This window comes from Pseudovibrio sp. Ad46, from assembly GCF_001623065.1.
Taxonomy (GTDB): Bacteria; Pseudomonadota; Alphaproteobacteria; order Rhizobiales; family Stappiaceae; genus Pseudovibrio.
Genome location: NZ_LMCG01000049.1, coordinates 173,015 through 229,964, shown reverse-complemented (window position 1 = coordinate 229,964; position 56,950 = coordinate 173,015). Strand labels below are relative to the sequence as shown.

The following is a 56,950-nucleotide window of genomic DNA, read 5'->3' as shown; positions in this document are numbered from 1 at the left end:
TGAGGAATAATGATGAAGATCTCACCTTCACGACCGATGATTTCGGCAGTCATTTTGGCAAGCACGCACGGATTACTCTTCCTGCCCGTTTGCGCGAATTCCATACGGTTTTCGAGACGCTCAACCTTCAACGAGGTATCAGCAATCGCCTCAAACGCCGTTTCGAGCGCTGTAGCCGCCTCCTGGAACATCCTATAGGCAAGCCGCTGCTCGACATTCGTCAAAGCGCGATCTTCAAGAAACGCCTCTTCTTCACCATCACCACCAAGCAGAACCTCAACCATGGAAAAGATGAAGGTTCGATCAAACCCGAGCAAAATGCGCGCATCCCACTCCTGAGCATGAAGAACCGCAACAACTGCGCGATCCTCATATTGCTCAAGAGCATCACCAATACGCTCATTAGAAACCGATTGAACTGCTAAGTAAGGTGCAGTTGCCGCCATCTGCCGAAGTGTATCGATGTACTGGCGCGCCATACGGTCAAAGACCACATGCAGCATTGGGAGACGATCGACACCAAGGCCCGCAGCATCCAACAAACGAGAAGGCAAATCCACCTTTGCATTCTGAGCGCTGATCACCTCATCACTCATTTCCAGCTCTTGAGGCTCCATCAGGCTTCACTCCCAGCTGCAGCAGACACCACCGGACCAGCATTCATAGTTTCCGCCTCAACTTCATCAATTGTAGGACGATCGTCCGCACCGATGGTTTTACGACCGTGCTCCAATGCAATCTGAGGCGCTGCACCATTCATAAACGCAAGCAATGTCTGCTTCACCTCTATATAGAGACGATAACGCTGCTCACGAATGGATTTAATCTTCACTGCGACCGGGCTGACGATTCCGTAGGATAAAAAGATACCAAGGAACGTACCAACAAGCGCAGCACCAATCAGACTACCAAGAATTTCCGGCTCCTGATCAATAGCCCCCATCGCCTTCACGATACCAAGCACAGCAGCCACAATACCGAGAGCAGGCAAAGTCTCAGCAACAATACTGAGCGCTTGATACGGCTTCATCTCTTCACGACCAAGGGTGTGCAACTCTTCATCCATCAATGATTCAATTTCATGAGGACGAACATTACCGATGATAATGAGACGAAAGTAATCACAGATAAAACTTGTCAGAGATATGTTCGCGAGAACCCGCGGGAAACGCTGAAACAACTCAGAATCATCAGGATTATCAATGATCTGCTCAACATCATTACGCCCCTTTGCACGAAGGGTTCTCATAAGACCGTAGAGCACACTTAGCGTATCCAGATGGTCACGCTTTTTTGGCTTTGCATTCACCAAAGCTTCATGAATACCGCGCCCGGTATCCTTAATCGTCTTAAACGTATTCGCCACCACGAAGGTACCGAAGGCGGCTCCCCCAACAATCAGCAGCTCAAAAGGTTGCCATAGCACCTTCATATAGCCACCCATTGCAACATAACCACCAATTATGGATCCAATAACGATCACGAGGCCAACTAGAATATTCAATTTGCGCTCCACACACTTACCGGACAAGCACTTTTCTTATTTTGTGGTAGCGAGACTTACTTGTCCGAAGCTGGCGTAAAGACGTTGAAATCCTAACAAACACCCGTACAGCTTCAGACAAGCCCTAAAGAGCATTCTCTCGAAGCATTTGAGTGTAGATAGGTTTGCTATGATCAGCACATTAACGCGATATGCGCTTCTGACTTTGAGCATGGATACTACATTGGGAGGCGCAACTATGAACACCATAGAAGGCCGCGAACCACGCAAACCTGCAGGAAATATCAGCGATAGTAGCTTGATCGGATTTGGAGTCTAAATTTATGGTCGTCCCTTCTCTTTATGTCTCCCTTTCCGGGCAAATGGCCCTTGAGCGCCGACTTGAGACAGTTGCGCGAAATGTAGCCAACATGGAAACTGCTGGCTATCGGTCTACAGAAGTCAAATTCGATAGTCTCGTTAAGAGCCCGGGCAAAGATCCTGTTTCCTTTGCGTCCACTGGAGAGAACTATATCTCGACGCAGGCTGGCACGATCAAGCAAACTGGTAATTCTCTTGATGTCGCGATTGATGGCAACGGCTGGCTGGGTATTCAAACCGGCAATGGTGTTGCTTATACTCGAGATGGCCGTTTTCAGATCGGTGTTGATGGCATCCTCAGGAGCATCGAAGGCAATCCAATTCTTGATAGCGGAAATGCACCAATTATCCTGGACCCACTTGGCGGAGCTCCAGAGATTGCTAAGGATGGCTCCATCTATCAAGAAGGCCGTCAGGTTGGCGTACTCGGCCTTTTCTCCATTCCTCAGGATGCCAAGCTGAGCCGCGCAGGAAATTCTGCTGTAATACCTGACGCGCTCGCAGAACCAATTCAGGATTTTACAGAGAATGGATTCGCCCAGGGCTTCGTAGAAGGCTCGAACATTAATCCAATCTCTGAGATCACCAAGCTCATCACCATCACCCGTGCTTTTGAAAGTACAAATTCGATGATGCAGAGTGTGGAAAGTATTCGGCAGCAGACTATACGAAAACTTGGAGAGAGCTGATGGCTGTTAATCCGGTTCAATCAATTTCTGGCACTTCGGAAGATACTCGTGCCGGAAGCACCTCCAATAATACTAAGACCTCATCACCCAAACCATTTAGTTTGGGTGAGTTGCTTGATATCATCAATCCATTGCAGCACATCCCCGGTGTAAATACTCTCTATCGAGAAATTACTGGTGATGAGGCTTCTGTTCGCTCTCGCGTTGCAGGTAGCTCATTGTATGGGATGATTGCCGGCCCTCTGGGAATGGCGGGCCTCGTCGCTGGAAACCTTGCAGAAATGAAGATTTCTGGTGTGCTGGACGCGGAGAACGCGGCCACAGACAAGGCAACAGCTCTCAGCACCATTGAGAAAAAAATACAGGCAAGTCCAGCTGCACCTGCACCTGCTTCAGATATGGTGTCCTCACTGCAAAGGGGAACGCCAATCCTGCCCGTCCAGTCCAAAGAAATTCCTCCGCTTTTTGGCAATATCGCTTCTGCCGAAGCCATTTCTATGGGAAATGAGGACAAGCTGATTGAAGCTCTGGCTGGTAGCTCGAAGAACGAGGAAAAAACTTCTTCTGACTTGGAAACATCAACACTTCCAACAGTTGATAAGCTGTCACAGGATGCTCGGAACTTGCTGCCAGATGATTTGCTCAAGCAGCTACAAGAGCGGCATCGCAATACAATTGCACAAAGCTAATACTTCAAAAGGTTGTTTATGACCGCCCTTGCGCGCATTCAGGAACTTACCGCTCAAATTCCATCAAGCTCATGGAACATTGAGATAAGCGGAACCCTCTGTGAGGTTACCCCTAATCATCTTAGAGTTAAGGGCCTTTCAGGTGGCGTTAACTTGGGAGACCAGGTCTCCTACATGAGCAACAACGGTGAAGAATTTGGAGAAGTCATCCGAATTGAACCTGACAGTGTGCTTGTGAAGCCCTATGCATCCAGATCTGACCTCGGTCTTGGGATCAAGGTAAAGCGTTGCGGCGAACTTAGCTTTTATCCGGACAACAACTGGCGCGGGCGCATTATCAATGCGTTTGGACAGCCAATCGATGGTCTCGGTCCGATGACTGAAGGACCATCTCTTGCGTCATTTAATACCCTCCCCCCTCCGCCAGTTCACCGTGCGCGTGTTAAAGACGCTGCCTTAACTGGGGTACGGGTGCTCGACCTCTTTACACCAATTTGCCATGGTCAGCGCCTGGGCATCTTTGCCGGGTCTGGCGTAGGTAAATCAACACTGCTCTCCATGATCGCACGAAGTAACTCTTTCGACACTGTCGTTATCGGGCTAATCGGCGAACGTGGCCGTGAAGTTCGTGAGTTCGTCGAAGAGACACTTGGAGATCAACTCTCCAAATCCGTGGTGGTGGTTGCTACAGGCGATGAAAGCCCCATGATGCGACGGCTTGCTCCTAAAACAGCAATGACGGTGGCCGAGCACTTCAGAGATCAAGGACAATCTGTTTTATTGATCGTTGATAGCGTCACTCGCTACGCACACGCCCTACGTGACGTTGCATTGGCAGCTGGAGAGCCTGCTCTTTCTCGCGGCTATCCACCGAGCGTATTCTCGGAACTCCCCCTCCTGCTCGAACGTGCAGGTCCTGGCATCGAAGGAAGCGGCATGATGACCGCCATCTTTTCCGTGCTCGTTGATGGTGATGACCATAATGACCCTGTCGCAGACAACATCAGAGGTCTACTGGATGGGCATGTCGTTCTGGATCGGCATATTGCTGAGGAAGGCCGGTATCCTGCCGTCAATGTCCTCGGCTCCATCTCGCGACTTGCGCAAAGCTGCTGGTCCCCTCAGGAACGTGAGCTCATCCTGAAACTAAAGGCAATGATTGCGAAGTTTGAAGATACCAAAGATCTACGCATGATGGGTGGCTACAAAGAGGGTGTAGACCCCTTGCTCGACCAAGCCATTGAGGTTGCCCCGAAGGTCTACAATGCGCTTGTACAGGGCTTGGACGCCCCCTCAAGCCAGGATGCCTTTACTGAGCTGGCTCAGCTTCTGTAAAAGAAAAAAGATACGAGACCTAAACAACAAAAAAGGCTGCTCAAGCAGCCTTTTTTGTTGTTACAGAGAATTAATTATATAGCCGAGATAACGCTTTGAATCGATGGGATCATACCCCATCTGTGTGCGTAGTTTCTTTCTTAGCTTACTGATGTGACTTTCGATTACATTTTCGTCTACTTCACTTTCAAAGATGCCATAGACAAAGTTGTAAATCTGAGTTTTCGTCAGTCGCCGTCCGTTATTCTGAGCAAGGTACTCAAGAATACGACGCTCTCGGCGTGGTAATGCCAGTGTCTTCCCTTTGATTTCAGGATCCCGTCCATCAAAGTATACGGTAAGATCACCTAGCTCGACGTTAATGCTTTGGTTCGTTGTCCGGCGCTTGATTGCGTTGACACGCGCAAGTATCTCTTGCGGATGCACCGGCTTACGGACGACGTCATCTACACCAGCAGCAAACAACTTCAGTGTCTGTTCCAAAACCGGACTGCTATTCAGAACCAATACCGGTTTTTGAGAGCACCTACGGCGGATAATCTGCGGGAACTTTTCACGTTCCCCTATCTCACCAATCAAAATAGCTTCGACGGCCTCGAACTCGGTATCAGGTGCAGTATTTAACCAATCCCGAAAGTCATCCGGACTAAAGCCACTTGTCGAAATACCTTCTCGCTCAAATCCAGATGCATACCCATCGGTCACAAGCTGTTGTTCATCAACAATTAAATACATAACCCCAACCCATTCATTCCCAAATGAATACATCGCTGGTAAATCAGTGAAACACATTCTGTCAATTTCTCTTGAAGAATTTTTACCTTCAGCACCAAGTAAAACCTCACAAGAAACTATAGTAATTATAATAGAAAATAAGAATAAACTTTACTTACAATTTTAACTTAATGCAAAACATAGGTACCGGTTTCCGTCATTTTTCGAATTCTTTCGAATTTCAATCTTTATTTCTCATACCCTTATTTTTTGTAGGACAAAAATTCAAAGGCATATTTTTGCCACATCCTCTCCATATTTGAGTTCGCGTCATACGGGAAAAATCCTTGGGATAAACTATTAGCAATTTTAAGTTAGCTACTATTGGCACAAGGAGTAGAATCAAAAAGAAGCATTAAAGCCGGAGAAAAACGGGCGTACTTCTACTTATTCTTACAATTGTATATCTCATGTAATTTTATCTAAATTAGCACATTAACCATCCAATTCTTAGTAGGCAGCATTTTCCTACTTAGAAAAGAAATGTATTCTCCTAGAACTTTAGATAAATAACAGAGCTATACTCTCAAATACTCGTCACAATTCGACTACAATTTTACCACAATGCGTGTCTTTTTTCGGGCAAGGATACCACGTTATCAGGGGGATATACCTAACTGTGGGATGTGTTTCATCTCAGGTTATGTACTATTGCGTTTCAACTTAAACAAACCTATTTGCACATCCAGAAAAGATCGGCTCGTGCAGGAGACACAATGTTAATTACAGTAATAGGCAGCGGCTACGTCGGGTTGGTTTCAGGCACGTGTTTTGCTGATTTTGGTCATGAGGTCATCTGCGTTGATAAAGCAGAAGACAAGATTGAAAAGCTGAAGAACGGGCAAATCCCAATTTACGAGCCGGGTCTGGAAGAGCTGGTTGCCAGCAATGTGAAAGCTGGCCGCTTGAGCTTTACAACTGAGCTACCTGACGCGGTTCGTAAAGCCGACGTTATCTTCATCGCAGTCGGCACCCCTTCCCGCCGCGGAGATGGGCACGCCGACCTTAGCTACGTGTATGCAGCGGCTGAAGAGATCGCAACGTCCCTTAATGGCTTTACAGTCGTTGTCACTAAATCGACTGTTCCGGTTGGTACGGGAGATGAAGTCGAGCGCATTATTCGCGAAGCAAATCCAAATGCGGATTTTGAGGTTGTTTCAAATCCAGAGTTCTTGCGCGAGGGTGCTGCGATTAATGACTTCAAACGCCCTGATCGTATTGTTGTCGGCCTTTCTCATGAACGCGCAAAATCGGTTATGACTGAAGTCTACCGTCCTTTGTATCTCAACCACTCTCCAATTCTGTTCACCAGCCGCCGCACCTCTGAGCTGATCAAGTATGCCGGCAATGCCTTCCTTGCGATGAAGATCACGTTCATCAACGAACTTGCTGATCTGAGTGAAGCAGTTGGAGCAGACGTTCAGGATGTTGCCCGAGGCATCGGTCTTGATAATCGTATTGGTGGCAAGTTCCTGAATGCTGGCCCTGGTTATGGTGGTTCTTGCTTCCCGAAAGATACACTTGCGCTTGTTAAGACTGCGCAGGACTACTCCAGCCCTGTACGCCTGATTGAGACCACTTGTTCAATCAACGATCAACGCAAACGTTCTATGTCCAAGAAAGTAGCAGCGGCTATTGGTGGGGATGTTCGCGGCAAGAAAATCGCAGTGCTTGGCCTGACCTTTAAGCCAAACACAGACGATATGCGCGACAGCCCTGCCCTTTCCATTATTCAGGCGCTTCAAGACAAAGGTGCTGACATTCACGCCTATGATCCTGAAGGTATGGATTCAGCTGTAGAGCTTTTAGAGGATGTTACATTCGGAAGTAATGCCTACGAGATTGCAAAGGGTGCACATGCTCTGGTTATTGTGACCGAGTGGGATGCGTTCCGCGTTCTCGACTTCAGCCGCCTTAAAGACGAGATGGCGACTCCAGTGCTCGTGGATCTCAGAAACATCTACGGCAAAGACGAAGTTGCAAAACACGGCTTCTCTTACACCTGTATTGGACGTCCTGACGAAGAAGTCTAAACAATAAGGTCCCGGCGAATTATGTGTTTTGCCGGGACTTTTCTCGCCTCCCACAATCCATGCCCAATTTTTATGTGCTGTTACCAAAGAGGTGACAATTGCGGTTTGCTTTCAACACACCAATCATGCGAATTTTAATTATCGCGTGAGCAGATTCTCTCAGGGCTAATCCCAAGAGCTTTATGAGCTGAGAGCAATCTGCATTTTGGAAGATTGTTGGAGCCTATCCTAGTTGCTTTACAAGCATAAAAACAGACGAGAGCGTATAGCCTCTGGTTGGCCATGGAACGTCAAAATTCCTCGCGCTGTTGCTTTGCTTGTTTGCTTGTGCCTTTCATTCAGCAGCTTTTCGCAAGCCTATGCCTTTGAACTTTTCGGATACCATCTCTGGGGTGAAAAAGCCGAGAGTGATGAAGATAGCTTAGCTGGTGTGCCAGACCCGACACCTTACACGGTTGAGTTCCGTGTTGTTGGGGAACATGAAGACCAGCCGAGTGAACTTGAGGAAGAGCTGCAGTCCGTCAGTCTTTTGGTTCAGGACGTCAAGAAGCTTCCGTCTGGCGCCAGTGGCGTTCTCGCCCGCGCAACTCAGGACTTTGAACGCCTGATTGGTAAGCTTTATGAAGATGGATATTATGGTGCTCTGGTTCAAATCACCGTAGCAGGATCACCACTTAATCAAGCCATCCTTCATCCTGAGAAGATTACAGAGCGCCCTATTCCTATTCTCGTGGAGATTAACAGAGGTGTTCAGTTTCACTTTGGCAATGCAGATGTAAATTATAAAGGTTCGGCAACAGAGAATGATCTTGACCTGCCCAACGCGCAGTCACTCGGCCTTGTCGAAGGAATGCCAGCACTTTCAGCTAAGGTGCTGGAAGCAGAAAAGCTGGCTATTAAGTTCCTTAAGGATGAAGGATATCCATTTGCGAAAGTGGGGAACCGGCAGTTACTGGCCAATCACGCCAGTCAGACGCTCAAAGTTAAACTGGATATTGTCAGTGGACCATATGCGCGGTTTGGTCCGGTTTCTGTTTCCGGCACAGTCAAAATGGATCCTGAGTTTGTTCGCAGTTACGCAAACCTTCCTCGCGGTGCGCAGTGGGATGCCAAAGTTATCTCTCACGCACAGAGCAGACTGAGGGATCTGGAAGTCTTCTCCAGCATTCGCTTTGAACCTGATGACCAGCTTGATGCGAACGGTGAACTGCCTCTGACGATTGTTGTGGCAGAACGCCCACGGAAAGTTTTTGGAATTGGTGCCAATTACTCCAGTAATGAAGGCGTTGGTTTTGATGGATACTGGCGACACCGCAATCTGTTTGGAAAAGCGGAGCGACTTTCAGTCACCGGCGCAGTCGGCCAGCTTCTTGCCGTAAATAACGAGCAGATTGAGTATGCCGCCCGCGTCACCTTTGAAAAACCCGGTGCGATTGGACCGTTGACCGCTTTTTCAACCAGCGTCGCTGCCGTTCAGGAAAACCCAGATAACTATCGCAGCACGTCATTTACATACGATGCTTATCTATCCCGTGATTTTACAGAGGCTTTGAGCGGCCGAATTGGTGCAGAAGTCTATTTTGCCAATGAACGGGACGTTTTTGGCCAGAATGATTACTTCCTATTGGGAATTCCTGCAGACCTGACTTACGACACACGCAATGACGCTTTGAACCCGACCAATGGTATTGAAGCCAAATTATTCTTTGAACCAGCCTATGACGTGCTTGGTGATACCGAAAACCTGTATTCTCAAGGCTCGATTGCCAGTTACCTGCCGATTGTAGGTACGGACCGTGTTGTTTTAGCTGGCCGCGTATCAGCTGGTGCAATTATCGCCCCGTCGGTTCAGGATGTCCCCGCTGCACGGAGGTTCTTCCTTGGAGGTGGTGGATCAATCCGAGGGTATGCTTACAAAAACGTGGGGCCGCGTTTGGATGACGAAGTTACGGGTGGGCGCAGTTTCATGCTGTTTAATGGTGAAGTCAGAACAAGAATTACCGAAAACATTGGTCTCGTCGGATTTGTAGATGCAGGCGCTGCATATTTGACCCAGTTTCCAAACTTCGATGAGCCCTTCAGCGTAGGTGTTGGCGGAGGGGTGCGCTATTTCACACCTGTTGGCCCTTTGCGGCTTGATGTTGGTGTCCCACTTGAACCTCAGCGCAATGATCCGCCGTTTGCAGTCTATATTGGTTTAAGTCAGTCCTTCTAATCAGCACCGCCTACAGAAGGCATGCGTTAACAAGAGAAAGATCAAAGAGCGAATGCAACTGGTCCGACGTATCACAATGACCCTTGGCAAAATACTAGCCCTTCTTCTCGTGCTGGTACTTGTGGTTTATGCGGGACTTGTGGTGACAACTAGTTTTCAAGCAGGTCGCCAATTCCTCGGATCAACTTTGAGCTCTTTTTTGCCAGATGTGAGGATTGATCAACCTCGCCTGACCGCTTCCGGCAATCTGTTTGCAGATGGGGTCTATCTTTCCGATGCGAAGGGCACATGGCTTGAAATTCACAGTGCTTCAGTTCGATGGTCACCGCTTTCGATTCTTTTCGGCGCACTTGATATTCACGAAGTCGCAGCACAACGGATTGCATTAGCACGATTGCCAGAAGCTACGGAAAATCCGGTTTCTGAACCTATCCCTACTGAAGAAACAGGCATTACCCTACCTTTCAACACCATTGATCTCCAAAGCCTCAACGTCAAAGAACTTGCCCTCCCCGCTTCTATTGCCGGGATGTCTGCTCAGTTCGAGATCACGGGCACTGCGACTTATGCGAGTTCTCCTGACAAAATTGCCGGCAAGCTCAACATTTCACGCACTGGCGACGTTCAGGGCACAGCAAGCATTAACGTCGATTTTGATCCGGCAGATGGCGTAGTCAATTTCCGTGGCATGGTCTCTGAAGCAGCCAATGGGCTGACTGCCAATCTTCTTGACCTTCCGGATGCACCGAGTTTTGCGCTAGTTATGGAAGGTGGCGGCCCGCTGACAAACTGGTCGTCTTCATTACAAGTAGATCTGAATAGGGTTCGAGCCATTGATGGTGAGATTACTCTTGCGCAAAGTGGAACGCAGAAGTCACTAACTACACATTTATCGGGGGAACTCGAGCAGTTTCTTCCCTCTTCTATCTCCAGCCTATTTGCGGGGCAGACTACGTGGTTTGCAAACGCGACACTCAATGAAGATTATCTGCCGCTTTCAGCAACCGGAAAGCTTTCAACCGGTGCGATCTTAGCGCATTTGGAGAACACATACGCAACTGACAAGAACTCTTTGATAGCGAAGATCCAAATCCAGACACTTGAGAGCAACACTAAACCACTTCTCATCAAGACTGGCGAGCAGGCTGTTCAACTGGATACTTTGTCTGTGACTGCATCGGCTTCGGGACCGCTTGAGAGCCTGAATTGGGAGCTCTCTGTTCAGGCAGATAAGATTCAAACACAAGAAGCGGATCTGGGGGCGCTTAGCCTTTCTGCAAAAGGTGATGGTGCACACATTTCCGCGCAGATGATGTCCATCCCGCTTGAAGCGCTTCTCCAAGTTAGTGGTGTCCATCTTGCTGGAGCTTCACAAGACCAAAACATCAAGAATATAAGTGTTTCGCTCAAAGGTACAGTGTTTCCAAATCAGGAGAAACTAAAGCTAAGCGACTTACATTTGGAGAGTGATGCAGCGGCTGCACGGTTTAATCTGGTAGAACTCTCGCCGAGCAACGGACAGGCACAGGGCAATCTTTCTGTATCTGACTTTAGCCTTCTGTCAAGATTTGTGCAGCAAAACGTAAGCGGCTTTGTTGAGGCTCAATTATCTTTACTGGCGGATTTCCAAAAACAATCTGGAGAGATCAATCTCAAGGGAACCAGCAGCCGTGTGAGTCTGCAAAATGAGCGCGTTGACCGAATTCTCACTTCCCCGGGTAGGTTTTCTGCCAAGCTTGCAGCAACCCTTGATAGCACCGACCTGCTCGCTTCATATGGCCGACTGGAAGTCCTTTCCTTTGAGAACATGTTTGGACAATTTGAAGCTCATGGCAGTTTGCAAGATCGTCAGCTGGATGGTGCATTTTCTGCCCAAGTGCATCAACTCGATCTGCTGGAGCCCCGTGTAAGTGGGGCCCTCACTGCCAGCGGGAAGGTTTCAGGTAATGCTTCTGCACCTGAAGTGACACTTGAAATACACTCTGACCGGATTGAGATGGATGGCACTCCCTTAGAGAAGTTGCAGCTTGTTGCAGATGGGACGCTTTCTGAAACGGCCCCCAATGCGGACATCAATCTCACAGGCAGATTTAAAGGGGAAGAGCTTGTTGGCAAGTTCAAGCTGCTGAGTGAGGCTGGCAAACTGTCTGTTCCAACGCTGGATTTTGATTTGGGCGGAAACAAACTCAGTGGCAATGCACATGCTGCTGATCTTGCGCTTCTACCACAAGGTTTGGTTGGGCAGTTCACCATTGAAGCCAATGATCTGAGCACTTTGTCATCACTGGCCTTGACCGAGATGGAAGGTCAGGCTCATGGACAAATCGATATTGAGCAGGACAACGGAGATGCCAAGATCTCATTTGATCTTAACAGCGAAAACCTTCGGTTTGCGCAAAGTTCCATCATGTCCTTTGTCGCAAAAGGCTGGATAGACAAACCTTTCACACGCCCAGCTGCAAATGCGAACATTGCGCTCGATGGTGTTGAAGTGGAAGGGGTAAACCTGAGATCGTTGACATTAAATGCGACACCTGTTGAAGGCAAGGCAAGTGCAGAGGTTGCAACTGGCTTTTCCATTAATGCCGAATTCGCTGAAAACAACGACCAAGTTCAAAGCACAGGGCTGGTGCAAGCTGTTCCCGAAGGGATCATTCTTACGCTGAACTCTCTTAATGGCCGCTACAAGGGGATCCAGACAAACCTCAAGCAACCAGCAGTGATTTCGCTACTTGAAGACAAACGGACTGTGTCCTCCTTTGAGCTGGCTCTTGGCAGTGGCTCTTTAAATGTTTACGGGAGCAACAGCAATCAGCTCGACATCAACGCCGAACTGAAGCAGCTGCCACTTTCCATAGCGAATGCCTTTGTTCCAAGCCTTGCCTTGGATGGTGCTCTCAACGGGACCGTTCGCGCCTTTGGAGAGAACGACGCACCTCAAGTCAGCTGGCGGCTTGCGTTGAGCCAATTTTCAGCAAAGCCGCTTCAGGATAACCGCATCCTCCCACTTCAGATTGAGAGCACCGGCTCATTTGCTGACAACAAAATTGACCAGAAAACCACCATCGCCAACAGCTCAGGCTTGAACGTTGAGGCTTCAGGGGCAATTGGGCTTGCAGATGGTCAAGAAGTGTCTTTGACCACGGCTGGCAACATCCCCCTTGATGTGGTGGGAGCCAAGTTGATCGAGCAGAATTTGGGTGGCAGTGGTGGCTTTCGTCTCAGCGGCTCAGTTTCCGGCTCCCTCATGGACCCTCAGATCGCCATAGATATCCAGCCTGTGAACCTTGAGACCACGCAGCTCTCAACTGGCATGACGCTGACAGACTACTCAGGTGACATTAAGGTCACACGGCAAGAGATTGCGATCAATAAATTTGCTGCCAAGTTCAGCAATGGTGGCACGTTGGTACTTGATGGCAAACTTGGGCTGGGTTCAGGCCTGCCTGCTCAAATAGAACTCACGATTGATGGTGGCCGCTATGTTGACGGGACATTTGTTAGTGCATTGATTGATGCCAATCTTGCACTACAGGGCTCTCTTGCCGATGCAGGCGCCCCTCCTGCAATTTCGGGCAAAGTCACCATTAACCAGGCAGATATTGAAATACCGAGCTCCTTTAACTCCGGTATCAATCCTGTGATCGTCCGGCATTTGAATGCGCCCAAGCCTATCCTCAAACAAGCAAAGATCCTTGCTCAAGATGAAGGGCGGGAAAACGCCAAGAAAAACGAGCAACCCAGCCCGATCTCGAAAGCCAGTTTGAATGTTGACGTGGAAGCACCAGGCAAAATCTTCATCCGTGGGCGCGGCGTCAACGCTGAAGCTGGCGGATCACTTAACATTGGCGGCCAGCTCGACAATGTGAAAACCGTGGGCGCTTTCTCTCTGGTGCGTGGCCGTATCGATATTCTGTCAAAACGCCTGACACTCAGCCGCGGTAATGTGACGTTTAGTGGTTCTCTTGTACCAACACTCGATTTTGCGGCAACGACAACATCTGGCTCAACGGAAGTGACTGTTCTGGTGAGTGGACCTGCTGATATGCCGGTGATTGATTTCACTTCAGTCCCAAGCCTGCCAAAGGATGAGGTCCTTGCGCAACTGTTGTTTGGCGAGTCTGTCAACGATCTTTCGCCAATTCAGCTGGCAAGCCTTGCAAGCGCGATCGCAACGCTAACCGGAGGCACTGGCGTGGAAGGACCATTGGGCACACTCCGCAATCTACTGGGTGTCAGCGACATCGATATCAAATTTGATGCAGCAGGAAATCCAGAACTGGCCGTTGGTGGCTATATAAGTGAGCGGATTTATCTGGGCGTGACACAGGAGCCGACAACAGGTGACAATGCAGCAACTGTTGATATTGATGTCACGAAGTTCCTGAAGCTTCGTGGTGAAGCCGGCTCCGACGGAGATGCAAAAGCCGGCTTCTACTATGAGCGTGAATACGACTAAGTCGACGGCCCAGCGAGGCGGACGGCCTCATCGTAAATTGGCTTTGGCAGGTTGATACCGTATTGCTCTGCTTTTGCACGCGCAGCAAGGCGAGATGTTCCTGGCAAGCGAGCGCCCTGCTCCGCCTCAATCGCAGCGACAAGCGTTTGCATGCGTTCAGCGAACAAACCACCAGAGACAAGATCAGCGTTAATTGCCAGAATAACCTGACCAAGATCAGGGGCGTTGCCCTCTCCTGAGAACAGACTGGACGCTTCAAAACCAAATGCAGCTCCGCACAGGCCAGCTGCCATGATCTCAATCATCATGGCCAACGCCGCTCCTTTGGCCTCTCCAATAGGGATCATGGTTCCTGCAAGCGCCGCCTCCGGATCGGTGGTTGGCTGTCCGTCTTTATCCAGTGACCAACCTTCCGGGATGGATTTTCCTGTTCGCTGCGCTGCCATGATCTTTCCGCGCGCAACACGAGAGAGTGCTAGATCGATGACAAGTGGCTCTCCATCTCCATTAGGAGCTGCAAATGCAATTGGGTTGGTTCCGAACATGGGGTTCTTACCGCCATAGGCTGCAATTGCCTTCGGGCCATTGCCAAAAATGAAGGCAACCATTCCATCTCGCGCCAAGCGCTCACAGTGTGCCCCTGCTTGCCCAAAGTGGTGAGAGTGACGGATCGCACTCAAAGCCAGTCCATTCTGCGAGGAGGCGTCTTTTAAAAATGGCAATGCAACTTCAATTGCGGGGTAAGCAAATCCGTACTTGGCATCAATCCGCTGCACAACCGGAGTAACCAACTCTGCTTCCGGTTTGGCAAAGCCGTCTACTTTGCCGGTTCTGGTTTGGGCGGTGTAGGACGGAATTCTGGAAAGGCCATGCCCTGCCTGGCCATCTGCCTCTGCGTTCACCAGAGCCTTTGCAACGATCTTCGCAATTGCAGGATCTGTTTTGTTGGCAGACAAAGCATCCTCAGTAAGTTTGCGTGCTTCTTTTAATGAGAGATTGACCGTATCTGACATGGAACACCCTTAGCTATTTGAGTTCTTAAGCACGTCGCTCCTTACACATTTTGCGGATAAGCACAATTGCGCGCGTTTCTTGCAAAGACATAAATGCGGATTGGGTTTGCTCATTTGAGCGGAGCAGATGACATTTCAACAGGACAGGCACCCGCAAGTTTGCAGGAATGACATTATTCCATATTTTTCCGCTCGGCCCATCTCCATTTCATCCCCGTAACGGCTTATAACTGCATGAGTTTTGGTTCTATGCGTATTCCATTGAGAAAGAGACAATCGTTACGCCCCCTGATTTCCATTGCAGAATGGATCAATCTTTGTAAATCCTATGGGGACTAGGTGTTTTTCCTAGATCTACCACTTATATGTGTAGGTCAGATAAAGCCATTGTTAGGTCTTGTTTTTCTATCTCTCCTCATTGCCTGGCGAGATATGACTTCATCAGGAGATACTCATGAGTACGACACTCTCAGCAACCAAAGAAATTCCGCTCCTACGTGAAGCTTGTCTCATAGGGGGAAAATGGGTCAGCGGTGATGAAAGCCATTCCATCCTCGTAAACAATCCAGCTACAGGCGAAATTATCGGGCGTGTGCCGCGTTTTGGCCGCCCTGAGACTGCTGATGCAATCGATGCAGCTCATACAGCTTTTGCCATCTGGTCAAAGATGACGGCTGCTGAGCGCTGCAATCTGATGCTGCGGTGGGCAGACCTGATCATTGAGAACCAGAAGGACCTTGCGGAGCTGCTCACTGTTGAAATGGGTAAGCCGCTGGCTGAATCTACCGGTGAAGTTGCCATCACAGCCAACTACATTCGTTTCTTCGCTGAGGAAGGTAAGCGGGTTTATGGCGATGTGATCCCGTCCCCTTGGAAGGACCGCCGTATTATGGTGACCAAGGAGCCCATCGGCGTTGTTGGTGCCATTACCCCTTGGAATTTTCCAAGTTCCATGCTTGGACGTAAACTGGCTGCAGCTCTTGGTTCTGGCTGTACTGTTGTGGCAAAACCAGCAAGCCAAACGCCTTATTCCGCTTTGATCCTGGGTGAACTTGCGGAGCAGGCTGGAATTCCAACTGGCGTGATCAATATCATCACCGGCTCTGCTGCTCAGATTGCTGATGAACTTTGTGAGAACGACAAGGTCCGCAAGATCACCTTTACCGGATCTACTCCAGTGGGTAAGCAGCTTGCCTCCAAAGCATTGGCCAACATGAAAAAGGTCTCTATGGAGCTTGGCGGCAATGCGCCGTTTATCGTGTTTGATTCAGCTGATCTCGATAAGGCTGTCGAAGGTGCTATTGCATCCAAGTTCAGAAATTCCGGTCAGACTTGTGTCTGCGCAAACCGCATTTATGCTCAGGCAGGAATTTACGACGAATTCTCAGCAAAGCTGAAGGCTGCCATTGAAGATCAGCTGCGCGTTGGCGATGGTCTGAAGTCGGGTACCAACCAAGGCCCTCTTATTGATGAGCACGCTGTTGCAAAAGTCGAAGAACTGATCGCTGATGCCGTTTCTAAAGGCGGCACAGTGGTGACAGGCGGCAAGCCAGATGCTCAAGGTGGCACGTTCTTCGAACCGACACTCCTGCTTAATGCGACCCCAGACATGAAGGTTGCCAAGGAAGAGACCTTTGGTCCATTTGCCCCTGTCTTCAAGTTTGAGAGTGAAGATGACGTGGTCAAAATGGCGAATGACACAGAGTATGGCCTCGCCTGTTACTTCTATACCCAAGATTTAGGCCAGACCTTCCGTGTTATGGAAGCATTGGAATATGGTCTTGTTGGCGTAAACGAAGGTGTGATCACGACCGAATATGCTCCGTTTGGCGGATATAAAGAAAGCGGAATGGGGAACGAGGGTTCCAAATACGGCGTGGATGACTACATCAATATCAAGTACTCTTGCATTGGCGGGCTTGGCCTTTAACGCTCAATTTTAATTTTGTGGGAGCCGGAGTGTTCATCGCTTCGGCTTTTTCTTTTTGAGGACTGCTTTCGTGATTATCGAAGAAGAACACTGTACGGCTGCTCCAACACTTAACGGCGAGCGCATTATCATGCGGGCTCACCAAACTTCAGATTTTGAGGCATGCTGCGCCTTGTGGGCGGATCCTGATGTGGTTCGCTATATTTCGGGGAAGCCTTCCAGCCCAACGGATACGTGGGGGCGCATCCTCAAGTATGCGGGGCACTGGAGCCTCTCCGGTTTTGGGTATTGGGCTGTGATTGAGAAAAACAGCGGAGAGCTTATTGGCGACGTTGGTTTTTCTGACTTTAAGCGAGACATCACTCCGAGCCTTGATGGGTTTGCAGAAGCTGGCTGGGTGATCTCGCCTAAGTTTCATGGCAAAGGTTATGCTCGGGAGGCTGTTGAGCTGAGCCTATCCTGGCTGCGCAGTTCCAGACTGTTTCCTGAGGTTCATTGCATTATTGCCCCAGAGAACACAGCCAGTGTCAACCTTGCTAAGCGTGTTGGCTTTGAGAAGTACACGGATGGGTCTTACCTCGGACAACCGACCCTTTTCATGAAGCAAAGCTTTACTTAAACCAAAGAGCCCAACCTGTATCCGCCGGGTTGGGCTTGTTCATTTTCTGCGTTCCTGTATATCCTTTAGCTAATGATCCATTCAGGCTGAGTTATGCAGAAATACGATAAGATTTACGCCAAGGACGAAAGTTACTTCGGCCATACCTCCAAGCAGTTTACAACACTGTTCTCAAACCTCGACTTTGACAGCGGCACAATTCTCGATCTGGGTGCAGGACAAGGACGCGACGCGATCTTTCTTGCTAAGCGCGGTTACAATGTAATTGCTGTCGACAGCTCCAAAGTAGGTCTGGACCAATTGCAGGAACGAGTAGACACGGAGAATCTGCCGATTGAGGTTGTTCACGTGGATGCACTTGGTTACACGCCCCCGCAAGATCTTGATGCAATTGTTGCTGACCGTTTTTTCCACGAGTTGCCGAACAATGTGCGCGTCAAACTTCTGCAGCGTATGCTCAGTCACCTTCGCGTTGGTGGCTATATGCTTATCGCTGATGAAAAGAGCGTTCTGCCGAACCTGCGCGACACTCTGAAAAAGGAAAAGTTTGAGTTCCTACGCGATAAAAACGGCATTCTCTTCACTTACAAACCATAGGTACCTGATCGGAGGCGCATATGTGTGCCTCCCTTCCCCATTTTTATTACTAGAGTTTCTAACTGACAGATCACACACGAAAGTGTGATGTAAAACCCTTATATTTTTGCAGTTGTATCAGCTGGCTTTACAAACTCCATTATATTGCCACAGTGGCAACTCATTTCCGCAACAATGTTTGCAAAAATTGGCGATATTGCTGACTTCCTCGTGATTGTGCACCTGGGATGAACAATGCGTTTAATTGCAATTCCCAGAACATCTGCCAATTGTATGCCCAAGATTGAAATTCACAGTTCAACATAATTGGAGATTACAATGAAATCAGTTCGCTTTGGAATGCTCGCAGTCGCAGCTTCTTTCCTCGCTACAGCAGCGGTTGCTGAACCTGTTGCTTACGACGTTGATATGTCCCACGCAAATCTCGCTTTTGACTACAACCATCTGGGTTATTCCACCACAGACGGTCGTTTTGGCAACTGGACACCTACTCTGATCATTGATGAAGCAAACCCAGCGAATTCTAAGGTGGATGTTGAAATTGACGTCAACTCTCTCAACACATTCTGGGAAGCTCGTGACACACACCTGAAGAGCGCTGACCTGTTTGATGTTGCTAAGTTCCCATCAGCAACATTCAAGTCCACCAAGGTTGAACAGGTTGGTGAGAAGAAGCTGGAAGTGACTGGTGATCTGACCATCCGTGGCATCACCAAGCCAACTGTCCTTGAAGTTGTTGTAAATCAGCTTGGTGAGCACCCAATGGCGAAGAAACAAGCTGTTGGTCTGGATGCGACTACCACGATCAAACGTTCTGACTTTGGCATGGCGATGGCTGTTCCTTACGTATCAGACGAAGTGAACATCAACATCAGCTTCGAAGCGACTGTTAAGTAATGTTTCCGGCCTGTCGGATGCTGAGAACGCTCTGACGGGTCTGGTCGAACTTTGAGAAGGGGCAGCAATGTCCCTTCCCTCGATCAAAAGGCCTTTTCCATGATCAGGAACACTCGATCAGCCTATGGCATCGTGGCAATTGCACTACACTGGACCATAGCAACGCTTATCATTGGTATGTTGGGATTTGGCCTCTATATGGTCACGCTACCGATTTTCGAGCCTGCCACTTACTCTCTTTATCAGCTTCATAAGTCCATTGGTTTTGTCGTTTTGGCACTGATCTCATTGCGCATCCTTTGGAAAATCACTGGTATCACACCTGACTTACCTGCCGAAATGCCCGTTTGGGAAAAGCTTGCTGCGCATTTGGGCCACATCAGCTTATATGCTCTGATGTTGCTGATGCCGCTGACAGGATGGTTGCTGGTTTCGTCCAGCCCGCTTGGACTGCCGACAGTTTTCTTTAACCTCTTTCAGATTCCGCATCTACCAACACCTGAGTTTTTGGGGCAAAAAGCAGATGTATCTGCGTTCTTCACCGCAGTGCATGGCTGGGCTGCGTATGCGTTTATCGCAGTGATCCTTGCACATGTTGGAGCTGCCCTTAAGCACTACTTCATATCCAAGGATAAAGTCTTACAGCGTATGTTGTCCTCAAAAGCCTAATTTGAGGATCTGGAGAAAACCATGAAACGATTGACCGATATGTTCTTTAAAGCCGGCGTATTTCTGACCTTTATCTTGGTAGGAGCAGCTTCATCTGCCTTAGCAAATGAATGGTCAGTGGATCGCAATAAGAGCACGCTTGGCTTTGAGGTCATCAATAACGGAAACACCGTTACGGGCACTTTTGCCACCTGGAATGCTAAGATCATCTTCGACAAAGAAGAACTCGACAAAGCCCAGATTCAGGCAACAATCATCACTGGAAGCGTAAAAACAGAAGATGCGCAGGCAGCAGGTGCAATCACAACTCCACAGTGGCTGGATATCTCCAGCTTCCCTGATGCTGTGTTTCGCGTAGATAACGTGGTTCCTGCTGGTGGTGATCTCTATGAGGCTGCAGGTACGCTGGAGCTCAAAGGTGCAAAGATTGCTATTTTCTTGCCCTTCACTTTGACCATTGAAGGTAAAACTGCCCACGCGGTTGGTGAAGCAACGTTATCTCGCAGTGACTTCAAGATTGGTGATGGCGTGCCAGACAGCACTGTCAGCAATAAGGTGACTGTGAAACTGGACCTATATGCTACTCGTTGATGGATTGCGCCAAAGAGAGCCTTGCATTTTCCACCAAGTCTCTCGACAATTCGGCGTAATCTAACAAATTTGACAAGTTTTGAAGGCTGAGGGGCTTTGCCCCTCGGCTTTTTCTCTATAAAACGGCGCTCAGCAAATTCAACAGTGTACAGCGGTACACCAAAATAGCCAGAGAGTGCCAAGATGTCCGAAACACTTGCTCCCGAGTACGTTCACACCTCTCTTTTTCCATTGGGTAAAGACAAAACTCCTTATCGCAAACTGACCTCCGAGTACGTGAGCGAAGTTGAGTTTGACGGTGAGAAAATCTTGAAGGTGGAGCAAGAGGGTCTTCGCTTGCTTGCCGAAGAAGCGTTTAAAGACATCAACCATTTCCTGCGCCCTTCCCATCTGGAGCAGCTCCGTAAAATTCTCGACGACCCTGAAGCAACTGCAAACGATAAATTCGTCGCTTTTGACCTGATGAAGAACGCGAATATTTCAGCTGCTGGCGTATTGCCAATGTGTCAGGACACTGGCACTGCAATTGTGATGGGTAAGAAAGGCCGCAAAGTCTGGACTAACGGACATGACGAAGCAGCGCTCGGTGAAGGCGCACGTGACGCTTATTTCAAAAAGAACCTGCGCTATTCCCAACTTGCGCCGATTTCCATGTTCGAGGAAAAGAACACCAAGAACAACATGCCAGCTCAGATCGAACTTTATGCTGAAGGTGATGACGCGTACAAGTTCTTGTTCATGGCAAAAGGCGGTGGGTCTGCTAACAAGACCTTCTTGTTCCAAGGTACTCCGAGCCTGCTGACCAAAGATCGCATGATTGAGTTCCTGAAGGAAAAAATTCTCACTCTTGGCACTGCGGCATGCCCGCCATATCACCTCGCAATCGTCATCGGCGGCACATCTGCAGAGTTGAATCTGAAATCCGTAAAAATGGCTTCTGCCCGTTACCTAGATGAGCTGCCGACAGAAGGCTCCGAAGGCGGTCACGCATTCCGTGATCTGGAAATGGAAGCTGAAATTCATAAGCTGACACAGTCCAGCGGTGTTGGCGCACAGTTTGGTGGCAAATACTTTTGCCACGACGTGCGCGTGATCCGTCTGCCGCGCCATGGCGCATCCCTACCAATCGGCATTGGCGTATCTTGTTCAGCAGACCGTCAGGCGACTGGCAAGATCACCAAGGAAGGCATCTTCCTGGAGGACCTGGAGCGGAATCCTGAAGTCTACATGCCGGAAGTTACCGACACCGATCTTTCTGATGATGTTGTAAAGGTTGACCTCACGCGCTCAATGAGCGAGATCCTTGGCGAACTGACCAAGCATCCAACTAAAACACGGCTTTCGTTGAGCGGTCCGTTGATCGTGGCCCGCGATCTGGCCCATTCCAAGCTCCGTGATCGTCTCGAGGCCGGTGAGCCGCTCCCTGACTACATCAAGAACCATCCGGTTTACTATGCAGGTCCTGCTAAGACGCCAGAAGGTATGCCTTCTGGTTCATTTGGCCCAACCACTGCTGGCCGTATGGATGCTTATGTGGACCAGTTTCAGGCCGCTGGAGGCTCCATGGTGATGCTTGCCAAGGGCAACCGCTCAGCGGGTGTTCGCCGTGCATGTCAGGCTCACGGTGGCTTCTACCTCGGCTCTATCGGAGGCCCAGCTGCCCGCCTTGCTCAAGACTGCATCAAGAGTGTTGAAGTGGTTGAATATGAAGAGCTGGGTATGGAAGCCGTTTGGAAAATCGAAGTTGAAGACTTCCCTGCCTTTATCGTGGTGGACGACAAAGGCAATGACTTCTTTAAAGAGCTGAACCTGAGCTAACTGTGCTGGTGAGATAATACCGAGATTGGAGGGCGTTCTTAGGAGCGCCCTTTTTTCGTTGCCTGTATTCATGACAATTTGATTCAATCACAATTCAAATTAGCTAAATTCAAGCTTCTTTCATTATATTAAGTTGCGTTTTAGATAGATGCAAATCAAGCTCGATATGAATGTAAATCATCTTCGAATGACTCTCTAGTAATTTCCTTTTCCATAAGAAGTATATAGCAGCAGTTGTAGTCTGAATTACTTCAACAATTAATATATTTGACATTCTAAGCTGCGAGCGTCTCCCTACTCGCTGCATAAATTCCCTCATGCAAACGAGATAAAACAAACAACAATATCCTAGGGGGTATCAATGCGCATACTTATCGCGAGTGTTGCTCTTTGCTTCGCAGCACTATTTACCGGAACTCAGGCAGATGCCGCAGCATCTGGCAAGTTCTTTGATCATGCATCCAAAAAATGGGTTTCCTATGGTTCTGCTCACCACGGAAAATCTCCAATCAAACGTAAGCAGGTCAGGTACAACGGCTCATACGGTCCGAACACCATTGTGATCAGCACAAAAGATCGACGCCTCTACCATATTCGCGGAAATGGTACCGCGATGGTGTATGGCGTTGGCGTCGGTCGTCAGGGCTTCCAATGGTCAGGAACTCACCGAATTACCCGCAAAGCTGAGTGGCCAAGCTGGACACCGCCAAAGGTCATGATTGATCGTGAACGCCGGAAAGGACGTAACCTGCCTAGCTTCATGAAGGGTGGCCTTGATAACCCGCTTGGCGCACGCGCTATGTATATTGGCAGCACCATCTATCGCATTCACGGTTCCAATGAACCATGGACGATCGGTTCGGCAGTCTCATCTGGTTGCATCAGAATGGCAAATGAAGACGTCATCCATCTATATGACAATGTCAATATAGGCACGAAAGTGGTCGTGCTTCGCTAGAATGCATGGGGCTGGTTTTGTGCCAGCCCTACTTGCTGAGGTCTCTACTCAATCCACGGTCCTGCAGTTCACTCAGATATCGATTCCATAAAAATTCTTTTTGATCGTTCATTTCCTGAAAATAGGTCCACGTAAAAATTCCGGTATCATGCAGGTCATCAAATGTCAGCTTTACTGCATAGTTTCCAACTGGATCTACACCAATAATCGTTGTGTCCTGCTTCCCCGCGATCACTTTTCGTTGATCTGGAGTATGCCCTTGCACTTCTGCTGATGGAGACATTACTCGCAGAAACTCCGAGGTAAACGAGACTTCAAGGCCATCATCAAAAGTAATTTCAAGATTTTTGCCTTGGTTTTTTAGGTGGATTTGCGTAGGCCAGCGTGTATCCGACATATTTTTTTATCCTTGCCCAAGTTCATGGAACTCAGTATTGATGATTTAGGAATTATACCTGTGGTTCTAAGATATATTTCTAGTTAAATCCACTGGAACTCCTTACTGATGGATTGACGCTAACTCATTGCGTACTACATTAGAATTGTTAAATTCGTCATCAAAAGAGATACGTGAGTGGAGGTTTCCATGGGGCAGTATGCCGAGGACAAACAGCAGGGTGCCCACCCAGCATTGATTGACCCGTTCGGCCGCGCCGTGACGTATCTTCGCGTCTCTGTGACTGATCGTTGTGATTTGCGCTGTGTCTATTGCATGTCCGAGCACATGACTTTCCTTCCCAAGAAAGACGTTCTTTCACTGGAAGAACTGGATCGCCTATGCGCCGTTTTTATTGAAAAAGGCGTTCACAAAATCCGCCTCACTGGTGGGGAACCTTTGGTTCGCAAGAACATCATGAGCTTCATCCGAGGCCTGAAGCGACATTTGGACAGCGGTGCGCTTGATGAGCTCACCATTACTACGAACGGTACTCAGCTCGAACGCTATGCTGAAGAGCTATATGAAGCAGGTATTCGTCGCATCAACGTTTCTCTCGACACCTTAGATGCGCAAAAATTCAAAGATGTAACCCGGTGGGGTGAGATTCAAAAGGTTTTCGATGGCATCAAGGCCGCTCAGGAAGCCGGTCTTCAGATCAAATTGAATGCTGTTGCACTTAAGAATTTCAACGAGGATGAACTCATTCCGATGCTGGAGTGGGCACATGAGCGCGGGCACGACCTGACATTTATCGAGACAATGCCGCTTGGTGAAATTGATGGGGACCGGAATGAGCAGTATCTGCCGCTGAGCGACGTGCGTAAAGCACTCTCCGCCAAGTACACACTGACAGATATTCCATATAAGACCGGCGGCCCTGCCCGCTATATGCAGATTGAAGAGACTGGTGGGCGTCTTGGTTTCATTACCCCGATGACGCACAACTTCTGTGAAAGCTGTAACCGCGTTCGTGTGACCTGTACTGGGCAGTTGTTCATGTGCCTTGGCCAGGAAGATCAAAAAGACCTGCGTGCGGCACTACGAGCATCTGAAGGAAATGAAGTGCTTTCGGAAGCGATTGAATCAGCGATTGCACGAAAGCCAAAGGGGCATGACTTTATTATCGATCGTGATAACAAGTCTGCAACTGGAACGCGTCATATGAGTATGACGGGCGGGTGAAAACTAAGATTGGCTAAGCCCACCAGCGTTGTCGGTGGGCTTAGTTTCAACGATTTATTGTACGATTCCTTCAGCAGTCAATTCATCGGACACCGTCTGGAAAGCATTACCGAGCTGATCTCCAAGCGTTCCCACGACTGTGATAATTGCAACAGAAATTAATGCAGCAAGAATACCATACTCAATTGCAGTTGCGCCGGACTCGTCTTTGAGAAATTTAGCGAACATTGTTTTAAACTCCGTATTGAACCCTAGAAGCCCCACTCCTCATCGGGACTAACTGCAACCTAGGCCTTCATTTCTTGCCAATTTATGAATCAAATTTGCGGAGCAATTTAAGTTTGTTGGGCATAAGCACTATTATCAGCAGCGCATGTTTAACACTACAAATTCAACACGCACATAATGCCATTAACTTATTGATTTAAATAATTTTTTCATTAAGTAAAATTTATAATAATGCATTTACTATTCGTTTACTTTGTCTGATAGTTGTCAGTTTTCACAGTGCATAGTTTTATTTCTTCAGTTTAAATCGTTAATTCCCCTTTCTCTGCAGCTTCGAGTCTTTCCAAAAACCTCGCCAGAAGAGGTGAAATGCGTGTGATCGTGCGTAGCGGCCTTGCATTAAAAGTCGATGCATTAGCAGTTCAGTTGTTTCGTTTTCATCTTGGAAGGCTTCTTTCGCCAGATAGCTCATTGCCTTATGCTCCTTATCGCATTTTGTTGAACAATAGTCTTGTGTCGAAGATACTGACAAACGAGTAATTTCAAGCAATCGGATCAGTTTTTTTGAGGTGAAATGCGTTACTCTCTTCCTCCTCTCAACTCGTTCAAAGCCTTTGAATGCGTGGCGCGTCACATGAGCTTTGCTAAGGCGGCCAATGAGCTTGGGCTAACGCCGTCGGCCTTGAGTTATCAGATCAAAATGCTTGAAGATCAGCTGCAGGCCCAGTTATTTACACGTCTGAACCGAGCGATTGAGCTTACTTCAGCTGGACACCGGCTGTTGCCAGGCGTTGAAGCTGGGTTAGAAAACTTCAGCGAGGCTGTCGCTCGCATTAAAGGATTAGATCAGGATAAAGTCCTCGTTATATCCACGGGCCCAGGAACGGCGTCCAAAGTTATTGCACCTCGGATTTATCGTTTCATGGAGGCTTATCCTGCAATTGAACTGCGCATCTCTGCCAATTTGAAGCTTGTGGATTTTTTACAAGGACGATGTTGATCTCGGGCTTCGCTTCGGGCGAGGACCATATCCGGGTTTGCATATTGATTTTCTTGCTGAGGATTTTCTTACGCCCATGTGCGCACCTCGGCTGGCGAAAGAGATGCGTGAGCCCACCGACTTAAAGAAATTTACCTTGCTTCATGAAGACAGCATGGCGACCTTCTTGAACGCACCGGGATGGAAGGAATGGTTGAAGACTGCAGGAGTTTCCAGAGCCTCTTGGGCAGAGAAAGGAATGCACTTTTCTCAAATTGATCACGCTCAGGATGCTGCTATTGAGGGGGCTGGTGTTATTCTGGGTCGAAAAGTTTTATGCGCGCATGACGCTCGACTAGGTCTGTTAACCAACCCATTCGATTTTGAAATTCCCGCAACTGCTCATTATATGTTGGTTGGGTTGGAAAGTTCATTTCAAAAGCATAAGTCCAAGGCATTCATTGAATGGATAAAGGCGGAACTTGATGAACTCTGCCTTTCATAATTGCATTTCGTAGAACAGAGCACTGCAAACAGAAACGGCAGATGTCAACGAAATGACTACCTGCCGTCTAAGCGAAACTTTTTCAAAGAAACAGATTAATCCTGATCAACCAACAACGATTTTGGGTGCGGACCTTGCTGCATCTCCAGTGGGTTGAAGGACGCCCTGCCACAGGCCAGCAGCAATGATGCCGTATGCCTTTGAGATTGGGCTATCTGGATTACTCACTGTGATTGGGGTGCCTGTATCAGATTGCTCTCTGATTTCCATCGTCAAAGGCACTTCACCTAAGAACGGGACTTTCATCTTCTCAGCTTCTGCTTTTGCACCACCATGACCAAAGATCTCATGCGTGCCACCGCAATCTGGACAAACAAAGTGACTCATATTTTCTACGATACCCAATACAGGGATCGCGACTTTCTCAAACATAGCAATACCACGACGTGCATCCAGAAGCGCAAGGTCCTGTGGTGTTGAAACGACCAGTGCACCTGTAAGAGGTACTTTTTGAGCCATAGTCAATTGCACGTCACCCGTTCCAGGTGGGAGGTCAACGATAAGTGCATCCAGCTCACCCCAGTCAACTTCGCGCAACATCTGATTGAGGGCAGATACCACCATTGGGCCGCGCCAGATCATGGCTGTTTCTTCTTCTACAAGAAAACCAATAGACATCAACTTGATGCCATGGGCTTCCAGAGGCTTCATAATACGATTTTCAAGAACTTCCGGCTGCCCAGATGCTCCCATAAGCTTTGGAATGGATGGGCCGTAGATATCAGCATCCAGCAAACCAACCTTCAAGCCCATTGCAGAAAGAGCAAGTGCGAGATTGGCTGATGTTGTTGATTTACCAACCCCACCTTTACCTGATGCAACAGCAATAATGTGTTTTACGCCAGGCACTTCCTGCTTTGCTGGCATTGGGGCACCTTTCGGCGGGGCTTTGCGTGCAGCAGGTGGTGGCGTAGATGGAGAACCAGGTTGTTTTTCTGCTGTAAGTGCAACGAGGACCGTTTCAGCACCAGGAAGCACCGACACAACCTTCTCGGCGGCCTGACGAAGCCCTTCAAGTTCTGAAGCTCGCTCTGCAGGTACTCTGATAGAAAAGACGACACGACCATCTGATACAAACAGGTCTGCAACCAGATCCTGATCAACAATATTGCTCTTGCCATCAGGCGATTTAACCTGTTTGAGCACTTCGAGAACGCGCTCCTGCGTCAACCCAGCCATAGCCTCTTCAGTATCCTTATGGTTCTTGCCTGATGTGAACCCGCCTTTGAGGCGCCCCCACAATCCTTTAGATTTGTCGTTGTCCATTGTGCACACCCTGTGAAGCTCTGCATTGCAGAGAGGGATAATATGATCTTGAAGGTAAATATGCCTGCAAACTGAATGTACAAGCTTTTGCCTATGGTTCTTTTATATCTTGGTATACGTCTCAAGATGAATAGAGCAATACAGAATTCATCAAAGACGTTATTTGTCCTTTGCGCATTCGCAACCCGTTTTGCCAAAACTGGGCGCCATCAGTTGAGCGAAGTTCACGCAAAGTTGAGCTCACCAACACAAATTCACAGATATTTGCGGTTGGCGCAAAATCTTTCGTTGCAGATAAAACCTAACGTCTTCTGAGGATTAGCGCGCCACCTAGGGGATCTGCCTTACGCATTGGAGAACCTGTTTCATGCTCCTGATACATTAGGCCCACAAACTGAGGGGAATGCATGGTATTTAGGGGTCTAAGAACCCTCTTGCTGCTGCGACCAGAAGCTTGAGGGGCGGGCAAAATTCATGCTGACAATTATGTTCTGCATTTTCCACGGGCTAGGAGGCAATCGTGTCTAATCCTATTTTGATGAATCGTCGTAGCGTGCTGGGAGGCATGGCCGCTACCGGTGCCATTGCAATGGTGCATCCATATTCTGTTCTTGCAAAAGAGAACACAGCGCATTTGCGTTTGATGGAAACAACCGACCTCCACGTCCACGTCGCTCCATATGATTATTATGCTGACCGCCCAATGGACACAGCTGGCCTTGCTCGCACAGCAACTATCATCAAAAAGCTGCGCTCTGAAGCAACCAACACCATGTTGGTTGACAATGGTGACTTTCTGCAGGGCAACCCAATGGGGGATTACATTGCTTACGAGCGCGGCATGCGCGAAGGTGATGTGCACCCGGTCATCAAAGGCATGAACGTGCTGGGTTACGACGCTGGTACATTGGGTAACCATGAGTTCAACTACGGTTTGGACTTCATGATGAAGGTTCTTTCCGGAGCAAACTTCCCTGTTGTTTCCTCCAACGTGTCCAAAGGCACCACCCTGGCTTCCAATGGCCGTAAGGATGATCTCTTCCTGAAGCCGTACACAATTGTTGAGAAGAAGATCAAAGACGGTGCTGGCATCGAGCACACGATTAAAGTGGGCTTTGTTGGCTTCGTTCCTCCAATGGTCATGAATTGGGACTCCCGTCACCTGGTTGGCAAAGCGAACACTCGTGACATGGTGGATGCTGCGCGTGCATGGGTTCCAGAAATGAAGGAACAAGGCTGCGACCTCATCATCGCGTTGTGCCATGGTGGTATCGCTGGTGGCGAACATGAAGACGGCGCTGCAAACACTGCACTACACATCGCTGGTGTTGAAGGCATTGATGCTCTGTTTACGGGTCACCAGCACGATGTCTTCCCGGGTCCTAGCTATGAAGGCATTCCTGGCGTTGATGCTGTCAAAGGCACGCTGCAAGGAAAACCAGCTGCTATGGGTGGTTTCTGGGGTTCTCACCTTGGTGTCATCGATCTGATGATTGAGCGCGACGGCAACAACGGCTGGCGCATTGCAAACTTCACCACAGACGTACCGTCTATCTATAAGAAAGAAGGTCGTAAGCGTATTCCTCTTGTTTCCAGCGATGAAGAAGTGCTGGCAGCGGTTGAGGATGATCACCAAAAGACACTTTCTTATGTGCGCCGCGCTGTGGGCAAATCCTCTGCTCCGCTGCATTCCTACTTCGCACTGGTGGCTGATGATCCGTCTGTTCAGATCGTTTCCAAGGCACAAACCTGGTACACCAAGGAAATGCTTAAGGACACCGAGTGGGCTGGTCTGCCAGTACTTTCTGCTGCAGCTCCGTTCAAAGCAGGTGGTCGCGGTGGTGCGGATTACTATACTGACGTTGCTGCTGGTGATATCGCAATTAAGAACGTTGCTGACCTTTACCTTTACCCGAACACAACACGTGCAGTGCTGATCACCGGTAAAGACGTGAAGGAATGGCTTGAGCGTTCTGCTGGTATGTTCAACCAGATCGAAGCAGGTAAGAAAGACCAGGTGCTGCTGGACGCTGAGTTCCGTTCTTACAACTTTGATGTGATTGACGGTGTGACCTACGAAATCGACCTGACACAGCCTTCTAAGTATGACGGTAAAGGCAATGTCGCGCATCCAGATTCTAACCGTATCGTGAACCTTCAATTCGAAGGCAAGCCAATCGATATGGATCAGAAGTTTGTTGTTGCAACCAATAACTATCGCGCTGGCGGTGGCGGTAATTTCCCTGGCATCAACGATGATGTGATCATCTTTGTTGGTCCAGACACCAACCGCGATGTGATTGTTCGCTACATTGTAGATCAGGGAACGATCAACCCGTCTGCTGATGCGAACTGGAAGTTCACACCTGTAGCTGACACGACTGTTCTGTTTGAGACCGGACCTGCTGCTGAAAAGCACATGAAAGGCGTTAAGGGCGTTCAGATTGAGGCTGCGGGTGAAGGCAAAGACGGTTTTGCCATGTACCGCATTACGCTTTGATTTTGACTGGGGCGTAGCGTTATCCGAAAATCGGAACCACTTCGCGGCGATACGCTCTAAGTCTGAATGACTTACATGATTTTGGGAAGGCGGGGCCATGAGCTCCGCCTTTTCTTTTTTCGAAAAAAGCGAGAAGTATCAGTGTTTTAAACGCTGTATTTTACATTTTTAGAAGAATTTACTGTCAGGCTTTCATGAACCGGAGGATCTGACAATGAGTGTTACGCAATTATGTTATCGCAGCCGCATTCATTGGCCTGCGCTTCGCTATAGCCTCGACGAGGAAGTCGAGCGGTCGTTGACCCGTATTCGGCGCATCAATTCGATGGCAGGTGTTACCGGCGCTTTGATCCTGACAGACAATCATGTTTTTCAGCTTTTGGAAGGCCCTTGGCCCTTAGTGAAGCGAACGTTTGAGTGTGTGCTTGAAGATAAGCGGCATTCTGATCTGACCGTACTCTCCAATGAAGAGCAGGATTTCAGGCTCTTTCATAATTGCTGGATGCATTTCTGTGACCTTCGTGAGGAAGCAGATAGTCAGTATCCCAAGTTTTTCGGCAATCTCCTTGCCCATCCTGACCGCACCTGTAGCGAGGAAGTGATGGAGTTGCTGCTTCTGCTCTCAATGAACATGAGCGAAAGTCAGCTGACCAGCCGCCTTGCACTCATGTAGTCCCAATACTTGTTCCCCAAGGTAGCATGACCACCGCTCCCAGACGCTCTTAAAGGCACCTCTCCTCCCACTGCCTTTAGGAGCGTTTTCTTGTGGTTTGCGACTGGATGCCACTTTGCACTCTGCCCTATCCTGCTTCACAAGTAGCGCTGATGATTTGCGCGTCAGGTCTAAGTGGGAAATCAGGTATGTCTGTTGAAACAGAGAAGCGAAACAAAGTGATTGGTTGTATCCTCTGCGGTGGGAAGTCCCGACGCATGGGCGGCTCTGACAAAGCATTACTAGACCTGAATGGCACGGCTTTGCTGGAACATGTCGCTTCCCGCTTGCATGGGCAAGTCGCACAGAGTGTTTTGAGCGTGAATGAGCCAAGTGACCTTCACGAAAGCCTGGGACTGCCGATGCTTTCAGATGAGCTTGAAGGCCATCTAGGGCCATTGGCTGGTGTTCACAGTTCATTGAGCTGGGTAAGACAAAACGCTTCTGACGCATCCGATGTTGTGACTGTGGCAGTTGATACGCCGTTTTTTCCAACGGACCTGGTGGAGACGCTTGCTGCCAGCAGAAAAGCGAATGCTGGCGCCCCAATCATTTGCTCCAGCGGTGGGCGCGACCACTTTGCATTTGGCTTGTGGCCTGTGGCATTAGCAGACCCTTTGAAAGAGTACCTTTTGAAGGGTGGTCGTAGCATCAAAGGCTTTTTTGAAAACCATCCGCCAGTCATCGTAGAATTTGAACTTCAGAATGCTGTTGATCCCTTCTTTAACATCAACACGCCGGCAGATGTTCCCGTCGCACTTGAGCATCTTGCTCAATTACAGGTGCAATAGTCGTCAAAACGATCAGATGCCTGTGAGATCTTTGACTTTTGCCAAATCCTAAGGCGTGACTCTGGTAAATAAAGAAACACGCCCACTCAAGTTTCCGGAATAGACATGAACACGAAAACGCCCCTTCTGAGCTTTGACGAAGCCCTTTCTCATTTGCGAGGTTTAGGTCACTGCAAAGTCACTGCAGAAGAAACATCGCTTTATGAGGCGTATGGCCGTGTTCTTGCCGAAGACATCATTGCAACCTGCGACCTGCCGCCGCTTGATAACTCTGCAATGGATGGTTACGCGATCGCTCAAAGTGCGTCCGAGCAGACATCCTTTCCGGTGGTCATGGAAGTCTTTGCTGGCTCCATGCCGGAAGCCGCGCTGAAACCGGGAGAAGCTGCTCGGATTTTTACGGGAGCACCGGTTCCTGAAGGAGCCGATTTTGTTGTTCCTCAAGAAGATTGCTCTGAGAGTGAAAGCGATGGAGTACGTTTGGTTCAGCTGTCTCGGAGCTATCCGACTGGCTGCAATATCCGTCGCAAAGGAGAAGACCAGACCAAAGGCGCACCTATAGTGAAGGCAGGTACCGTGCTGCGCCCGCAGGAGATTGCTGCGGCTGCCTCTATCGGTATTGGCCAACTGCAAACATACCGCCAGCTGAAGGTTGGTGTTTTTTCAACGGGCAATGAACTGATCCGTCCGGGAACAACGCGGCAGGACGGGCAAATCTTCGACGCGAACCACTTCCTGCTGCGCGGTATGCTTGCCAATTTGCCGGTAGAGCTGGTGGATCTCGGCATTCTGGCAGATCAACGTGATGTCGTGGAAACTGCGTTAGAAGCTGCCTCCAAAGAATGTGATGTGATCCTGACCTCTGGCGGTGCTGGAGGTGGTGATAAGGATTTTGTCTCTGCAACGCTCTCCAAGCTTGGCAAGACCACCTTCTGGCACTTGGCTGTTAAGCCGGGACGCCCGTTCATGGTGGGCGAACTGCCTGATTGCGTCTTTATCGGCCTTCCGGGCAATCCTGTGGCAGCCACTGTCGCCTTCACATTCCTTGCGCGCCCGTTGATTGAAGCGCTTGCCGGGGCTGACTTCATTGAAGCACCACGCCAATACATCGCTGCAGATTTTGAGATTTCTGGCTGCAAAGCCGGACGCCGTGAGTTTTTGCGCGGGCGCCGTGTGGTTGAAGATGGCACTCTTAAACTGACCAAGTATCACAGTGATGGATCAGCCTTGTTATCTTCTCTAACTTTCGGCGATGGTTTCATTGAGTTGACAGAAGATATGACTTCTGTTCGCAAGGGTGATCTTGTTCCGTTCATCAGCTTTGATGAAATTGGCCTTAAGTAACTCTGCAGGCTCGCATTTTCAGAATCGCGTGCGAGCCATTTTTCCACGCCTAGATCACTAGTTGCAATTTTAACAAGTTTGCCCTCAAAGCTGCGAAATATTGCAAGATATTACCGCGAAGCATCGTCATTTTGCTATTAATTAGCCTAATATGCCCAGTATATAGGTTGATCTACGGATACTTTTAGTGAAACATAAGCTCCGGTTATGCAGGGGCCTACCTAAAGAAACCCTGCCAAGATAATTAATTCGGGGACATAATATGCGTATTATGCGTTTGGCAGCAGTAGCAGCAATTGCGTTGGCAGCAGTTTCTGGCGCGGAAGCAAAAGAATGGACAAAGGTTCGCATGGGCACCGAAGGCGCCTATCCTCCATTCAACTATACCACCGCTGACGGAACACTGACTGGCTTCGACATTGAGATTGGCAATGCTCTTTGTGACGAGCTGAAGCTTGAGTGCACATGGGTTACTCAGGACTGGGACGGTATCATCCCTGGTCTGGTTGCTGGCAAGTACGACACCATCCTTGCTTCCATGTCCATCACTCCAGAGCGTATGGAAAAGATCTCCTTCTCTGAGAAGTACTACAACACTCCTCCAGGCATCGCAGTACGCAAAGATTCCGAGCTGAGCGAAGCCTCTCCAGAAGGCCTCAAAGGCGTTCGTCTTGGCGCACAGGGTAGCACCACGCACTCTCAGTTCGCTGAAGAGATTCTGAACGGCTCCGACGTTGCTCTTTACCCAACTTCTGAAGAGTACAAGCTAGATCTGGAAAATGGCCGTGTTGACGCTGTGGTTGACGACGTGATGGCTCTGGAACAGTGGATCAGCTCTGACAAGGGTTCTTGCTGTAAGATCCTTGGCACGATGCAGTCCGTTGAAGAGATCCACGGTAAAGGCGCAGGCATCGGCGTTCGTAAAGGCGACGAAGACCTTGCAGCTCTGTTCACCAAGGGCATCGCTGCTCTGCGGGCAAACGGCAAATACAAAGAAATCAACGACAAGTACTTCAAGTTCGACGTTTACGGCGAATAAGAGTAACTTGGCACTCAGCTGATTTATCAGCTGACGGTTTTGAGACCCTCGGGTGCTTTTCCCCCGAGGGTTTTATTTTGCCAATTTGACCAGTCAAAGTCACCAGTTTGGCAGAATGGCTCATTTAGTCTCTCAAAATGGCAAATTGTAATTGATTCCGGGAAAGCTCAAACCCGCTCTTCTGAGTGTGAAGGGACATAGTTTTCTCACTTAACTCAGAAAGTGGGAGAAATATTTCTTCCACACAACCCGTCGAATTGACGGATATCACTTCACAATAACGGCACATGGCGCATTTTTCTTCCGATATCTCCGTTATTTCAGTTGAAGTCCTGCGCATTTTTTATAGTGTCCTTGGCAACAAATGCAGAGCACAACCAAAATGGCACTCTGCCAAAAAGAACAAGGATACACGGATGTCTTTTGCCCGTATGGCGCTTGCCACACTTATGAGCTTCACAGCAGTTTCAGCCCTTCAGGCAGATGAGATCACCAAACTGCGTATTGCGACAGAAGGTGCTTACCCTCCATTCAACTTCACAGGATCAGATGGTGTTCTGACTGGCTTTGATGTTGAGATTGGCAATGCACTTTGCGCTGAGATGAAGGTTGAGTGTGAGTGGGGCACGCAGGAGTGGGATGGCATGATCCCAGGTCTGGTTGCTGGCAAGTACGATGCGATCATCGCCAGCATGTCCATCACGGAAGAACGTCTTGAGCGCATTTCGTTCTCTCGCAGCTATTACAACACGCCATCAACCATTGCAGTGCCTAAGGATTCTCCCGTTTCCGATATCACTCCTGAAGCATTGGAAGGCCTGTTGATTGGGGCACAGGGCGGCACCACGCACTCTGTTGTGGCGGAAGAGATTTACTCCGACGCTGATGTCTCACTGTACCCGACCTCTGAAGAATACAAGCTGGATATCGAAAACGGTCGTCTGGATGCTGTGATTGATGATCTGGGTGTTTTGCAGAGCTGGGTGGATTCTGAAGCAGGTTCTTGCTGTAAAATCATCGGCTCTCTTCCAATCCAGCCCGAGTTACACGGTCAGGGCATTGGTGTTGGCGTTCGTAAAGGTCAGGAAGAGCTGGCGGATCGCTTCTCTCAGGCTATTTTCGCAATTCGTGAAAACGGCACCTATGAGACGATCAATGACAAGTATTTCTCTCAGGATGCATTTGGCGAGTAGCAGCTGGCAAGAAGCAATAAAGATTCGAAACTGGGGAAAGTTTCTGTGATGCATCACCGTTTTGTGGAACAACCATGCCCAAAACTGATCAGAATGGAAACTTACTCCTATCAAGATGGAATGAATTGGCTATTTTCTGCTGACACCCCTACTCAAATAGGTTGAAATCTTATTTCTTCCATTTAAATATGCGCCCCGGCTGTGCAGGGAGCCATCTTGATGACCCCTGCCAAGAATTTACAAAGGGGAATACAAATGGGCTTCATGCGCTTTGCCACTGTTGCAACACTCGCACTTCTTGCTTCAACTCAGGTTCAGGCAAAAGAATGGACCAAAGTCCGAATTGGTACTGAAGCCTCGTACCCTCCATTTGCCTACACCACTGCCGATGGCAAGCTGGTTGGCTTTGAGATTGAACTGGGCAACGCGCTTTGCGCCGAACTGAAGGTTGAATGTGAATGGATGCCGGTTGACTGGGACGGATTGATCCCTGGCCTCGTTGCAGGCAAGTACGACACGATCATGGCATCTATGTCCATCACACCAGAACGGAAGCAGCGCATTCAGTTCTCTGAAAAGTACTACCAGACCCCTCCGGGAGTGGCAGTACCAAACGATAGCAAGATCACTGAGGCATCCATTGAAGGAATGTCTGGTGCTCTTGTCGGCGCGCAGGTTGGCGCGACACACGCAGTGTTTGCTGAAGACATTTTGACTAAATCAGAAGTGTCTCTGTACCCTACTGCTGATGAATATAAACTCGATTTGGAAAGTGGTAGACTTGACGCTGCAGTTGATGACGTAGTTGTTCTTTCTGACTGGTTGAAGTCAGAGGAAGGCAATTGCTGTAAACTGCTCGGTACCATGTCACCTATTCCAGAGATACATGGTGAAGGCGTTGGTGTAGGCGTTCGTAAGAACGACCAAGACTTGGCAGACCTATTCTCCAAAGCGGTTATTGCTTTACGTGAGAATGGAAAGTACAAAGAGATCAACGACAAATATTTCGACTTTGACGCCTACGGAGAGTGATGGCGTCAAGCTGCAATACACTCTGACGGCGGGACCAGTTTCCCGCCGTTCTAAAAAGAATAGGGGCAATCCCCGTAATGAATGAAATTTTCACACTCTTGTCCTTTGGGGACATGGGCTGGGGCGATGAGATAGCACTTGGCGTTGTTATGACCGTCTCCCTTGCGTTGGCAAGCCTTCCCATTGGCTTGCTTTTGGGGTTTCTGCTGGCGCTTGCGAAGAAGTCCGAAGAGCCTTCTCTCCGCGCTGCAGCCAACATTTACACGACAATTTTTCGGGGACTTCCCGAGCTTCTAACCCTTTTCCTTGTCTATTACGGTGGTCAGATCCTCATTCAACAAGTGCTTGCGCTGTTCGGGGAATTCTATTTTGAGGTGAACGCATTTCTGGCAGGGATGATTGCCCTGTCGCTTGTGTTTTCCTCCTACGCTTCCGAAGCTTTCCTTTCTGCCTTCCGCGCAATCAACAAAGGCCAGTATGAAGGCGCGAATGCGCTCGGTCTGGGATACGTGCAGACCATGCGCCTGGTTATCCTGCCGCAGCTCGTCCGCCTGTCCTTGCCTGCGCTGAGCAATCTGTGGCTCATCTTGCTGAAAGAGACTTCTCTGGTCTCCATTATTGGTCTGGCGGACATTATTCGCTATTCCAATATGGCAGCGCGGACCACCAAAGAACCGTTCCTGTTCTTTTCGGTTGCTTGCGTGATTTATCTCGTTCTGGCTGTAATCTCTTCCGGTGGCATTTCCCGCCTTGATGCATGGGCGAAACGCGGGGAGATCTCCAGATGAGTGATGCATCTATCGGCGCTCCGGGAAGCTACGTTCAATCTCAGGCCATTCAGGCGAAAGCCCCTCCTCCGTCTCCGACATCCCGTCCGTGGACGCCAACGCGTATTGTCGGCACCACCTGGCTGACACTTTGGATTGTCAGCGGACTGGGCATTGTATGGTTCCTGCTGAATTCAAACAGCGTTGCATTGGTGTTTGGCGGCGAAGGTCTGCTGCCTGTTTCTCTCACCCACAATGCGAAGTTCTTGACCAAATATGGTGAGAAATTTGTTTCCGGCTTCATCATTACGCTGAAGCTTGTTGGTGTTTCCATGCTGCTGGGCGTTCTGCTCTCCATTCCGATGACCTTCATGCGGATGAGCAAGAACCGTGTTCTGGGCGGCATTGCGTATGGCTACGTCTATTTCTTCCGCGGCACGCCGCTGCTGGCGCAGGTGTTCCTGATTTATTATGGCGCGGGTACGTTCCGTGAGCCACTGGAATCCGTTGATCTATGGTGGTTCTTCCGTGATGCGTGGAACTGTGCTGTTCTAGCGTTCACGCTGAACACAGCCGCTTATCAGGTCGAAATCCTGCGCGGTTCCATTGAGAACATTGCGAGAGGACAGTGGGAAGCTGCGTCTGCGCTTGGTCTTCCGAAGTGGGTGACTTTCTGGAAAATTATTCTACCGCAGGCTCTGATCGTCTCTCTGCGCCCTTATGGTAACGAGATTATTCTGATGATCAAAGGCTCTGCGATTGTAGCGATCATCACCATCTACGATCTGATGGGTGAAACGCGTCGCGCGTTCTCACGGACCTATGACTTCCAGGCGTATGTTTGGGCAGCGATTGCCTATCTGGTGATGGTGGAGACATTGCGCCGGGCATGGGACCGTATTGAGGCTCGCTTGACGCGCCACCTAAAAAGATAAGCCAATAGGCCGAGACGAATACTTGAAAGCGCGGGTCCAAAAGCCTGCGCTTTTTTCATTGGTACACCTAGAGCACGTTGCGTTCAGTAACGCTCACGCATCGCGCTCTGGCATCTTTGGTGGAGCGAATTCCTGTTGTTTGGTTGAATACAATAAAACGGAACGCGCGCTCGTGAATTTACGTGGTATCTGCTGGTGAAACTGGTAGTGTTGCTGCGCTCTGATTCAAGATAATAAGGATAGTCCGATGGCAAAGGTCGCGTTTATTGGTTTGGGTGTTATGGGATACCCAATGGCGGGTTTTCTGGCCTCACGTGGTGGGCATGACGTTACCGTTTACAACCGGACAACAGCCAAAGCAGAGGCATGGGCCAAAGAATACGATGGCTCCTTCGCTCTGACCCCTCAGAAGGCAGTTGAGGGCTGTGACGTTGTTTTTGCTTGTGTTGGCAACGACAACGACCTGCGCTCCGTCACGACCGGCGAGAACGGCGCCTTTCACGGCATGAAAGCTGGCGCTATCTTCGTGGACCACACCACAGCTTCTGCTCAGGTGGCTCGCGAGCTGGATGAGGCAGCGCGTGCGGGGGGATTTTCCTTCCTTGACGCACCCGTCTCAGGTGGGCAGGCAGGTGCTGAGAATGGCGTTCTGACCGTTATGATTGGTGGTGAGGAAGACGTCTTCAACCGCGCAAAACCGTTCATCGATTGCTTTGCAAAGTTTGCCGGTTTGATGGGTCCTGTTGGCGCTGGCCAGCAGACCAAGATGGTCAATCAGATCTGCATTGCTGGTCTGGTGCAGGGTCTGTCTGAGGCAATTCATTTTGCGCAGAAGTCCGGCCTTGATGTTGAGAAAGCTATTTCAGCAGTGCGCGGCGGAGCGGCACAGTCCTGGCAGATGGAGAACCGCTGGGAGACCATGCGTGACGGTGAGTTCGAGCATGGCTTTGCAGTGGACTGGATGCGCAAGGATCTGAAGATCTGCCTTGAGGCAGCTGACGAGGTTGGCGCACGCCTGCCGGTGACAGCACTGGTCGATCAGTTCTACTCAGAGGTTCAGGGCATGGGCGGTAATCGCTGGGATACCTCCAGCCTGATTGCCCGGCTGAACAACGCCGACAAGAAGTAAGAAAACACAAAGCCCCGATCATATGACCGGGGCTTTTTTAGTTCTCAGCTTTGCCTAACAAGTCCTATGACATGTTCGCTTTTGGCTTTTCAGCGATGATGTAGGAGAGCGGCAGTTCGGTGGTGTACTTGATCTGCTCCATCGCAAATGACGTGGACACGTCTGCGATATTTACCTTTGCAATCAGCCGCTTATAGAAATCGTCGTAGGCATCAATGTCTGGAACGGCAACGCGCAGCAGGTAGTCTACCTGTCCGGCCATGCGGTAGAATTCCACCACTTCTGGGAACTCTCGGATGACATCTGCAAATTTGCGGAGCCAGTCGTCGGTGTGTTCGTTGGTGGTGATGGCGACGAAGGCGGTGACTTTGGCGTTGACCTTCTTTGGGTCAAGCACTGCAACGCGGCGGGTGATGACGCCGTCTTCTTCCATCTTCTGGATACGGCGCCAGCATGGGGTGGTTGATAAGCCGACGCGGCGACCGATCTCAGCTACGGGAATGGTGCTGTCTTCTTGTAGAATGGACAGAATGCGACGGTCGATCCTATCGATCATATTATACCCCTATCTCCCACCGGAATTATTGTTTGGCGCAAAATCATTGCAGGAAGCATAAGGTCATGTGAAATGTTATTCCAGCTTCAAACAGCAAGATTTATGCAGGAATATAGGTTTTCGTTCTACGTATAATTAAATTCATGAAATTTATTTTCATCAAGATGGATTTTAGCGGGAGCCAAAGAAAACCGTTCTCATAATTATAGGCACATAAAAAAAGAATCTCTCAAATCAGCTCAAAAGACGGCTTACTTCTTCTTTCAGGAGCGGAAGCAGCTCGTTTTCGAACCAGGGATGCTTTTTTATGTGTGCATTGTTGCGCCAGGAAGGATGAGGGAGCGGAAGAACGCGAGGGCCGAGGCCCTGGGCGTGGCGCTCGACTGTCCTGTCCCAGATTGATCGAAAATCAGCAATTGTTTCCCAGAGGCGTTTTTTGGTCAGCTCGGGCATGTGGTAGGCCTGTGCGTAGCCACCTATTGCCAGCAGCGTTTCAATCTGTGGCATATTGCTGAATATTTCTTGATGCCAGGTCTTCTTGCATTCCGGCCTCGGCGGCTTGTCGCCCCCTTTTGAGTCCAATCCCGGAAAACACAGGCCCATGGGGATAATTGCAAGTTTGGCGGGGTCGTAGAAGACCTCTTCACCTATGCCCATCCAGTCGCGCAGGCGATCTCCTGACGGGTCTGTAAACGGTTTGCCAGAGGCGTGGACGCGCGTTCCCGGTGCTTGACCGCATATGGCGATACGTGCCGTTGAGGACAGCACAACAACGGGCCTTGGCTCGTGAGGCAATGGCTGGCGGATGGGCTGCTCTACACAAACCCTGCACGCAGCAATGCGCTCTCTTAAGCGCTGGAGGTCTCTTTCATCACCTGAAGGGCTGCCTGCACGCCCGGACGCTCTGTCATCTTTGCATACCATCTGCGCAGATTACCAAGTTCCTCAGGGACTTGCAGCTTAATTACGCGAGCAAAGTTGATTGCTGCGAACAATGTGATGTCAGCGATTGAATACCGGTCACCGGCAACAAACTGATTGTCTGCCAGTTGCCTATCAAAAATGGCCAGTGTCTCCAGAACTTTAGGTCTGTTCGCCTCTCCCCATTCCTTGATCTGCGGCTGCTCCAGTGGAGCCATGGCCGGATTGGTGTGGCGGAATACCTGAGAAATCTGGTTTAACAGCCTCAGATCAGCGCGCCGGTTCCACATCTCAATCAGCGCTCTTTCCTTGGCCGTCTGGCCCAGCAAAGGCTTGAGTGGGTTCATTTCTTCTATGTAGCGACAGATGGCACAGCTTTCAGATATCGCTGTTCCATCCTCCAGCACGAGCACGGGCAACCGCTGGAACGGATTGATCGCTTTAAACTCATCTGCCTTCAATTCGCCATGCATGAAATCTACGTAGGCAGTGTTAACCTTAACGCCCTTCTCAGCAAGGAATAGAGTGACGCGAAAAGGGTTAGGTGCTTGCCTATGGCTATAAAGTTTCAACGGTGCCTCCCAACAACCACGAGCTGTTGCCCCTACAATCTAAAAGAGAATCTGTCCCAAAATGGGGCAAAAACCTAGCATTTTTTAGACCCTGTAAACTCAACATTAACCTTATGAATCAGAGCAATCTTAAGAGATCATGTTCATTCTGGTCAAAAGAGCAAGTATCCCGTCAATCTATTGGCACACAGAGGCCGAGAATACATGAACAACGGATCGTCGCAGAATAGTAAGGACAAAACAACTATTAATCGTGCCCGAGCAAATCGCCGGCGCGAGGTTGCACGTACCGTAACGGATGCTCGCGAACGTCTTGGCACCGTTGAGGGCGTGAGACCCAGTTTTGAAGCTGATCTTATTTTGATGTTCGTGAAGAACAGATTGTCCGTGGCCTACGCCATGCCGATGATCGCCATTGTGGCTGCGACCATCTCAAGTGTATGGCTTCCTGTGGAAGTGGCCGGAGGCTGGCTAGCCGCCATGCTGATCGCTCACTCCCTTATTCTTCTTTCTACAAAACGAATGGAAAAAAGCTTAGCTCAGGAAGGTGATCTGTGCTCAATTCGCAGAGAACTTTTCGCTGGTGATATGCTCTATGGCATTGTTTGGGCTATCTTTTTCATCGGAAACCTGCAGTTCAACACGGATTACGGGTTTGGCGTTTTCCAGTTTGCGACCATGCTGATTGTCATTGCCATGGCGACCATGTTGTCGTCCCCTCTCCCCGGCGCTTTGCTGGCTGCCACGGCCCCGATTACGGGGGCACTGATCTTTAGTTTCTGGCAGTATGACAGCATGCCTCATTACGCGATGGGGATGATGGCGATAGGAGCGCAGCTGTTCTTTTATATCCTCAGCAAACAGCTGCATAACTCCGCTTTGACCTTGCTGGAATACCGTGCAGAGAAGGACCATCTGATCTCCGAGATGGAACAGGTGAATGCAATTTCTCAGGAAGCGCGGCGGCGGGCTGAGGAAGCAAATCTGGCTAAAACACGTTTTCTTGCGACAATGAGTCACGAATTACGCACACCTCTGAATGCGATTCTCGGGTTCTCTGAGGTGATGAAGGACGAAGTTCTTGGCCAGATGCATAATAAAACCTATCTGGATTACTCCAAGGATATCAATCAGTCTGGTGAGCATCTGCTCAATCTGATCAATGAGATTCTGGACCTGTCGCGCATTGAGGCAGGCCGTTATGAGTTGCAGGAGGAACCAGTCTGTCTGCGTGACGTGGCAGCGGCCTGCAAGCACATGATGCATATGCGGGCGGCGGCGAAGAACATCGAGATTCATGAGATCTACGAGAGTGGTCTGAGCAAAGTCTGGGCCGATGAGAAAGCCCTGCGCCAAATGGTGTTGAACCTTTTGACCAACGCCGTGAAGTTTACGCCTCCTGAGGGGGAAATCTCAATTCATGTGGGCATCGACAATTCAGGCGGTCAGTACATCAGTGTAAGCGATACAGGTACTGGTATTCCTGAGGAAGAGATCCCTGTGGTGCTGCAGGCTTTTGGTCAGGGCACGCAGGCTATCCAGGATGCGGAGCAAGGCACCGGCCTTGGCCTTTCCATTGTGCAAGCATTGGCGCATATGCATGAGGGCGAGTTCAAGCTGGCCTCCAAACTGCGTGAAGGAACGCAGGCGACAATCTCGCTGCCAGCCAAACGCGTGCTGAGCCATATCGACCCGATCCCCACACCAGACCCGAGTACACGCAAGGATAGAGAACCCTTGCTTCGTGCTGGTTAAGGGTATACGTTCCTAATTTGTTCTAGGTGCGTATATTGGGGGGATGTATGCTTCGTGGTTCATGCCATTGCGGTGCAGTTAAATTTGAATTTCGTGAAAATCCAGAATGGCTGACAGAGTGCAATTGCTCTGCCTGTCGTCGTTACGGCACTGTTTGGGCGCACGGATCACCCAGGAATGTGAGCATTGAAAAAGCTCCTGATGCGACATTCACCTATATTTGGGGTGATAAGATGATCGCGTTCCATACCTGTAAAACCTGCGGAAACACCACTCACTGGTCCGATCTGGACGAGGATTATGACCGTATGGCAGTCAACACACGCCTTGTGCCGATTGAGGATGTGAAAGACATCCCCATCCGTCATTTTGATGGCGCTGATACGGGGCAGTTTCTGGATTAAACCCATTCCCTTTTCATCGTGATCCTGCACCCTGCTTTGCTTTGGGTTTGCGGATCGACGCTTCTATTCATTTACCGGGAGAAACACATGTTACGTGGCTCATGCCATTGCGGTGCAGTTAAGTTTGAATTTCGTGAAAAACCAGAGTGGCTGACGGAGTGCAATTGCTCTGCCTGTCGTCGCTACGGCACCATCTGGGCGCATGGTTCGCCCAAGAACGTGAGTATTGAGAAAGAGCCGGACGCGACCTTTACGTATTTGTGGGGCGACAAGGGCCTTGAGTTCCATACCTGCAAAACGTGCGGGAACACCACGCACTGGGCACCGGTTGATCCTGACGGGGATAAAATGGCGGTGAACACACGGCTGGTGCCTGCTGAGGATGTGAAAGACATCCGTGTACGCCACTTTGATGGTGCTGATACGTGGCGCTTTGTCGATTAGCGCAGCTCATCAAACCAACGTTTGCGTTGCTATGTGCGTTGGTTTGAAAGGAAAGCGTTTTTCCTGCGTTATTTGCTGAAATTGAAAAAGGCCGCCTCAACTCGTCTGAGTGAGGCGGCCTTTTTTTCAATTTATTCCCCTCCTCGGCGGAGGGGCTATTCTCAACTTAGTCCTGAGCTGCAACGCCTGCATCAGCGAAGGTCGCCATACCTGCATGCGTTGCTGCTGCTGCTTTGATGATGCCAGCTGCGATGGCTGCACCGGAACCTTCACCCAAACGCATGCCCAGATCCAGAAGAGGCTTGCCACCCATCTCGGTCAGAGCGCGGCGGTGTGCAGGCTCAGCGGAGGCATGAGAGAACACACAGTGCTCCAATGCGGTTTTATCCATCTTGTAAAGGATGGCAGCTGCGGCGGAGGTGACGAAGCCATCAACAACGACAGGAACCTGCTGCATGCGCGCTGCAAGAATAACACCGGCCATTGCTGCGATTTCGCGGCCACCGATCCGGCGCAGAACTTCCAGAGGCTCAACTTTGCCCGGTCCGCCGATCCGCTGCACAGCTTGCTCAACAACGGCAATCTTGTTTTTCAGCGCATCACCCTGAACGCCAGTGCCTGGGCCAACCCACTCTTCTGCAGTGCCGCCGAACAGTGCGTAGAAGATGGCAGCGGCCACGGTGGTGTTTGCGATGCCCATTTCGCCAAGGCAGAGCAGATCCGTCCCGCCGGAGATCGCTTCCATGCCGAAGGCCATAGTTGCTGCGCACTCGGATTCTTCAAAAGCGTCTTCCTCGGAGATGTCCGGGGTTGGCATTTCGAGCGCCAGTTCAAACACTTTGAGGCCAAGGTCATAGGCAATGCAAAGCTGGTTTACGGCTGCACCGCCCGCTGCAAAGTTGGAGACCATCTGTGCGGTCACTTCTTTCGGGAAAGCAGAAACGCCTTTGTCAGCAACGCCATGGTTTGCGGCAAACACAGCAACCAGTGGGCGGGTGACTTTTGGCATTGGCATGCCCTGCCAGGCTGCCAGCCATTCCACCAGCTCTTCCAGACGGCCCAAAGAGCCTTGAGGCTTCGTCAACTGCGCATCGCGTTTCTTCACCGCCTCAATCGCTTCAAGGCTTGGACCGGGCATTGCGCCCACCAGGTTTCTGATATCATCGAATGGCAGTGCAGACGTTGCAAGAGACATACGCTTCTCCGAACTTAAAGCAGTTCTCATTCAGGTTGGATCAGTTGAACTGCTTTAGCTTTTGTTTCCGCGCATCTTTAATCCGAAAACCGATTTCCACTTTTCGGAGATACGCATTAGTTGACCCGCAAAATGAATTTTTGCGCCTTCTTGTTTGCGCAGATCTATAAGCCACTGGAGGCAGAATACAAATGAGACTTATCAACTATTTGTGGTTTCCACGGCTTTGCAAACTACAAATTGTTGTTCTAACTGAATCCAGCGGTATTTCATGCCTGTTTCATTTCTGTGAGAACCCATCATGTCCGACGACAAACATTCAGAAGATTCTCTTCCCACACCTTCCTCCATTTTGGCCGAGGTGGCGGAACTGGTGCGCTTCTTCTCCCGCATTCCCCTGCCGAAACTTGGGAGCTGGGATGATTTGAACACAGCACCGGATTTTCGTATGCGCGCACGCAGCATTCCGCTGGCGGGTATTGTCATTTCACTGCCAAGCATGCTGGTGTTGCTCATACTCTCCCAGAGTGCTCTGTCGCCTGCCATTATTGCGCTGCTTGCGGTTGCTGTGGCTGCAGCTGTGCAGGGCTGCCTGCATGAAGACGGCCTTTCTGATGTGGTTGACGGGTTCTTTGGAGGTCATACGGCTGAGCGGCGGCTTGAGATCATGAAAGACAGCCGTATTGGGGCTTTTGGCACTGTGGCACTTGTGCTTTCCCTGAGCCTGCGCTGGCTGCTGCTTTCCATGTTGCTGGAGAGGTTTGGCGGCATGGGCGCGGCGCTTGGCTATCTGGCAGCGGAAACGACTGGCCGGGTTGGGATGATCTGGATCTGGAACACGATGCCACCTGCTTATCATGGCGGACTATCCACCCGCTTTGGCATCCCCCAGAACAGTGCCGTCTCCTGGGCCGCGGGCTTTGCCTTGCCACTGTTGGTCATCAGCTTGTTCTACCTGAGCTTCTGGCAGGTGGCGTTTGGGGCAGCATTCAGCTTTGTAGTGGTCGGCGCCTTAGCAAAACTGTCTCTGGCAAAAATCAAGGGCATCACTGGTGATGTTTTGGGGGCTGCGCAACAAGTTGGTTCACTGGGCTTCCTGCTGGGCGTCCTTGCTCTTTAGAGCCTGCTGCATGTTCTTGCCTGAAAACCGGAGCGGCGCTTTTAAGAAACCATCATTGTGCAATCTTTTGCTAGCATTTTAGCTTTATTCTACGCGCATTGATTGCCTAGAACACGTTTGTCTTACTGATTGAACCTTACGGGCTCGGAGAAATCATGAAGCTTTCTTTTGCTTGCGCACTGTCTGCATTAAAACGCGCTGCCACTGTTGCACTGGCCGCTGCCGTCCTTGCTGGTTGTGCCTCCCGGCCCGGACCAGATGCCTTGCGCGTTTCTTTAGAGGAAGCGCCGGGGACCAGAGAAGTCAGCATGCTCATCGCCACCACACGCGCACGCTCTGACGTTCCTCACCAACTTTACTCTTCAGAACGCTCTGAAGGCGTGGACTTTGGGTCGGCAACCATCTCCATTCCGCCAACCCATAAACCGGGTCGGATTGCATGGCCTTCGTCCCTTCCAGGCGACCCGAACACTGATTTTGTGGTGCGCCAAGCCTCTTACATTGATGGCAATGCCGCCTTTCAGAAAGAGATAAACCGCGAGCTTGCAACCCGCACCGGGAAAGAGCGTGAGGCAGTGCTGTTTATTCATGGGTACAACACCCGCTTTTCTGAAGGTGTTTTCAGACTGGCGCAAATGGCAGCTGATGCAAAAGCAAACCGCTTGCCCATTTTGTTCACCTGGGCCTCAGCGGGTTATCTCACAGACTATATTTATGACACCAACAGTGTTGCCATTGCGCGAGATGGACTGGAGAAAGTCCTCATTGATCTGACCAATTCCAATGCGCAGCGTATCACCATTGTGGCTCATTCTCTTGGAAACCTGCTGCTTCTGGAGACCTTGAGGCAAATGGAGCTTCAGGGCAAAGGGCTTTTGAAGAATAAAAAAGTCACCGTTGTCATGGCATCTCCTGACATCGATATTGATGTTTTCGAAACAATGATTACCTCTCTTGGGTACAGAGCAAACCCTATTTTCGTTCTGGTCTCGCGTGATGACCGGGCACTGCGCTTCTCTCGCAGGCTTGCGGGTGGTAAAGCGCGTGTTGGTGATGTGGAAGACGATGAAAGGCTGACCAAACTTGGCATTGTTGTTATTGATCTGACAGAGGTTGAGTCACAAGATTCGATCAACCATGACAAGTATGCGCAGCTTGCTCAGTTTGGCCCTCAACTTGTGAAGGCGCTTGAACAGGGCAAGCAGAACAGAAACAAACAAGGTATTGGCGGGCGCCTTGGCAATGCCGGACGCAGCTTTACCGAGTTCCTTGGCCACACAGCCAAGATTGTGGTGAGCACACCCGGATCAGTTTCAACGCGCCCTTAAGACGCGCGTTGGAGCCCCAGCGATTTTGTAGGACTTTATTTTGTCAGTCACTTTAGAACCACCCGCCAGCCCTTGTTTAAAACTGTGTAAGCTGGATGAAGACCGGAGGATGTGCGTGAGCTGTTGGCGCCTTTTGAGTGAGATCGCCGGATGGGGTTCCCTCTCCACGCAAGCTCAACATGATGTGCTGGCAAAGCTCCCTGCCCGGAAAGCCAGATTTCTCACAGTAACACAGGAGGATGTGCAATGCGCTGGACGATAGGCCTTGTCATCCTTATTGGCGCAATGGTGATTGGCGTTGCGACTGGTTACCTTGGAACACCTGAGTTTTTGGGCGATAAGTTTCAGGAGGACGGGCCGCGCCTCGTTGCCCTGCTCGCCATGGGAATTGTGATTGGGATGGGCGTGCTCATCCGCCGCCCGAAATTTCGCGAAGTTTTTGGTGCAGTCGCCTTCTGGGGTGGCCTGGCTCTGCTGCTGATTATCGGCTACTCGTACCGCTATGAGTTGATGACCGTTCGTGACCGTGTGATGTCCGAGCTGTTCCCCGGCTCCATTTCGCAAACAGCAAGCGGCGAACTGGTGATCTCTCGCGGCATCAACCATCAGTTCTTCATTGATGCGCAGGTGGATGGCACCTCTGTCGATATGCTGGTGGATACAGGTGCCTCCCATATCACTCTGTCTTATGGCGATGCCCGCCGGGTTGGCATCGATACGCAAAACCTGTCCTTCACAACACCGGTTTCGACTGCCAACGGCATGGGTTTTGTGGCCCGTGTGCGCTTGCAGGACATGCAGATTGGAGACTGGGACCTAAACGATGTGCCTGCCTTTGTGGCGCAGGAGGAGATGCTCTCCACCAGCTTGTTGGGCATGAGCGCCCTGAACACGTTTGCCAGTTGGCGCGTGGAAGGCAATCAGCTGATCCTGAAGGCTCGCTAAACAATCATCTGATGTCAGATAAAAGAAAGCCGCTGACATCACTGTCGGCGGCTTTTCTTGTTTCTACAAGGGGCTGGCTTACAGCAGGCTGAAGGTGAACCGGGCGCAAGCGATGAGCAGGAAGACACCGAACGCGACTTCCAGCTTGCGCTTTGGCAGATTGTGCGCGAAGTGCGCGCCCAGTGGAGCCACATAGATTGTGATTGGAATGATCAGCGCCACGGCCAGCAGGTTGATGTAGCCAACAGAGAACGGTGGAAGATTGGGAGCCCCCCAACCTGCGGCGACCATGCCAAAGACCGCCGGAATGGAAATCAGCACTCCAACACCAGAGGATGTTGCAACGGCCTGATGGATCGGGCGGCCAAACAAGGTCATGAAGGTGTTATTCATAACGCCGCCGCCGATGCCCATGAGCGTTGAGAAGAAGCCTATCAGCACGCCAATGAGCGCACGCACCGGATTGCCCGGAATATCGTTGCCCAGCTTCCAGCTTTCACGGTTGAACAGCATGCGCATGGCGACCACGAACGCGATCACAGCAAAGATGCCCTTGAGCGTATCCCCTGAAACGAGCGCAGCAACATAAGATGCCAGCAGCACGCCAATAGGCACCGGAATAATCCAGCTTTTCAGCAAGGACAGATCCACAGCGCCCTTCTTTTTATGCGCGAAGAAGGACCGTAGAGACGTTGGGACGATCACTCCCAGAGAGGATGCCACCGAGATGTGGACCACGACGTCAGGATCAACGCCCACTTCCGTTAAAATGGTCACGAGAACCGGCACAAGGATCGCGCCGCCTCCGATACCAAACAATCCTGCCAGAAAACCTGCTAGTGCGCCGGAGGCAACCAATGCCGCTCCGAAACCCAGCATAGACGCTGTAATCATGTCCATGCTGCCCCTCCTCAATTCCAAACAAATTTTTCTACACGTACCCTTGTCCGAAAACTAGCGTCCATTCTTCGGGAATACGCATCCCTCAAGCGCACTCTTGTCCGAAAACCGGTAGCCACTTTTCGGGAGTGCGCTTTAAATCAATGCGGCCTCTTTTTGCTCGCGTGCTTCGCGCATTACACTTTGATGGTGTAATACGGCGGCCAATGCATCTTCCAGCACCTCAATGCCAGCGCCTGTCTTGTTTGCATCCACCGTCATGATACGGCGGAAATGACGAGCACCAGGAACGCCTTGGTATGTTCCTAAAATATGGCGGGTGATTGACGCCAGCTTTGTGCCAGCGCTCAGTTCATCCTCAATATAACTGCGGTAAAGGTCCATCGCCTCAACAGGAGAGATTGCAGCAGTTTCTTTTCCGTAGACCACGCGGTCCACTTCAGCCAGCAACATCGGGTTTTGATAGGCTGCGCGGCCCATCATGACGCCGTCCAGCATTTCCAAATGCGCTGAGGTCTCTTCCAATGTGGCTACACCGCCGTTGACGCCGATAAACACGTCCGGCAAGCGCTGCTTCAGGCGATAGACAAGGTCATAATCCAGCGGCGGCACATCGCGGTTTTCCTTCGGGCTCAGGCCTTTCAGCCAGGCCTTGCGGGCATGCACCCACAGTGCGTCCGTGCCAGCTGCGATGACTTTATCTGCCAGCGCATTCAGCGCTTCCTCCGGCTCCTGAGCATCCACCCCAATGCGGCATTTGGTGGTGACGGGAATAGACACAACATCCTTCATGGCAGCAATGCCTTCCGCTACCAATTCAGGTTCCAGCATGAGGCAGGCACCAAACTTGCCGGACTGTACCCGGTCAGACGGGCAACCCACGTTGAGGTTGACCTCATCGTAGCCCCAATCTTCCACCATCTTGGCGCACTCGGCAAGCGCTTTGGGATCAGAGCCCCCCAACTGGCAGGCAACTGGTTGCTCATCTTTAGAAAACCGAAGATGACGGTCCCTGTCGCCATGGATCAAAGCGCCAGTAGTGACCATCTCAGTATAGAGCAGCGAGTTCTTGGAAAGGACACGATGAAATGCACGACAATGCCTATCCGTCCAGTCAAGCATCGGCGCGACTGCAAAGACAGGTTGGTTGATATTATAGAGTTTTTTTGTTGCTTCAGTCATTCATGACGGTCTCAAACTGCCTCAAGTCGCAGTCTTTTGCCCTTTCTGCACCAAATTGGCAAGTCAGCCCCACCAGAAACGTAGGAATGGACTGCTATGACGGAATGAATGGGGCATCACTTTTGGGCTGCCGTCCTTATCAAACATCACCGGGTCCTACCCTCTCCACACACAACATTGTGGGGTGTGAGTGATTGTGGGATCTGGTAGGGTTTTGGGTGTGTTTGGAATGGAGAAAGGCTGAGATATGGGTGGTGGTGTGACACAACCGGAGGCTTCGCGGTCTTTTCAGGAGTTGGTGATCCTGGGCGTGCAAGTGCTGCTTGGGGTTGGGTTTATGGTGTTTAGTGCCTACGTGTTTTATGAGGCGGCGCTAGCGCTTTATAAGCTGGATCTGGTGCGCATGGTTGGTGCTTATTTCCTGTTTTTCTGCACGGTTGGGCTTGGGCCGTTTTTCTGGCCATTTTCATGGCCGTTTGGTGAGGGCCATTAAAGAAGCCAGATTACCCCTACGCCATATTATGTCTTATGTTTTGAGCGTATCCCGGCTTGAACGCCATGTTCATTCTGGTTGATATGCTCTTTCTTCGTCGTTCAGGCCTCTTCCTTTTCCCGTACAGCATGATCGATGCCCCAATCGCGCAGTGCGGTGATAATAGGGCGGAGAGTTTCGCCTTTTGGTGTGAGTGAGTATTCTACGTGAGGCGGAACCACAGCGAAGACTTTGCGGGAGACCAGACCGTCGGTTTCCAGCTCTCTCAATTGTTTGGTCAACATACGCTGAGTGACTGTTCCGACTTGTTTTTTCAACTCGCCAAAGCGCTGTGTCCCTTCCATCAGATGGTAGAGAATAACGCCCTTCCATTTGCCGCCAATCAGCTCCAGTGCAGCTTCTACCGGACATCCCTGACTGCAATTGTATTGCTCGAAGCGTTGGTTTTTATCACTCATATTATCTCCTGAGAGCAGGTTGCTTTCATATGCATTCAAGCAACAGGCTCTAAGCCTTTTTTGCACGTACTCTTATCCGAAAACCGGAACCACTTTTCGGGAGCACGTCATAGTATACTTCTTGTACCTATAGGCCAAAATTGTGCGTACTTGTTATTAATATAGCGACTATATAGGTTTTCTGCCAGCAAAACAAAAGAGAGGATTGCTCCTATGACCTTGACCATCGTCGCCAACATCCATGCCGCTAAGGGCAAGGAAGATCTTGTGAAGGCAGAGCTTGAGAAGCTGATTGCGGTAACGCGCGCTGAAGCTGGTTGCCTGCAATATGACCTGCACGTGGATGATGAAAATTCTGGTCACTTCATGTTCTATGAGAACTGGGAGACCCGTGAGCTGTGGCAGGAGCACATGAATGCCCCGCATCTGGCTGCTTACATGGTGGCAACAGAGGGCGCCGTTGACGCGTTTACTGTGAACGAGATGACACGCATCTAACAGCTGCTACGAGTATTTTGCAGAGTCTTTCCAATGTTGTGAGGGCTCTGCATAATTTTATCGCACATTGTAAAAACCGAAACCTTCTCAGACTAATCCCAGCAAATCCCGCTGGTTACCTCCTTCCCTATGCGTTCTACACTTTTCATTTCATCCTCCAAAATCGATAGTTTGTAGAGCCCCACAACATTTTAAGCTTGAACTATCTCCCTTCGCAGATATCATTGTTTTAAGTTAAAAAAAGAATCTATCCAGACTAGGTAACTATTTACCTCGCAGATGCGAGATAAACCTAACCAACGCCGCCTGAGTGCCTAGTATTTCTATGTATTCATGACGGAGGTATTGCGGGGATAGATTGATAATTTTTCAAAACAAATAATCAGAGCTAAGCAGCCACTTTATTCTATTGATGAGGAGGGAAATTATGTCTGATCAAGTCTTGATGCCGGAAGGTGCTTTGCAAGGTGTGACGCTTGTGGGGGAAGGCCTTAATGACAACACCAGCTGGAATGTTGTTGGCCATACATACACACCTAAAGTGCTGACCGAGAACGTGTTTATCTGGCATGCAACTATTCCGGACGGGACCTTTGTGCCACCGCACATTCATCCAACACAGGATGAATGGATCACAGTTTTGACTGGTGCGCTTGAGGTGGTGTTTGGGGAAGCTTGCCACAAAGCGGGACCGGGAGACACAATCAGAATGCCACGCGGAATTGCGCATGGGATCTTCAACCGCTCCGGCGATGAAGCAACCTGTGTGTTTGGCGTGGCCCCTTCCCGCAAGCTTTATGATCTGTTTGAGGCCCTGGACGGCGTAACAGATCCAGAAGAGCTTGTGCGCATCTCTGCCTTGCATGAAGTCGACTTTTTACCGCCACCAGCGGAATAAAGGTGGCTGACATGGTGAAGAAGAAGAAAGTTGCTGTCATTGGCGGCGGCGTGAGCGGTCTTGCGGCTGCCAAAGCCTTTGACGAACGTGGGCACCGGGTGTTCGGCTATGAGCGCACCCACGATTTTGGCGGGGTCTGGGAGCTTTCCAGATCCTATCCGGGGGTGCAGACCCAGTCTCCAAAAGATCTGTATTGTTATACGGATCATCCTATGCCCAAGGAGTATCCGGAATGGCCCAAGGGGCCGCAAGTGCATGCTTATCTGCATTCCTACGCTCGCAAGCACAAGCTGCATCGGTTGTTTCAGCTGAATACGTCGGTCCTTTCCATGGACCGCCGGGAGGACGGCCAGCCAGGATGGACACTGACGCTCGATGCTGCGGGGCAGGTTCGCAAAGAAGACTTCGATTTTGTCGTCATCTCAACGGGACAGTTTTCTGAAAAGAACATTATCAGCCATCCGGGACAGGACAGTTTCGAGGCGCAGGGCGGACATGTCATGCACTCATCCGACTATACCGACCCCACTCTTGCTAAAGGCAAACGGGTGGTGGTGCTGGGTGGTTCCAAGTCGGCAACAGATGTGGCGGTGAACGCGGCGAAAAACGGGGCGTCTCAGGTGACATTGGTGTATCGTGAACCAGTGTGGCGGGTGCCGTACTTTGTGGGCGGCATCAACTTTAAGCGGCTGCTTTACATGCGGGCACAGGAGTTGCAGTTCAACAGCTGGGGCAGAAATCCGCTGCAAAAGGCAATGGCTGCGATTGCTAAACCGTTGATTTGGGCGAATTTCCGCGGTCTTGAGATGTTGCTGAAGCTTCAGTTGGGGCTGAAGAAGTGGGATATGGTGCCGAAAGTGCCGATTGAGAAGGACATTTCCTGCTCGATTCCCATTGTCACCCCAGGACTGTTTGAGGGGTTCAAGAGCGGCGTTATCAAGCCGGTTCAAGGCACGATTGATCATTATGAAGATGGTCAGGCAGTACTGACAAGCGGCGATAAAGTGGGCTGTGATGTTTCGGTGCTTGCTGTGGGGTGGAAGCTGGGCATTCCGTATCTGGCAAAAGAGTTTCGTGACAAGCTGATTGAAGAGGACGGGCAGTATCGGACCTACCGTCTTTCTGTAAACCCTGACCTGCCAGAAATGGGGTTTGTGGGCTTCAATTCCAGCTTCTGCACGGTGCTTTCTGCAGAGATGATTGCCAACTGGCTGGTGCGCTATGCGGATGGGCAGCTGGAGAAGCAACCAACGGATGGACAGATGCGTCAGAATATTGATGAGATGCTGGATTGGCGGCGCGATGACCGACCTGCAGCTCAGGTTTATGGCGGATTGTGCTCAGCTCCATTCCACTTCAAGCATTTTGACGAACTGCTGGAAGATATTGGAGCGGCCAAACGCAAGCGCAGTAATCCTGTTGCGGAGCAGTTCTCTTATCCCAATGCGCAAGCCTATGGGGGTTACCTTAAGTCAGCTCCGCAGTATCTTGCACAATAACAACATCGTGAGACACCGTCATCTGTTAAGCCTGTAGCGCTAAATGGTTGTTTCTCGCGTATAATCTCTAAATGTCTCTCCAGTGCCTTCAGTTTTGCTGAAGGTGCTGGAGAACCACCTTTAAACGGTGATCAGCGGCGTTTTAATCAAACCACTTGCAACATAACAATGCCGATATAACCATTGTGATCTTTGTGAACGCCCCTCTCAACATTTTATCGATTATTTTAAACCCCATGCAACACGGCCCAGACATTGTCGTGAGATGAGAATAAATGGTCATCTGTCTGAGGAGTGTGTCGATGCTGGGTGGTGCACAACAACAACCTGAGAGTTCAGGAAATCAAGACGAGCTGAGCTGGGCGAAACGCGTATGTCAGCATCTTGGTATCGATTTTCCTGATAGTGTGCAGCAGGCTGAGCAAATAGAAGCCAGCATGCCCAAGGCTGATGTGCTGAGCGTTGCTGACAACAAAGCCGTTGAAGCATCGATGGCGCAGATTGCTTCTGATAGTCCGGCAGCACACAAGACAGCTGACAGTCTGATCAAGAGCATTGTGACCGTGTTCACGCGGCTTGAAGGTGACGACGAGCTCAAAGGTATGATGGATGCCATGCAGGCTTATACGGGCGACAATCCGAAATACGGTGTTGTCGGTCAGCTGGGTGCTGGTGGTTTTACCAAGATTGTCGACGGTGCCAAGAAGGGCAAAGAAGATAGCGACGTGACAATCCGCGAAAAAGGCACGGCCTATTTCGATTTGTCCAACTCCCCCGCTTTCCGAAAGGCCATGGAGAAGATCTATCACTCCCCCGAACTTCAGGAGAAGATGAAAGACATCATCGACATCGATTACTTGCACAGCTTCAAGTTTGGCCGCCCTCGTGGCGCTGGACCGGACAGCACTGCTCCAGATGAGTTGAAGCTTTACACTTATCGGAACGAGAACAAGCAAAACGCCTCGGAGAACCCAGAGCTCTACGGCGAAGTGCCGGGCAGTGACCAAGTTGACGGACCCGTTCCGCAGAATGATGCACTGGCAGGTCAGAGCCTGACAGCGAACCAGCGGAAGTATCGTGAGCGCGGCAAGAAAGGCGGCGATGGTGCGTGGGCAACGGCTGCTGATCTGGAAGCGAACAAACGCCTGACAGAACGCGAGATTAATTTTGCGAAGACCAACCCGCGTAATCGGCACGACAGAGAAGACTACCAGTTCAAAGAAAACAAACCTGTCAAAGCCGGTGAGATGCCGAAGGACAAGGTTATTGTTGAACACCAGCCCGGTTTTTCTGTTTGGGATGTTAAAGACGGCACAGGCTTTGCCAAGGATGCGGACCTGCACAACAAACCAACCGTTGCTGGTCCGTCCGGTACCACAGACCGCTTCCTCACCGGCATTCGCCTGCTGGGTAAAGGGGTGATGAAGGAACTGGGGCTGGAAGGTGACAATGCCGAGAACCAGGTGAAGGAACTGGGCAGATGGCTGGCGACCGGATATCTGGTTGGCGATGAGCACCACTCTGCTGTTGAGGTAAACCTGGGTGCTGCCAACCACGGTTTGAAGCCTCAATGGGGGTCTGATCTTTATACCGAACCGTTCTCCGAGCCGATCAAGGGCAAGGGCTTTGAGATCTCCAGTGAGGCAGTTGTTGATCAGCTTGAGACTAAGCTGGAAACAGCCGAAGAGGATGCCGTGAACAGAGACGCCTACCGCTTCGATCTGGAAGGCGGTTCCAAAGGTACGGTCTCCCCAGACGGTAAGGTCAAGGCGCCACCAAAACCGAGCAGATAATCTGGTTTTCCATGCAAGACATCGCTTAAGACGTGGTGTTTGGGAACAGAAAATTTCATCAAAAAATGAGCAGCCCAACCCCGTGTTTGGGCTGTTTTCATGCCCTCTCAGATTTAATCCTTAACATCCGTTAGGAGAATTTTAATGGAATCATTTCACAATGAGAACATAGTAAGAACATCGGGTGTTAGATAACTATGTCCAAGAAGTTTCAGTGGCGACAGCTTTGGAGAAATGTTCCGGATCACACTGTAGGGACAGGCGTTCTCAATACCGAGATGAGCATGCGGGTTCATCGCGAAGGTGATGATGAAGCCCGTAAGCCATGGCGGTGGGAGCTGCATCACAATGGTGTTGTGTGCAAAGGAGACGTCAACGACAAGGTTGAGGCCATGCAAAAAGCGCAGGATGCTTATATCGCTTACCTGCGCTAATCCTTAGTTTTTCAATTTGGAGCGCTTATTCTTATCTGAAAATCAGAGTCCCCTTTCGGGAATGCGCTCTAACTGGTTGCAGCCGCATCTTTGGTTTGTGCCGCGGCCTTTGCAGCGCTGGGTGTCTTCAGCGCAAACACGATACTTCCCAATACGATGAGAATGCCGACCCACTGGCGTAAGCCAAACTGCTCCCCAACCAACAGTTGACCGCACAAAACCGCGGATACCGGATTGACCAGAGACAGGAAGCCAATGGTTGTTGGGTTGAGCTGTACGATCCCCTTCAGCCAGTTGACCGAAG

General features: G+C 50.1%; 55 protein-coding genes (2 of these 55 cut by a window edge). 40 read left to right on the top strand and 15 right to left on the bottom strand.

The features are described 5' to 3' along the window. Both PsAD46_RS14190 and motA read right to left on the bottom strand, forming a co-directional pair. On the bottom strand, positions 1-617 hold the 5' portion of the coding sequence (locus tag PsAD46_RS14190; protein WP_057466008.1) for a FliM/FliN family flagellar motor switch protein. Its footprint begins 349 nt before the window's first position; only the first 617 of its 966 coding nucleotides appear in the window; its start codon is at positions 615-617; the stop codon falls past the left edge of the window. Then, positions 617-1,504: a flagellar motor stator protein MotA gene (gene motA, locus PsAD46_RS14185; RefSeq protein ID WP_057466178.1), complete on the bottom strand. Its 888-nt coding sequence runs from the start codon at positions 1,502-1,504 to the stop codon at positions 617-619. The genes PsAD46_RS14190 and motA overlap by 1 nt, the downstream gene beginning before the upstream one ends. A 323-nt stretch (positions 1,505-1,827) precedes the next feature. Between motA and flgF the strand changes: the two genes are divergently transcribed. From flgF to fliI, 3 genes are read left to right on the top strand one after another with little or no spacing between them, the layout of a single operon-like run. Beyond that, the gene (flgF, locus tag PsAD46_RS14180) at positions 1,828-2,553 is read left to right on the top strand and encodes a flagellar basal-body rod protein FlgF (protein WP_063293155.1); all 726 of its coding nucleotides are present in this window, start codon (positions 1,828-1,830) and stop codon (positions 2,551-2,553) included. After that, positions 2,553-3,242, top strand: a complete 690-nt coding sequence (locus PsAD46_RS14175; RefSeq protein WP_063293156.1) for a hypothetical protein — start codon at positions 2,553-2,555, stop codon at positions 3,240-3,242. The genes flgF and PsAD46_RS14175 overlap by 1 nt, the downstream gene beginning before the upstream one ends. Positions 3,243-3,260: 18 nt before the next feature. Then, positions 3,261-4,577: a flagellar protein export ATPase FliI gene (gene fliI / locus PsAD46_RS14170; RefSeq protein WP_063288325.1), complete on the top strand. Its 1,317-nt coding sequence runs from the start codon at positions 3,261-3,263 to the stop codon at positions 4,575-4,577. A gap of 60 nt (positions 4,578-4,637) precedes the next feature. Here the strand turns inward: fliI and PsAD46_RS14165 are convergent, their stop codons facing one another. After that, the gene (locus PsAD46_RS14165) at positions 4,638-5,312 is read right to left on the bottom strand and encodes a response regulator transcription factor (RefSeq protein WP_057466177.1); all 675 of its coding nucleotides are present in this window, start codon (positions 5,310-5,312) and stop codon (positions 4,638-4,640) included. 755 nt (positions 5,313-6,067) lie between these two features. On the opposite strand from PsAD46_RS14165, the gene PsAD46_RS14160 reads away from it, so the two are divergent. The 3 genes from PsAD46_RS14160 to PsAD46_RS14150 all read left to right on the top strand — a co-directional run bounded on the left by PsAD46_RS14160 (position 6,068) and on the right by PsAD46_RS14150 (position 14,058). Continuing rightward, positions 6,068-7,384 carry a UDP-glucose/GDP-mannose dehydrogenase family protein gene (locus tag PsAD46_RS14160; protein ID WP_063293158.1) on the top strand — a complete coding sequence of 439 codons (1,317 nt, stop codon included), beginning with the start codon at positions 6,068-6,070 and terminating at the stop codon, positions 7,382-7,384. A gap of 232 nt (positions 7,385-7,616) precedes the next feature. After that, positions 7,617-9,599 carry an autotransporter assembly complex family protein gene (locus PsAD46_RS14155; protein ID WP_208980740.1) on the top strand — a complete coding sequence of 661 codons (1,983 nt, stop codon included), beginning with the start codon at positions 7,617-7,619 and terminating at the stop codon, positions 9,597-9,599. 52 nt (positions 9,600-9,651) lie between these two features. Next, positions 9,652-14,058, top strand: a complete 4,407-nt coding sequence (locus tag PsAD46_RS14150) for a translocation/assembly module TamB domain-containing protein (protein ID WP_063307189.1) — start codon at positions 9,652-9,654, stop codon at positions 14,056-14,058. Here PsAD46_RS14150 and PsAD46_RS14145 read toward each other — a convergent pair. Next, on the bottom strand, positions 14,055-15,071 hold the full coding sequence (locus PsAD46_RS14145; protein ID WP_063307188.1) for an Ldh family oxidoreductase: 1,017 nt from the start codon (positions 15,069-15,071) through the stop codon (positions 14,055-14,057). The genes PsAD46_RS14150 and PsAD46_RS14145 overlap by 4 nt on opposite strands. 454 nt (positions 15,072-15,525) lie before the next feature. Here PsAD46_RS14145 and PsAD46_RS14140 point away from each other — a divergent pair, with 454 nt between their 5' ends. The 8 genes from PsAD46_RS14140 (at position 15,526) to PsAD46_RS14100 (ending at position 23,150) form a co-directional block, all read left to right on the top strand. Next, positions 15,526-17,001 carry an NAD-dependent succinate-semialdehyde dehydrogenase gene (locus tag PsAD46_RS14140; protein ID WP_063307187.1) on the top strand — a complete coding sequence of 492 codons (1,476 nt, stop codon included), beginning with the start codon at positions 15,526-15,528 and terminating at the stop codon, positions 16,999-17,001. Between the two features lie 70 nt (positions 17,002-17,071). Further along, complete coding sequence (locus PsAD46_RS14135; protein ID WP_063307186.1) at positions 17,072-17,620, top strand: GNAT family N-acetyltransferase; 549 nt, start codon at positions 17,072-17,074, stop codon at positions 17,618-17,620. A gap of 93 nt (positions 17,621-17,713) precedes the next feature. Continuing rightward, positions 17,714-18,217: a class I SAM-dependent methyltransferase gene (locus PsAD46_RS14130; RefSeq protein ID WP_057465999.1), complete on the top strand. Its 504-nt coding sequence runs from the start codon at positions 17,714-17,716 to the stop codon at positions 18,215-18,217. Positions 18,218-18,535: 318 nt separating this feature from the next. Then, positions 18,536-19,114 carry a YceI family protein gene (locus tag PsAD46_RS14125; protein ID WP_063307185.1) on the top strand — a complete coding sequence of 193 codons (579 nt, stop codon included), beginning with the start codon at positions 18,536-18,538 and terminating at the stop codon, positions 19,112-19,114. A gap of 99 nt (positions 19,115-19,213) precedes the next feature. Then, positions 19,214-19,783, top strand: a complete 570-nt coding sequence (locus PsAD46_RS14120) for a cytochrome b (protein ID WP_063307184.1) — start codon at positions 19,214-19,216, stop codon at positions 19,781-19,783. A gap of 21 nt (positions 19,784-19,804) precedes the next feature. Further along, positions 19,805-20,374 carry a YceI family protein gene (locus tag PsAD46_RS14115; RefSeq protein ID WP_063307183.1) on the top strand — a complete coding sequence of 190 codons (570 nt, stop codon included), beginning with the start codon at positions 19,805-19,807 and terminating at the stop codon, positions 20,372-20,374. A gap of 183 nt (positions 20,375-20,557) precedes the next feature. Continuing rightward, entirely contained in the window at positions 20,558-22,192 is a 1,635-nt protein-coding gene (locus tag PsAD46_RS14110) for a fumarate hydratase (protein WP_063293167.1), read from the top strand. 361 nt (positions 22,193-22,553) lie between these two features. Then, the gene (locus PsAD46_RS14100) at positions 22,554-23,150 is read left to right on the top strand and encodes a L,D-transpeptidase (RefSeq protein WP_063293169.1); all 597 of its coding nucleotides are present in this window, start codon (positions 22,554-22,556) and stop codon (positions 23,148-23,150) included. A 28-nt stretch (positions 23,151-23,178) separates the two neighbouring features. Here PsAD46_RS14100 and PsAD46_RS14095 read toward each other — a convergent pair whose 3' ends face one another. Next, entirely contained in the window at positions 23,179-23,547 is a 369-nt protein-coding gene (locus PsAD46_RS14095; RefSeq protein WP_063293170.1) for a DUF971 domain-containing protein, read from the bottom strand. Positions 23,548-23,736: 189 nt separating this feature from the next. Here PsAD46_RS14095 and moaA point away from each other — a divergent pair, with 189 nt between their 5' ends. Next, on the top strand, positions 23,737-24,771 hold the full coding sequence (gene moaA, locus PsAD46_RS14090; protein ID WP_063307182.1) for a GTP 3',8-cyclase MoaA: 1,035 nt from the start codon (positions 23,737-23,739) through the stop codon (positions 24,769-24,771). Positions 24,772-24,825: 54 nt separating this feature from the next. Here the strand turns inward: moaA and PsAD46_RS14085 are convergent, their stop codons facing one another. Next, positions 24,826-24,999 (bottom strand): Flp family type IVb pilin, encoded by a 174-nt coding sequence (locus PsAD46_RS14085; protein WP_063293172.1) that lies wholly within the window; start codon positions 24,997-24,999, stop codon positions 24,826-24,828. A 634-nt stretch (positions 25,000-25,633) separates the two neighbouring features. Here PsAD46_RS14085 and PsAD46_RS28390 point away from each other — a divergent pair. Both PsAD46_RS28390 and PsAD46_RS28385 read left to right on the top strand, forming a co-directional pair. After that, on the top strand, positions 25,634-25,999 hold the full coding sequence (locus tag PsAD46_RS28390; protein ID WP_208981847.1) for a LysR family transcriptional regulator: 366 nt from the start codon (positions 25,634-25,636) through the stop codon (positions 25,997-25,999). A 37-nt stretch (positions 26,000-26,036) separates the two neighbouring features. Then, positions 26,037-26,483 (top strand): LysR substrate-binding domain-containing protein, encoded by a 447-nt coding sequence (locus PsAD46_RS28385; RefSeq protein ID WP_244272102.1) that lies wholly within the window; start codon positions 26,037-26,039, stop codon positions 26,481-26,483. A gap of 105 nt (positions 26,484-26,588) precedes the next feature. On the opposite strand, the gene apbC is transcribed toward PsAD46_RS28385, so the two are convergent. Beyond that, positions 26,589-27,722, bottom strand: a complete 1,134-nt coding sequence (gene apbC, locus PsAD46_RS14075; protein WP_063293322.1) for an iron-sulfur cluster carrier protein ApbC — start codon at positions 27,720-27,722, stop codon at positions 26,589-26,591. Between the two features lie 652 nt (positions 27,723-28,374). On the opposite strand from apbC, the gene PsAD46_RS14070 reads away from it, so the two are divergent. The 10 genes from PsAD46_RS14070 to PsAD46_RS14025 all read left to right on the top strand — a co-directional run bounded on the left by PsAD46_RS14070 (position 28,375) and on the right by PsAD46_RS14025 (position 39,251). Next, positions 28,375-30,309 carry a bifunctional 2',3'-cyclic-nucleotide 2'-phosphodiesterase/3'-nucleotidase gene (locus PsAD46_RS14070; RefSeq protein ID WP_084404414.1) on the top strand — a complete coding sequence of 645 codons (1,935 nt, stop codon included), beginning with the start codon at positions 28,375-28,377 and terminating at the stop codon, positions 30,307-30,309. 214 nt (positions 30,310-30,523) lie between these two features. Next, positions 30,524-30,982 carry a BLUF domain-containing protein gene (locus tag PsAD46_RS14065; protein ID WP_063288313.1) on the top strand — a complete coding sequence of 153 codons (459 nt, stop codon included), beginning with the start codon at positions 30,524-30,526 and terminating at the stop codon, positions 30,980-30,982. Positions 30,983-31,170: 188 nt separating this feature from the next. After that, positions 31,171-31,812, top strand: coding sequence for a molybdenum cofactor guanylyltransferase MobA (gene mobA, locus PsAD46_RS14060; RefSeq protein ID WP_084404413.1), 642 nt, complete (start codon positions 31,171-31,173; stop codon positions 31,810-31,812). Positions 31,813-31,917: 105 nt separating this feature from the next. Continuing rightward, positions 31,918-33,156 (top strand): gephyrin-like molybdotransferase Glp, encoded by a 1,239-nt coding sequence (glp, locus tag PsAD46_RS14055; RefSeq protein ID WP_063307181.1) that lies wholly within the window; start codon positions 31,918-31,920, stop codon positions 33,154-33,156. Positions 33,157-33,418: 262 nt separating this feature from the next. Then, the gene (locus PsAD46_RS14050; RefSeq protein WP_057465987.1) at positions 33,419-34,195 is read left to right on the top strand and encodes a transporter substrate-binding domain-containing protein; all 777 of its coding nucleotides are present in this window, start codon (positions 33,419-33,421) and stop codon (positions 34,193-34,195) included. 416 nt (positions 34,196-34,611) lie between these two features. Beyond that, on the top strand, positions 34,612-35,388 hold the full coding sequence (locus tag PsAD46_RS14045; RefSeq protein WP_063288399.1) for a transporter substrate-binding domain-containing protein: 777 nt from the start codon (positions 34,612-34,614) through the stop codon (positions 35,386-35,388). 255 nt (positions 35,389-35,643) lie between these two features. Beyond that, on the top strand, positions 35,644-36,420 hold the full coding sequence (locus PsAD46_RS14040; protein ID WP_057465986.1) for a transporter substrate-binding domain-containing protein: 777 nt from the start codon (positions 35,644-35,646) through the stop codon (positions 36,418-36,420). 77 nt (positions 36,421-36,497) lie between these two features. Next, positions 36,498-37,208 carry an ABC transporter permease gene (locus PsAD46_RS14035; RefSeq protein ID WP_057465985.1) on the top strand — a complete coding sequence of 237 codons (711 nt, stop codon included), beginning with the start codon at positions 36,498-36,500 and terminating at the stop codon, positions 37,206-37,208. Next, a complete protein-coding gene (locus PsAD46_RS14030; RefSeq protein ID WP_063288311.1) occupies positions 37,205-38,122 on the top strand; it encodes an ABC transporter permease in 918 nt (305 codons plus the stop codon). The genes PsAD46_RS14035 and PsAD46_RS14030 overlap by 4 nt, the downstream gene beginning before the upstream one ends. Before the next feature lie 247 nt (positions 38,123-38,369). Beyond that, complete coding sequence (locus PsAD46_RS14025; RefSeq protein WP_063307180.1) at positions 38,370-39,251, top strand: NAD(P)-dependent oxidoreductase; 882 nt, start codon at positions 38,370-38,372, stop codon at positions 39,249-39,251. A gap of 64 nt (positions 39,252-39,315) precedes the next feature. Here the strand turns inward: PsAD46_RS14025 and PsAD46_RS14020 are convergent, their stop codons facing one another. The 3 genes from PsAD46_RS14020 to PsAD46_RS14010 all read right to left on the bottom strand — a co-directional run bounded on the left by PsAD46_RS14020 (position 39,316) and on the right by PsAD46_RS14010 (position 41,300). After that, positions 39,316-39,807, bottom strand: coding sequence for an Lrp/AsnC family transcriptional regulator (locus PsAD46_RS14020; RefSeq protein WP_057465982.1), 492 nt, complete (start codon positions 39,805-39,807; stop codon positions 39,316-39,318). A 234-nt stretch (positions 39,808-40,041) separates the two neighbouring features. Next, on the bottom strand, positions 40,042-40,575 hold the full coding sequence (locus tag PsAD46_RS14015) for a uracil-DNA glycosylase family protein (protein ID WP_082831097.1): 534 nt from the start codon (positions 40,573-40,575) through the stop codon (positions 40,042-40,044). An 80-nt stretch (positions 40,576-40,655) separates the two neighbouring features. Continuing rightward, positions 40,656-41,300 carry a glutathione S-transferase gene (locus tag PsAD46_RS14010; protein ID WP_082597167.1) on the bottom strand — a complete coding sequence of 215 codons (645 nt, stop codon included), beginning with the start codon at positions 41,298-41,300 and terminating at the stop codon, positions 40,656-40,658. 204 nt (positions 41,301-41,504) lie between these two features. On the opposite strand from PsAD46_RS14010, the gene PsAD46_RS14005 reads away from it, so the two are divergent. From PsAD46_RS14005 to PsAD46_RS28375, 3 genes are all read left to right on the top strand, one after another. After that, positions 41,505-43,055, top strand: coding sequence for a HAMP domain-containing sensor histidine kinase (locus PsAD46_RS14005; protein WP_275496398.1), 1,551 nt, complete (start codon positions 41,505-41,507; stop codon positions 43,053-43,055). A 47-nt stretch (positions 43,056-43,102) separates the two neighbouring features. Further along, positions 43,103-43,459: a GFA family protein gene (locus PsAD46_RS28380; protein ID WP_208981844.1), complete on the top strand. Its 357-nt coding sequence runs from the start codon at positions 43,103-43,105 to the stop codon at positions 43,457-43,459. An 87-nt stretch (positions 43,460-43,546) separates the two neighbouring features. Continuing rightward, on the top strand, positions 43,547-43,903 hold the full coding sequence (locus tag PsAD46_RS28375; protein ID WP_208860398.1) for a GFA family protein: 357 nt from the start codon (positions 43,547-43,549) through the stop codon (positions 43,901-43,903). A gap of 166 nt (positions 43,904-44,069) precedes the next feature. Here the strand turns inward: PsAD46_RS28375 and cobT are convergent, their stop codons facing one another. Continuing rightward, complete coding sequence (gene cobT / locus PsAD46_RS13990; protein ID WP_063293179.1) at positions 44,070-45,098, bottom strand: nicotinate-nucleotide--dimethylbenzimidazole phosphoribosyltransferase; 1,029 nt, start codon at positions 45,096-45,098, stop codon at positions 44,070-44,072. 301 nt (positions 45,099-45,399) lie between these two features. On the opposite strand from cobT, the gene PsAD46_RS13985 reads away from it, so the two are divergent. From PsAD46_RS13985 to PsAD46_RS13975, 4 genes are all read left to right on the top strand, one after another. Further along, positions 45,400-46,218 (top strand): adenosylcobinamide-GDP ribazoletransferase, encoded by an 819-nt coding sequence (locus PsAD46_RS13985; RefSeq protein WP_063307178.1) that lies wholly within the window; start codon positions 45,400-45,402, stop codon positions 46,216-46,218. A gap of 155 nt (positions 46,219-46,373) precedes the next feature. Further along, complete coding sequence (locus PsAD46_RS13980; RefSeq protein ID WP_063307177.1) at positions 46,374-47,546, top strand: alpha/beta hydrolase; 1,173 nt, start codon at positions 46,374-46,376, stop codon at positions 47,544-47,546. A 40-nt stretch (positions 47,547-47,586) separates the two neighbouring features. After that, positions 47,587-47,808 (top strand): DUF1289 domain-containing protein, encoded by a 222-nt coding sequence (locus PsAD46_RS27650; RefSeq protein ID WP_275496397.1) that lies wholly within the window; start codon positions 47,587-47,589, stop codon positions 47,806-47,808. Beyond that, positions 47,793-48,491, top strand: coding sequence for a TIGR02281 family clan AA aspartic protease (locus tag PsAD46_RS13975; RefSeq protein WP_063307176.1), 699 nt, complete (start codon positions 47,793-47,795; stop codon positions 48,489-48,491). The genes PsAD46_RS27650 and PsAD46_RS13975 overlap by 16 nt, the downstream gene beginning before the upstream one ends. Positions 48,492-48,569: 78 nt before the next feature. Here the strand turns inward: PsAD46_RS13975 and PsAD46_RS13970 are convergent, their stop codons facing one another. Next, a complete protein-coding gene (locus PsAD46_RS13970) occupies positions 48,570-49,391 on the bottom strand; it encodes a sulfite exporter TauE/SafE family protein (RefSeq protein ID WP_063288305.1) in 822 nt (273 codons plus the stop codon). Positions 49,392-49,526: 135 nt separating this feature from the next. Next, positions 49,527-50,573, bottom strand: coding sequence for a tRNA dihydrouridine(20/20a) synthase DusA (gene dusA / locus PsAD46_RS13965; protein ID WP_063307175.1), 1,047 nt, complete (start codon positions 50,571-50,573; stop codon positions 49,527-49,529). 247 nt (positions 50,574-50,820) lie between these two features. Between dusA and PsAD46_RS13960 the strand changes: the two genes are divergently transcribed. Beyond that, positions 50,821-51,066, top strand: coding sequence for a hypothetical protein (locus tag PsAD46_RS13960; protein ID WP_057465949.1), 246 nt, complete (start codon positions 50,821-50,823; stop codon positions 51,064-51,066). Positions 51,067-51,167: 101 nt separating this feature from the next. On the opposite strand, the gene PsAD46_RS13955 is transcribed toward PsAD46_RS13960, so the two are convergent. Beyond that, entirely contained in the window at positions 51,168-51,524 is a 357-nt protein-coding gene (locus PsAD46_RS13955; protein ID WP_057465948.1) for a helix-turn-helix domain-containing protein, read from the bottom strand. 213 nt (positions 51,525-51,737) lie between these two features. On the opposite strand from PsAD46_RS13955, the gene PsAD46_RS13950 reads away from it, so the two are divergent. The 5 genes from PsAD46_RS13950 (at position 51,738) to PsAD46_RS13930 (ending at position 56,646) form a co-directional block, all read left to right on the top strand. Continuing rightward, the gene (locus tag PsAD46_RS13950; protein WP_063307174.1) at positions 51,738-52,022 is read left to right on the top strand and encodes a putative quinol monooxygenase; all 285 of its coding nucleotides are present in this window, start codon (positions 51,738-51,740) and stop codon (positions 52,020-52,022) included. Positions 52,023-52,449: 427 nt separating this feature from the next. Continuing rightward, entirely contained in the window at positions 52,450-52,920 is a 471-nt protein-coding gene (locus PsAD46_RS13945; RefSeq protein WP_084404411.1) for a cupin domain-containing protein, read from the top strand. A gap of 11 nt (positions 52,921-52,931) precedes the next feature. After that, positions 52,932-54,419, top strand: a complete 1,488-nt coding sequence (locus PsAD46_RS13940; RefSeq protein ID WP_063307227.1) for an NAD(P)/FAD-dependent oxidoreductase — start codon at positions 52,932-52,934, stop codon at positions 54,417-54,419. A 302-nt stretch (positions 54,420-54,721) separates the two neighbouring features. Then, a complete protein-coding gene (locus PsAD46_RS13935; RefSeq protein WP_063293184.1) occupies positions 54,722-56,212 on the top strand; it encodes a hypothetical protein in 1,491 nt (496 codons plus the stop codon). Positions 56,213-56,409: 197 nt separating this feature from the next. Further along, a complete protein-coding gene (locus PsAD46_RS13930) occupies positions 56,410-56,646 on the top strand; it encodes a hypothetical protein (RefSeq protein ID WP_057465945.1) in 237 nt (78 codons plus the stop codon). 68 nt (positions 56,647-56,714) lie between these two features. Here the strand turns inward: PsAD46_RS13930 and PsAD46_RS13925 are convergent, their stop codons facing one another. Beyond that, positions 56,715-56,950 carry the end of a DMT family transporter gene (locus PsAD46_RS13925; RefSeq protein WP_063293185.1) on the bottom strand. It continues 643 nt past the right edge of the window, so only the last 236 of its 879 coding nucleotides appear in the window; the start codon falls outside the window, past its right edge — the gene reads right to left on this strand; the stop codon is at positions 56,715-56,717.

Excerpts from the sequence above, each read along its gene's own strand:
- flgF (WP_063293155.1), top strand. The coding sequence starts at position 1,828 with ATGGTCGTCCCTTCTCTTTATGTCTCCCTTTCCGGGCAAATGGCCCTT.
- PsAD46_RS14175 (WP_063293156.1), top strand. The coding sequence starts at position 2,553 with ATGGCTGTTAATCCGGTTCAATCAATTTCTGGCACTTCGGAAGATACT.
- fliI (WP_063288325.1), top strand. The coding sequence starts at position 3,261 with ATGACCGCCCTTGCGCGCATTCAGGAACTTACCGCTCAAATTCCATCA.
- PsAD46_RS14165 (WP_057466177.1), bottom strand. The coding sequence starts at position 5,312 with ATGTATTTAATTGTTGATGAACAACAGCTTGTGACCGATGGGTATGCA.
- PsAD46_RS14160 (WP_063293158.1), top strand. The coding sequence starts at position 6,068 with ATGTTAATTACAGTAATAGGCAGCGGCTACGTCGGGTTGGTTTCAGGC.
- PsAD46_RS14150 (WP_063307189.1), top strand. The coding sequence starts at position 9,652 with ATGCAACTGGTCCGACGTATCACAATGACCCTTGGCAAAATACTAGCC.
- PsAD46_RS14145 (WP_063307188.1), bottom strand. The coding sequence starts at position 15,071 with ATGTCAGATACGGTCAATCTCTCATTAAAAGAAGCACGCAAACTTACT.
- PsAD46_RS14140 (WP_063307187.1), top strand. The coding sequence starts at position 15,526 with ATGAGTACGACACTCTCAGCAACCAAAGAAATTCCGCTCCTACGTGAA.
- PsAD46_RS14130 (WP_057465999.1), top strand. The coding sequence starts at position 17,714 with ATGCAGAAATACGATAAGATTTACGCCAAGGACGAAAGTTACTTCGGC.
- PsAD46_RS14125 (WP_063307185.1), top strand. The coding sequence starts at position 18,536 with ATGAAATCAGTTCGCTTTGGAATGCTCGCAGTCGCAGCTTCTTTCCTC.
- PsAD46_RS14120 (WP_063307184.1), top strand. The coding sequence starts at position 19,214 with ATGATCAGGAACACTCGATCAGCCTATGGCATCGTGGCAATTGCACTA.
- PsAD46_RS14115 (WP_063307183.1), top strand. The coding sequence starts at position 19,805 with ATGAAACGATTGACCGATATGTTCTTTAAAGCCGGCGTATTTCTGACC.
- PsAD46_RS14110 (WP_063293167.1), top strand. The coding sequence starts at position 20,558 with ATGTCCGAAACACTTGCTCCCGAGTACGTTCACACCTCTCTTTTTCCA.
- PsAD46_RS14100 (WP_063293169.1), top strand. The coding sequence starts at position 22,554 with ATGCGCATACTTATCGCGAGTGTTGCTCTTTGCTTCGCAGCACTATTT.
- PsAD46_RS14095 (WP_063293170.1), bottom strand. The coding sequence starts at position 23,547 with ATGTCGGATACACGCTGGCCTACGCAAATCCACCTAAAAAACCAAGGC.
- moaA (WP_063307182.1), top strand. The coding sequence starts at position 23,737 with ATGGGGCAGTATGCCGAGGACAAACAGCAGGGTGCCCACCCAGCATTG.
- PsAD46_RS14085 (WP_063293172.1), bottom strand. The coding sequence starts at position 24,999 with ATGTTCGCTAAATTTCTCAAAGACGAGTCCGGCGCAACTGCAATTGAG.
- PsAD46_RS28390 (WP_208981847.1), top strand. The coding sequence starts at position 25,634 with ATGAGCTTTGCTAAGGCGGCCAATGAGCTTGGGCTAACGCCGTCGGCC.
- apbC (WP_063293322.1), bottom strand. The coding sequence starts at position 27,722 with ATGGCTGGGTTGACGCAGGAGCGCGTTCTCGAAGTGCTCAAACAGGTT.
- PsAD46_RS14070 (WP_084404414.1), top strand. The coding sequence starts at position 28,375 with ATGGCCGCTACCGGTGCCATTGCAATGGTGCATCCATATTCTGTTCTT.
- PsAD46_RS14065 (WP_063288313.1), top strand. The coding sequence starts at position 30,524 with ATGAGTGTTACGCAATTATGTTATCGCAGCCGCATTCATTGGCCTGCG.
- mobA (WP_084404413.1), top strand. The coding sequence starts at position 31,171 with ATGTCTGTTGAAACAGAGAAGCGAAACAAAGTGATTGGTTGTATCCTC.
- glp (WP_063307181.1), top strand. The coding sequence starts at position 31,918 with ATGAACACGAAAACGCCCCTTCTGAGCTTTGACGAAGCCCTTTCTCAT.
- PsAD46_RS14050 (WP_057465987.1), top strand. The coding sequence starts at position 33,419 with ATGCGTATTATGCGTTTGGCAGCAGTAGCAGCAATTGCGTTGGCAGCA.
- PsAD46_RS14045 (WP_063288399.1), top strand. The coding sequence starts at position 34,612 with ATGTCTTTTGCCCGTATGGCGCTTGCCACACTTATGAGCTTCACAGCA.
- PsAD46_RS14040 (WP_057465986.1), top strand. The coding sequence starts at position 35,644 with ATGGGCTTCATGCGCTTTGCCACTGTTGCAACACTCGCACTTCTTGCT.
- PsAD46_RS14035 (WP_057465985.1), top strand. The coding sequence starts at position 36,498 with ATGAATGAAATTTTCACACTCTTGTCCTTTGGGGACATGGGCTGGGGC.
- PsAD46_RS14030 (WP_063288311.1), top strand. The coding sequence starts at position 37,205 with ATGAGTGATGCATCTATCGGCGCTCCGGGAAGCTACGTTCAATCTCAG.
- PsAD46_RS14025 (WP_063307180.1), top strand. The coding sequence starts at position 38,370 with ATGGCAAAGGTCGCGTTTATTGGTTTGGGTGTTATGGGATACCCAATG.
- PsAD46_RS14020 (WP_057465982.1), bottom strand. The coding sequence starts at position 39,807 with ATGATCGATAGGATCGACCGTCGCATTCTGTCCATTCTACAAGAAGAC.
- PsAD46_RS14005 (WP_275496398.1), top strand. The coding sequence starts at position 41,505 with ATGAACAACGGATCGTCGCAGAATAGTAAGGACAAAACAACTATTAAT.
- PsAD46_RS28380 (WP_208981844.1), top strand. The coding sequence starts at position 43,103 with ATGCTTCGTGGTTCATGCCATTGCGGTGCAGTTAAATTTGAATTTCGT.
- PsAD46_RS28375 (WP_208860398.1), top strand. The coding sequence starts at position 43,547 with ATGTTACGTGGCTCATGCCATTGCGGTGCAGTTAAGTTTGAATTTCGT.
- cobT (WP_063293179.1), bottom strand. The coding sequence starts at position 45,098 with ATGTCTCTTGCAACGTCTGCACTGCCATTCGATGATATCAGAAACCTG.
- PsAD46_RS13985 (WP_063307178.1), top strand. The coding sequence starts at position 45,400 with ATGTCCGACGACAAACATTCAGAAGATTCTCTTCCCACACCTTCCTCC.
- PsAD46_RS13980 (WP_063307177.1), top strand. The coding sequence starts at position 46,374 with ATGAAGCTTTCTTTTGCTTGCGCACTGTCTGCATTAAAACGCGCTGCC.
- PsAD46_RS13975 (WP_063307176.1), top strand. The coding sequence starts at position 47,793 with ATGCGCTGGACGATAGGCCTTGTCATCCTTATTGGCGCAATGGTGATT.
- PsAD46_RS13970 (WP_063288305.1), bottom strand. The coding sequence starts at position 49,391 with ATGGACATGATTACAGCGTCTATGCTGGGTTTCGGAGCGGCATTGGTT.
- dusA (WP_063307175.1), bottom strand. The coding sequence starts at position 50,573 with ATGACTGAAGCAACAAAAAAACTCTATAATATCAACCAACCTGTCTTT.
- PsAD46_RS13960 (WP_057465949.1), top strand. The coding sequence starts at position 50,821 with ATGGGTGGTGGTGTGACACAACCGGAGGCTTCGCGGTCTTTTCAGGAG.
- PsAD46_RS13955 (WP_057465948.1), bottom strand. The coding sequence starts at position 51,524 with ATGAGTGATAAAAACCAACGCTTCGAGCAATACAATTGCAGTCAGGGA.
- PsAD46_RS13950 (WP_063307174.1), top strand. The coding sequence starts at position 51,738 with ATGACCTTGACCATCGTCGCCAACATCCATGCCGCTAAGGGCAAGGAA.
- PsAD46_RS13945 (WP_084404411.1), top strand. The coding sequence starts at position 52,450 with ATGTCTGATCAAGTCTTGATGCCGGAAGGTGCTTTGCAAGGTGTGACG.
- PsAD46_RS13940 (WP_063307227.1), top strand. The coding sequence starts at position 52,932 with ATGGTGAAGAAGAAGAAAGTTGCTGTCATTGGCGGCGGCGTGAGCGGT.
- PsAD46_RS13935 (WP_063293184.1), top strand. The coding sequence starts at position 54,722 with ATGCTGGGTGGTGCACAACAACAACCTGAGAGTTCAGGAAATCAAGAC.
- PsAD46_RS13930 (WP_057465945.1), top strand. The coding sequence starts at position 56,410 with ATGTCCAAGAAGTTTCAGTGGCGACAGCTTTGGAGAAATGTTCCGGAT.